54 protein-coding genes and 2 riboswitches (1 of these 56 cut by a window edge) are annotated in these 56,521 nt (G+C 71.6%); of the genes, 35 read left to right on the forward strand and 19 right to left on the reverse strand.

Features of this window, described 5'->3' with window-relative positions; translation table 11 throughout:
* Positions 1-110: 110 nt before the first annotated feature.
* Complete coding sequence (locus ACZ6K0_RS29895; RefSeq protein ID WP_469228375.1) at positions 111-1,499, reverse strand: aminotransferase class V-fold PLP-dependent enzyme; 1,389 nt, start codon at positions 1,497-1,499, stop codon at positions 111-113.
* 367 nt (positions 1,500-1,866) lie between these two features.
* On the opposite strand from ACZ6K0_RS29895, the gene ctaC reads away from it, so the two are divergent.
* From ctaC to ACZ6K0_RS29915, 4 genes are all read left to right on the forward strand, one after another.
* A complete protein-coding gene (gene ctaC / locus ACZ6K0_RS29900) occupies positions 1,867-2,832 on the forward strand; it encodes an aa3-type cytochrome oxidase subunit II (RefSeq protein ID WP_376395579.1) in 966 nt (321 codons plus the stop codon).
* Complete coding sequence (gene ctaD, locus ACZ6K0_RS29905; RefSeq protein WP_376395576.1) at positions 2,829-4,565, forward strand: aa3-type cytochrome oxidase subunit I; 1,737 nt, start codon at positions 2,829-2,831, stop codon at positions 4,563-4,565. Before ctaC ends, ctaD begins: the two co-directional genes overlap by 4 nt.
* A complete protein-coding gene (locus ACZ6K0_RS29910) occupies positions 4,562-4,960 on the forward strand; it encodes a cytochrome c oxidase subunit 4 (RefSeq protein WP_361669642.1) in 399 nt (132 codons plus the stop codon). Before ctaD ends, ACZ6K0_RS29910 begins: the two co-directional genes overlap by 4 nt.
* Before the next feature lie 137 nt (positions 4,961-5,097).
* Positions 5,098-6,357: a L,D-transpeptidase gene (locus tag ACZ6K0_RS29915; RefSeq protein WP_376395572.1), complete on the forward strand. Its 1,260-nt coding sequence runs from the start codon at positions 5,098-5,100 to the stop codon at positions 6,355-6,357.
* Positions 6,358-6,490: 133 nt separating this feature from the next.
* Here ACZ6K0_RS29915 and ACZ6K0_RS29920 read toward each other — a convergent pair whose 3' ends face one another.
* Positions 6,491-6,892: a DNA-binding transcriptional response regulator gene (locus tag ACZ6K0_RS29920; protein ID WP_376395569.1), complete on the reverse strand. Its 402-nt coding sequence runs from the start codon at positions 6,890-6,892 to the stop codon at positions 6,491-6,493.
* A gap of 191 nt (positions 6,893-7,083) precedes the next feature.
* Here ACZ6K0_RS29920 and ctaE point away from each other — a divergent pair, with 191 nt between their 5' ends.
* From ctaE to ACZ6K0_RS29950, 6 genes are all read left to right on the forward strand, one after another.
* Positions 7,084-7,704, forward strand: coding sequence for an aa3-type cytochrome oxidase subunit III (ctaE, locus tag ACZ6K0_RS29925; RefSeq protein ID WP_376395566.1), 621 nt, complete (start codon positions 7,084-7,086; stop codon positions 7,702-7,704).
* Positions 7,705-7,778: 74 nt separating this feature from the next.
* Complete coding sequence (qcrC, locus tag ACZ6K0_RS29930) at positions 7,779-8,588, forward strand: cytochrome bc1 complex diheme cytochrome c subunit (protein ID WP_376395563.1); 810 nt, start codon at positions 7,779-7,781, stop codon at positions 8,586-8,588.
* Entirely contained in the window at positions 8,585-9,637 is a 1,053-nt protein-coding gene (qcrA, locus tag ACZ6K0_RS29935) for a cytochrome bc1 complex Rieske iron-sulfur subunit (RefSeq protein WP_376395560.1), read from the forward strand. Before qcrC ends, qcrA begins: the two co-directional genes overlap by 4 nt.
* Positions 9,634-11,259: a cytochrome bc1 complex cytochrome b subunit gene (gene qcrB, locus ACZ6K0_RS29940; RefSeq protein ID WP_376395557.1), complete on the forward strand. Its 1,626-nt coding sequence runs from the start codon at positions 9,634-9,636 to the stop codon at positions 11,257-11,259. Before qcrA ends, qcrB begins: the two co-directional genes overlap by 4 nt.
* A 130-nt stretch (positions 11,260-11,389) precedes the next feature.
* Entirely contained in the window at positions 11,390-12,454 is a 1,065-nt protein-coding gene (gene trpD, locus ACZ6K0_RS29945) for an anthranilate phosphoribosyltransferase (RefSeq protein ID WP_376395554.1), read from the forward strand.
* Positions 12,455-12,530: 76 nt separating this feature from the next.
* Positions 12,531-12,647, forward strand: a riboswitch (SAM riboswitch).
* A gap of 216 nt (positions 12,648-12,863) precedes the next feature.
* Positions 12,864-14,261 (forward strand): aminotransferase class V-fold PLP-dependent enzyme, encoded by a 1,398-nt coding sequence (locus tag ACZ6K0_RS29950; protein ID WP_469228371.1) that lies wholly within the window; start codon positions 12,864-12,866, stop codon positions 14,259-14,261.
* A 71-nt stretch (positions 14,262-14,332) separates the two neighbouring features.
* On the opposite strand, the gene ACZ6K0_RS29955 is transcribed toward ACZ6K0_RS29950, so the two are convergent.
* Both ACZ6K0_RS29955 and ACZ6K0_RS29960 read right to left on the reverse strand, forming a co-directional pair.
* A complete protein-coding gene (locus tag ACZ6K0_RS29955; protein WP_030205672.1) occupies positions 14,333-14,614 on the reverse strand; it encodes an Lrp/AsnC family transcriptional regulator in 282 nt (93 codons plus the stop codon).
* Positions 14,611-15,345 carry a rhomboid family intramembrane serine protease gene (locus tag ACZ6K0_RS29960; protein WP_376395548.1) on the reverse strand — a complete coding sequence of 245 codons (735 nt, stop codon included), beginning with the start codon at positions 15,343-15,345 and terminating at the stop codon, positions 14,611-14,613. Before ACZ6K0_RS29960 ends, ACZ6K0_RS29955 begins: the two co-directional genes overlap by 4 nt.
* Before the next feature lie 158 nt (positions 15,346-15,503).
* Here ACZ6K0_RS29960 and ACZ6K0_RS29965 point away from each other — a divergent pair, with 158 nt between their 5' ends.
* From ACZ6K0_RS29965 to ACZ6K0_RS29985, 5 genes are all read left to right on the forward strand, one after another.
* The gene (locus tag ACZ6K0_RS29965) at positions 15,504-15,746 is read left to right on the forward strand and encodes a hypothetical protein (RefSeq protein ID WP_055644001.1); all 243 of its coding nucleotides are present in this window, start codon (positions 15,504-15,506) and stop codon (positions 15,744-15,746) included.
* Between the two features lie 34 nt (positions 15,747-15,780).
* Positions 15,781-17,145, forward strand: coding sequence for an NYN domain-containing protein (locus tag ACZ6K0_RS29970; RefSeq protein ID WP_376395544.1), 1,365 nt, complete (start codon positions 15,781-15,783; stop codon positions 17,143-17,145).
* A gap of 257 nt (positions 17,146-17,402) precedes the next feature.
* Positions 17,403-18,449 (forward strand): C40 family peptidase, encoded by a 1,047-nt coding sequence (locus tag ACZ6K0_RS29975; protein ID WP_376395541.1) that lies wholly within the window; start codon positions 17,403-17,405, stop codon positions 18,447-18,449.
* 190 nt (positions 18,450-18,639) lie between these two features.
* On the forward strand, positions 18,640-19,662 hold the full coding sequence (locus ACZ6K0_RS29980; RefSeq protein WP_376395538.1) for a C40 family peptidase: 1,023 nt from the start codon (positions 18,640-18,642) through the stop codon (positions 19,660-19,662).
* Positions 19,663-19,731: 69 nt separating this feature from the next.
* The gene (locus tag ACZ6K0_RS29985; protein ID WP_469228368.1) at positions 19,732-20,973 is read left to right on the forward strand and encodes a hypothetical protein; all 1,242 of its coding nucleotides are present in this window, start codon (positions 19,732-19,734) and stop codon (positions 20,971-20,973) included.
* Here ACZ6K0_RS29985 and ACZ6K0_RS29990 read toward each other — a convergent pair.
* Complete coding sequence (locus ACZ6K0_RS29990; protein ID WP_469228366.1) at positions 20,930-21,508, reverse strand: PadR family transcriptional regulator; 579 nt, start codon at positions 21,506-21,508, stop codon at positions 20,930-20,932. The two genes, ACZ6K0_RS29985 and ACZ6K0_RS29990, sit on opposite strands and share 44 nt — an antisense overlap.
* A gap of 101 nt (positions 21,509-21,609) precedes the next feature.
* Between ACZ6K0_RS29990 and ACZ6K0_RS29995 the strand changes: the two genes are divergently transcribed.
* Positions 21,610-22,941, forward strand: coding sequence for an MATE family efflux transporter (locus tag ACZ6K0_RS29995; protein WP_469228363.1), 1,332 nt, complete (start codon positions 21,610-21,612; stop codon positions 22,939-22,941).
* Here the strand turns inward: ACZ6K0_RS29995 and ACZ6K0_RS30000 are convergent.
* Entirely contained in the window at positions 22,899-24,179 is a 1,281-nt protein-coding gene (locus ACZ6K0_RS30000; RefSeq protein ID WP_469228361.1) for a glycosyltransferase 87 family protein, read from the reverse strand. The genes ACZ6K0_RS29995 and ACZ6K0_RS30000 overlap by 43 nt on opposite strands.
* A gap of 83 nt (positions 24,180-24,262) precedes the next feature.
* Between ACZ6K0_RS30000 and ACZ6K0_RS30005 the strand changes: the two genes are divergently transcribed.
* Positions 24,263-25,405 (forward strand): glycosyltransferase family 4 protein, encoded by a 1,143-nt coding sequence (locus ACZ6K0_RS30005; RefSeq protein WP_469228359.1) that lies wholly within the window; start codon positions 24,263-24,265, stop codon positions 25,403-25,405.
* An 81-nt stretch (positions 25,406-25,486) separates the two neighbouring features.
* Here ACZ6K0_RS30005 and ACZ6K0_RS30010 read toward each other — a convergent pair whose 3' ends face one another.
* Positions 25,487-27,283, reverse strand: a complete 1,797-nt coding sequence (locus tag ACZ6K0_RS30010) for an AMP-dependent synthetase/ligase (protein WP_376395520.1) — start codon at positions 27,281-27,283, stop codon at positions 25,487-25,489.
* 254 nt (positions 27,284-27,537) lie between these two features.
* Between ACZ6K0_RS30010 and ACZ6K0_RS30015 the strand changes: the two genes are divergently transcribed.
* The 6 genes from ACZ6K0_RS30015 (at position 27,538) to ACZ6K0_RS30040 (ending at position 32,492) form a co-directional block, all read left to right on the forward strand.
* Positions 27,538-28,305, forward strand: coding sequence for a metallophosphoesterase family protein (locus ACZ6K0_RS30015; protein ID WP_376395517.1), 768 nt, complete (start codon positions 27,538-27,540; stop codon positions 28,303-28,305).
* A gap of 107 nt (positions 28,306-28,412) precedes the next feature.
* Positions 28,413-28,856, forward strand: coding sequence for an SRPBCC family protein (locus tag ACZ6K0_RS30020; protein ID WP_376395514.1), 444 nt, complete (start codon positions 28,413-28,415; stop codon positions 28,854-28,856).
* Between the two features lie 31 nt (positions 28,857-28,887).
* Positions 28,888-30,018: an ArsA family ATPase gene (locus tag ACZ6K0_RS30025; RefSeq protein ID WP_376395511.1), complete on the forward strand. Its 1,131-nt coding sequence runs from the start codon at positions 28,888-28,890 to the stop codon at positions 30,016-30,018.
* A 41-nt stretch (positions 30,019-30,059) separates the two neighbouring features.
* Complete coding sequence (locus ACZ6K0_RS30030; RefSeq protein ID WP_469228356.1) at positions 30,060-30,659, forward strand: DUF5304 domain-containing protein; 600 nt, start codon at positions 30,060-30,062, stop codon at positions 30,657-30,659.
* A 66-nt stretch (positions 30,660-30,725) separates the two neighbouring features.
* A complete protein-coding gene (locus tag ACZ6K0_RS30035; protein ID WP_376395505.1) occupies positions 30,726-31,667 on the forward strand; it encodes an ROK family glucokinase in 942 nt (313 codons plus the stop codon).
* A 78-nt stretch (positions 31,668-31,745) separates the two neighbouring features.
* Positions 31,746-32,492, forward strand: coding sequence for an endonuclease/exonuclease/phosphatase family protein (locus ACZ6K0_RS30040; protein WP_469228354.1), 747 nt, complete (start codon positions 31,746-31,748; stop codon positions 32,490-32,492).
* Positions 32,493-32,614: 122 nt separating this feature from the next.
* Here ACZ6K0_RS30040 and ACZ6K0_RS30045 read toward each other — a convergent pair whose 3' ends face one another.
* Together ACZ6K0_RS30045 and ACZ6K0_RS30050 are read right to left on the reverse strand one after the other, a co-directional pair.
* Complete coding sequence (locus ACZ6K0_RS30045; RefSeq protein WP_469228352.1) at positions 32,615-33,370, reverse strand: hypothetical protein; 756 nt, start codon at positions 33,368-33,370, stop codon at positions 32,615-32,617.
* Positions 33,363-34,145: an alpha/beta hydrolase gene (locus ACZ6K0_RS30050; protein WP_376395497.1), complete on the reverse strand. Its 783-nt coding sequence runs from the start codon at positions 34,143-34,145 to the stop codon at positions 33,363-33,365. Before ACZ6K0_RS30050 ends, ACZ6K0_RS30045 begins: the two co-directional genes overlap by 8 nt.
* Before the next feature lie 178 nt (positions 34,146-34,323).
* On the opposite strand from ACZ6K0_RS30050, the gene ACZ6K0_RS30055 reads away from it, so the two are divergent.
* The 4 genes from ACZ6K0_RS30055 (at position 34,324) to ACZ6K0_RS30070 (ending at position 38,187) form a co-directional block, all read left to right on the forward strand.
* Positions 34,324-35,055 carry a lysophospholipid acyltransferase family protein gene (locus ACZ6K0_RS30055; protein WP_376395494.1) on the forward strand — a complete coding sequence of 244 codons (732 nt, stop codon included), beginning with the start codon at positions 34,324-34,326 and terminating at the stop codon, positions 35,053-35,055.
* A 122-nt stretch (positions 35,056-35,177) separates the two neighbouring features.
* Entirely contained in the window at positions 35,178-36,398 is a 1,221-nt protein-coding gene (macS, locus tag ACZ6K0_RS30060) for a MacS family sensor histidine kinase (protein WP_469228349.1), read from the forward strand.
* A complete protein-coding gene (locus ACZ6K0_RS30065; protein ID WP_376395488.1) occupies positions 36,395-37,081 on the forward strand; it encodes a response regulator in 687 nt (228 codons plus the stop codon). The genes macS and ACZ6K0_RS30065 overlap by 4 nt, the downstream gene beginning before the upstream one ends.
* Positions 37,082-37,173: 92 nt before the next feature.
* Positions 37,174-38,187, forward strand: coding sequence for a 2-hydroxyacid dehydrogenase (locus ACZ6K0_RS30070; RefSeq protein WP_469228347.1), 1,014 nt, complete (start codon positions 37,174-37,176; stop codon positions 38,185-38,187).
* A gap of 55 nt (positions 38,188-38,242) precedes the next feature.
* Here the strand turns inward: ACZ6K0_RS30070 and ACZ6K0_RS30075 are convergent, their stop codons facing one another.
* The 3 genes from ACZ6K0_RS30075 to ACZ6K0_RS30085 form a co-directional block, all read right to left on the reverse strand.
* On the reverse strand, positions 38,243-40,117 hold the full coding sequence (locus ACZ6K0_RS30075; protein ID WP_469228346.1) for an anthranilate synthase family protein: 1,875 nt from the start codon (positions 40,115-40,117) through the stop codon (positions 38,243-38,245).
* 105 nt (positions 40,118-40,222) lie between these two features.
* The gene (locus ACZ6K0_RS30080) at positions 40,223-40,279 is read right to left on the reverse strand and encodes a trp operon leader peptide (protein WP_071892416.1); all 57 of its coding nucleotides are present in this window, start codon (positions 40,277-40,279) and stop codon (positions 40,223-40,225) included.
* Between the two features lie 101 nt (positions 40,280-40,380).
* A complete protein-coding gene (locus ACZ6K0_RS30085; RefSeq protein WP_469228344.1) occupies positions 40,381-43,200 on the reverse strand; it encodes an N-acetylmuramoyl-L-alanine amidase in 2,820 nt (939 codons plus the stop codon).
* A gap of 154 nt (positions 43,201-43,354) precedes the next feature.
* Here ACZ6K0_RS30085 and ACZ6K0_RS30090 point away from each other — a divergent pair, with 154 nt between their 5' ends.
* Positions 43,355-44,707 (forward strand): class II 3-deoxy-7-phosphoheptulonate synthase, encoded by a 1,353-nt coding sequence (locus ACZ6K0_RS30090; protein ID WP_376395473.1) that lies wholly within the window; start codon positions 43,355-43,357, stop codon positions 44,705-44,707.
* A gap of 135 nt (positions 44,708-44,842) precedes the next feature.
* Positions 44,843-45,097 carry a (2Fe-2S)-binding protein gene (locus tag ACZ6K0_RS30095; protein WP_376395470.1) on the forward strand — a complete coding sequence of 85 codons (255 nt, stop codon included), beginning with the start codon at positions 44,843-44,845 and terminating at the stop codon, positions 45,095-45,097.
* Positions 45,098-45,108: 11 nt separating this feature from the next.
* Here the strand turns inward: ACZ6K0_RS30095 and bfr are convergent, their stop codons facing one another.
* Positions 45,109-45,585, reverse strand: a complete 477-nt coding sequence (gene bfr, locus ACZ6K0_RS30100) for a bacterioferritin (protein ID WP_043223049.1) — start codon at positions 45,583-45,585, stop codon at positions 45,109-45,111.
* Between the two features lie 183 nt (positions 45,586-45,768).
* Between bfr and ACZ6K0_RS30105 the strand changes: the two genes are divergently transcribed.
* Entirely contained in the window at positions 45,769-46,419 is a 651-nt protein-coding gene (locus tag ACZ6K0_RS30105; RefSeq protein ID WP_469228341.1) for a sulfite oxidase-like oxidoreductase, read from the forward strand.
* A 39-nt stretch (positions 46,420-46,458) separates the two neighbouring features.
* On the opposite strand, the gene ACZ6K0_RS30110 is transcribed toward ACZ6K0_RS30105, so the two are convergent.
* The 6 genes from ACZ6K0_RS30110 to thiO form a co-directional block, all read right to left on the reverse strand.
* Positions 46,459-47,016, reverse strand: coding sequence for a DUF4396 domain-containing protein (locus ACZ6K0_RS30110; RefSeq protein WP_469228339.1), 558 nt, complete (start codon positions 47,014-47,016; stop codon positions 46,459-46,461).
* 92 nt (positions 47,017-47,108) lie between these two features.
* The gene (locus tag ACZ6K0_RS30115; RefSeq protein WP_469228337.1) at positions 47,109-47,960 is read right to left on the reverse strand and encodes a deoxyribonuclease IV; all 852 of its coding nucleotides are present in this window, start codon (positions 47,958-47,960) and stop codon (positions 47,109-47,111) included.
* A gap of 6 nt (positions 47,961-47,966) precedes the next feature.
* A complete protein-coding gene (pknB, locus tag ACZ6K0_RS30120) occupies positions 47,967-49,898 on the reverse strand; it encodes a Stk1 family PASTA domain-containing Ser/Thr kinase (RefSeq protein ID WP_376395457.1) in 1,932 nt (643 codons plus the stop codon).
* An 88-nt stretch (positions 49,899-49,986) separates the two neighbouring features.
* Positions 49,987-50,781 carry a thiazole synthase gene (locus ACZ6K0_RS30125; protein ID WP_376395454.1) on the reverse strand — a complete coding sequence of 265 codons (795 nt, stop codon included), beginning with the start codon at positions 50,779-50,781 and terminating at the stop codon, positions 49,987-49,989.
* A gap of 5 nt (positions 50,782-50,786) precedes the next feature.
* On the reverse strand, positions 50,787-50,987 hold the full coding sequence (thiS, locus tag ACZ6K0_RS30130) for a sulfur carrier protein ThiS (protein ID WP_376395451.1): 201 nt from the start codon (positions 50,985-50,987) through the stop codon (positions 50,787-50,789).
* Positions 50,984-52,138 (reverse strand): glycine oxidase ThiO, encoded by a 1,155-nt coding sequence (gene thiO / locus ACZ6K0_RS30135; RefSeq protein WP_376395447.1) that lies wholly within the window; start codon positions 52,136-52,138, stop codon positions 50,984-50,986. Before thiO ends, thiS begins: the two co-directional genes overlap by 4 nt.
* Positions 52,136-52,248: riboswitch (TPP riboswitch) on the reverse strand. It overlaps the preceding gene by 3 nt.
* Positions 52,249-52,381: 133 nt before the next feature.
* On the opposite strand from thiO, the gene ACZ6K0_RS30140 reads away from it, so the two are divergent.
* The 5 genes from ACZ6K0_RS30140 to ACZ6K0_RS30160 all read left to right on the forward strand — a co-directional run.
* Entirely contained in the window at positions 52,382-53,545 is a 1,164-nt protein-coding gene (locus tag ACZ6K0_RS30140; protein WP_469228829.1) for an NAD(P)/FAD-dependent oxidoreductase, read from the forward strand.
* Between the two features lie 43 nt (positions 53,546-53,588).
* Positions 53,589-53,954 (forward strand): Rv2175c family DNA-binding protein, encoded by a 366-nt coding sequence (locus ACZ6K0_RS30145; RefSeq protein ID WP_376395444.1) that lies wholly within the window; start codon positions 53,589-53,591, stop codon positions 53,952-53,954.
* Between the two features lie 102 nt (positions 53,955-54,056).
* The gene (gene thiE, locus ACZ6K0_RS30150) at positions 54,057-54,716 is read left to right on the forward strand and encodes a thiamine phosphate synthase (RefSeq protein ID WP_376395441.1); all 660 of its coding nucleotides are present in this window, start codon (positions 54,057-54,059) and stop codon (positions 54,714-54,716) included.
* Between the two features lie 121 nt (positions 54,717-54,837).
* Positions 54,838-55,755, forward strand: coding sequence for a methylenetetrahydrofolate reductase [NAD(P)H] (metF, locus tag ACZ6K0_RS30155; RefSeq protein ID WP_469228333.1), 918 nt, complete (start codon positions 54,838-54,840; stop codon positions 55,753-55,755).
* 54 nt (positions 55,756-55,809) lie between these two features.
* Positions 55,810-56,521, forward strand: partial view of a hypothetical protein gene (locus ACZ6K0_RS30160; RefSeq protein ID WP_469228332.1) — the 5' portion only. It continues 200 nt past the right edge of the window; 712 of the gene's 912 nt are visible here — the first part of the coding sequence; it begins with the start codon at positions 55,810-55,812; its stop codon lies off the right edge, out of view.

A 56,521-nucleotide genomic window follows, 5' to 3' on the forward strand; every position in this document is an offset into this window, starting at 1 on the left:
CTTCATGGACCGCTTCACCAAGGCGTACGGCGAAGAGGCCGCCGCCGAGGTCCGGTCCTACCTGGGCTGACGCCCCTCGCAGCGGGTGCGGCGGGTGCGGCGGGTGGCTCTCAGGCCACCCGCCGCACCACGTACGCGACGCCGCCCCGCTCGGACGGCTCCTCGCCCACGTACTCCTGGCCGCGCATCTCGCACCAGGCCGGGATGTCGAGGCGGGCCGCCGCGTCGTCGGCGAGGACGGTCACCGTCCCGCCGACCGGCACGTCGCCGATCACCTTCGCCAGCTCGATCACCGGGATCGGGCAGCGCCGGCCGAGCGCGTCCACCACGAGCGAGCCGGAGGCGGCAGCCGGGACCGCGGCCGCGGCCGCCGGGGCGCCGAGCCGCTCCCGTACCCCCGCGACCACCCCCGGCAGCACGTCGAGGAAGCGGTCCACGTCCTCCGCCGCGGTGCCGGCCGGCAGCGACACCCGGACGTTGCCCTCGCTCAGCACCCCCATCGCCCGCAGCACATGGCTGGGCGTCAGCGTCGAACTCGTGCACGACGAACCGGACGAAACGGAGAAACCCTCCCGGTCCAGCTCGTGCAGCAAGGTCTCTCCGTCGACATAGAGACAGGAGAACGTGACCAGATGGGGGAGCCGGTCCACCGGATCGCCCACCACCTCCACGTCCGGCACCAGCTCCGGCACCCGCGCCCGGATCCGGTCCACCAGCCCCCGCAGCCGCGCCGCCTCGGCCGCCGCCTCCGCCCGGACCGCCCGCAGCGAGGCCGCCGCCGCCACGATCGCCGGCAGGTTCTCGAAACCGGGCGCCCGCCCCGACTCCCGTTCGTCCGACGGGCCTTGAGGCGCGAACCGCACCCCCTTCCGTACGGCGAGGAGCCCCACGCCCGCCGGGCCGCCCCACTTGTGCGCGCTCGCCGCGAGCAGCGACCAGCCGCCCTCCACCGGCCCCCAGCCCAGCGACTGGGCCGCGTCCACGAGCAGCGGCACGCCCGCGGCCCGGCAGGCCTCGGCGACCTCCGCGACCGGCTGCGCCGTCCCCACCTCGTGATTGGCCGACTGGAGACACGCCAGGGCCGTCCCCGCGCCGAGCGCCGCCGCGAAGACGGCCGCGTCCACCGCGCCGGACCGGCCCACCGGCACCTCGGTGACCGAGCCGCCCGCCGCCCCGTGCAGCTCGGCCGCGTGGAGGACGGAGGAGTGCTCGACCGCGGAGACGACGAGACCGTTCCCGACACGCCGACGGCCCGCGAGGGCCCCGGAGATTCCCGCGTGAACCGCGCGCGTCCCCGAAGGAGTGAACACGAGCTCGTCCGGGCGGCACCCCACCGCCTCCGCCGCGGCCTCCCGCGCCGCGTCCAGCAGCAGCCGGGCCCGCCTCCCCTCCCGGTACAGCCGGGCCGGATCGGCCCAGCCCTCGTCCAGGGAGGCGAGCAGCGCCTGGCGGGCGACGGGATGCAGGGGAGCGGCGGACGCGGCGTCGAAGTACGGCATCCGCCCACGGTAGGGCCTGCCCCCGCCCTCCGGCCGACACCCCCGGCCACCCCGCCGACACGCCCGGCCCGCACATCCGTCCGCATGTCCGTCCGCTGCCCGTGAGTCCTCGTCAGAAGGCCGCCCCGGTACGCCGTCAGACCGCCGAACGGGCGTGTGGGACCCCCCTCCGGAACCCCGGAGTCCACCCCTTCGGGGACTCGGACGGCGCGTTGGGCACCCTCCCCGCGCGACCCCAAATAGCGTCCAGTAGGGTTTGGTCCGCATAAACATCCAAACCCCTGCCCGCGGCCGGGGCGGCGACCGACCAGCGAGACGGACGGCCGTGGCCGACCAACGCGGGCCGAGACTCTCGGGAAGGCGCTACGTGAGTCCCAACGGCTCCGACCGCTCGTCGCGGCGCCCGATGCGGCGGAAGCTGCCGCAGGTGCTGACTGCGGGCCTGATCCTGGCGACAGCCACGGGCTGCTCGTACAACTGGGAAGACTTCCCCCGCCTTGGTATGCCCACTCCGGTCACGGAAGAGGCACCCACGATCCTCTCCCTCTGGCAGGGCTCGTGGGCGGCTGCGCTCATCACGGGCGTCCTGGTCTGGGGGCTGATCCTGTGGTCCGTCATCTTCCACCGGCGCAGCCGCACCAAGGTCGAGGTACCCCCGCAGACGCGGTACAACATGCCCATCGAGGCGCTGTACACGGTGACGCCACTCATCATCGTGTCGGTCCTCTTCTACTTCACCGCGCGCGACGAGACGAAGCTCCTTTCGCTCGCCGACAAGCCGGCCCACACCATCAACGTGGTCGGCTACCAGTGGAGCTGGGGCTTCAACTACATCGAGAACGTGCCGGGTGTGACGGGTGACGCGCAGACGGCCCCGAACCTCGACGCCATCCCGGACAAGTTCCAGGACGACTTCCCGGCGAACGCCGGCGGTGTCTACGACGCCGGTATCCCCGGCGACCGGAACCCGCAGACCGGCAACCCGGGCCCGACCCTGTGGCTGCCCAAGGGCGAGAAGGTCCGGTTCGTCCTGACCTCCCGTGACGTCATCCACTCCTTCTGGGTCGTCCCCTTCCTCATGAAGCAGGACGTCATCCCGGGTCACACCAACGCCTTCGAGGTCACCCCGAACCAGGAAGGCACCTTCCTCGGCAAGTGCGCCGAGCTGTGCGGTGTCGACCACTCCCGGATGCTCTTCAACGTCAAGGTGGTCTCCCCGGAGCGCTACCAGCAGCACCTGAAGGAGCTGGCCGAGAAGGGGCAGACCGGCTACATCCCGTCTGGCATCGAGCAGACGGACCCGGCCAGGAATGCGGAGAAGAACCAACTGTGAGCATCCACAACGAAACCCAGGGTGCCGCCGCAGCTGAGGACTCGTACGAGAACGAGCTGCCCGTACGGCGCAAGCAGCCCGGCAACGTCGTGATCAAGTGGCTGACCACCACCGACCACAAGACGATCGGGACGATGTACCTGGTCACGTCGTTCGTCTTCTTCTGCATCGGCGGACTCATGGCGCTCTTCATGCGCGCCGAGCTGGCCCGTCCGGGTACGCAGATCATGTCGAACGAGCAGTTCAACCAGGCGTTCACGATGCACGGCACGATCATGCTGCTGATGTTCGCGACGCCGCTGTTCGCCGGCTTCGCGAACTGGATCATGCCGCTGCAGATCGGCGCGCCCGACGTGGCGTTCCCGCGGCTGAACATGTTCGCGTACTGGCTGTACCTCTTCGGCTCGCTCATGGCGGTGGGTGGCTTCCTCACCCCGCAGGGTGCGGCCGACTTCGGCTGGTTCGCCTACTCCCCGCTGTCGGACGCCGTCCGCTCGCCGGGTGTCGGCGCCGACCTCTGGATCATGGGTCTGGCCTTCTCCGGCTTCGGCACGATCCTCGGTTCGGTCAACTTCATCACCACGATCATCTGCATGCGCGCTCCGGGCATGACGATGTTCCGCATGCCGATCTTCGTCTGGAACGTGCTGCTGACCGGTGTCCTGGTCCTGCTCGCGTTCCCGGTCCTGGCTGCCGCGCTGTTCGCCCTGGAGGCGGACCGCAAGTTCGGTGCCCATGTCTTCGACGCGGCCAACGGCGGCGCCTTGCTGTGGCAACACCTCTTCTGGTTCTTCGGACACCCAGAGGTGTACATCATCGCCTTGCCGTTCTTCGGCATCGTCTCCGAGATCATCCCGGTCTTCAGCCGCAAGCCGATGTTCGGCTACATCGGTCTGGTGGCCGCGACCATCGCGATCGCCGGCCTGTCCGTGACCGTGTGGGCGCACCACATGTACGTCACAGGCGGTGTGCTGCTGCCGTTCTTCTCCTTCATGACGTTCCTCATCGCCGTACCGACCGGCGTGAAGTTCTTCAACTGGATCGGAACGATGTGGAAGGGCTCGTTGTCCTTCGAGACACCGATGCTCTGGACGATCGGCTTCCTGATCACCTTCACCTTCGGTGGTCTGACGGGCGTCATCCTGGCCTCGCCGCCGATGGACTTCCACGTCTCCGACTCGTACTTCGTCGTCGCGCACTTCCACTACGTCGTCTTCGGCACCGTGGTCTTCGCGATGTTCGCCGGGTTCCACTTCTGGTGGCCGAAGTTCACGGGCAAGATGCTGGACGAGCGGCTCGGCAAGATGACGTTCTGGACGCTGTTCATCGGCTTCCACGGCACCTTCCTGGTCCAGCACTGGCTCGGTGCCGAGGGCATGCCGCGTCGTTACGCGGACTACCTCGACGCCGACGGCTTCACCGCGCTGAACACGATCTCGACGATCTCCTCCTTCCTGCTCGGTCTGTCGATCCTGCCGTTCCTCTACAACGTCTGGAAGACCGCCAAGTACGGCAAGAAGATCGAGGTCGACGACCCGTGGGGCTACGGCCGCTCGCTCGAGTGGGCGACGTCCTGCCCGCCGCCGCGGCACAACTTCCTCACCCTGCCGCGGATCCGTTCCGAATCCCCGGCGTTCGACCTGCACCACCCTGAGATCGCGGCTGTCGACCAGCTGGAGAACAAGGGGCACGAGGCCGAGGCCCTCACGGGCGCGAAGGAGGCCGGCAAGTGAAGATCCAAGGCAAGATGTTCATCTGGCTGAGCGTCTTCATCCTCGCCATGGCCATCCTCTACGGCGTGTGGTCGAAGGAGCCGGTCGGTACGACGGCGCTGTTCCTCGCGTTCGGCCTGGCCATCATGATCGGCTACTACCTGGCCTTCACGGCCCGGCGTGTCGACGCGATGGCGCAGGACGACAAGGAGGCCGACGTCGCGGACGAGGCCGGTGAGGTGGGCTTCTTCGCCCCGCACAGCTGGCAGCCGCTCTCGCTGGCCGTCGGTGGCGCGCTCGCCTTCCTCGCCGTCGCGATGGGCTGGTGGATCCTGTACTTCTCCGCCCCGCTGATCCTGGTCGGCCTCTTCGGCTGGGTCTTCGAGTTCTACCGCGGCGAGAACCAGAACCAGTAGCACGCGGCAGCAGTAGCGGTACCCCGCTCCGTACCGGAGCACCCGAGGGGCCCGGACACTTCGTCACCGAAGTGCCCGGGCCCCTCTTTTGCAGCACTCGGCGCGCTCGCACGAGGGATAGTCCTTAGCGTGAAGTCATGAACGACACGCCGCGCATTCGGACTGTTCTGAGCTGCACTCTTCTGGCCGTCACCGTCACCGCAGCCGCCACGGCGTGCGCGGGCTCCGACGGCCACCCGCTGTCGGTGAGGCCCTACGACGCGGCGGACGAGCTCGCCATCAGTGCCGCGGCCGGCGGCGCCAAGGCGGACCCGGAGAAGCCCCTGGAGATCTCCGCCAAGGGCGAGGACGGCCGGATCACCGACGTCACCGCCACCGACGCCGCAGGACGCCATCTGGCGGGTGAACTCACCGCTGACGGGCAGCGCTGGCGCTCCACGGCCTCGCTGGCGGCCGGCACGAGCTACACCGTCCGGGTGGCCACCGAGGACGAGGACGGCGCCCCAGGCGCCCGTACGTACACGTTCGAGACGGCTCCGGCCAAACGGGCCCTGACCGTCACCTTCGGGCCGGAGACGGGCACGTACGGCGTCGGACAGCCCCTCACCGCCGAACTCAGCCTCCCCGTGAAGGACCGGGCGGCCCGCGCGGTCGTCGAACGGGCCCTCAAGGTCCGCTCCACCCCCGCCGTCGACGGCGGCTGGTACTGGGTGGACGACAAGCAACTCCACTTCCGCCCGAAGGAGTACTGGCCCGCGGGCGCCCGCGTGACGGCCACCGCCAACCTGGACGGCCTCAAGGTGGGGGACAAGCTCTACGGCGGCGCGTCCAAGTCGCTGAAGCTCTCCATCGGCGACCGGATAGAAGCCGTCGCCGACGCGGGATCGCACTACATGACCGTTCGGCGCAACGGAGAAGTGATCAACACCATTCCGGTGACCACCGGCAAGCCTGGCTTCTCCACCCGCAACGGCATCAAGGTCGTGCTCGGCAAGGAGTACTACGTCCGGATGCGGGGCACCAGCATCGGCATCTCGGAAGGCAGCTCCGAGTCCTACGACCTGCCGGTCTACTACGCCACCCGGGTGACATGGAGCGGCGAATACGTCCACGCCGCGCCGTGGTCCGTCGGCTCGCAGGGCGTGGCGAACGTCAGCCACGGCTGTGTCGGCATGTCGACGGGGAACGCGGCCTGGTTCTACGAGACCGTCCGCCCCGGCGACATCGTCAAGACCGTCAACAGCTACGGCGACACGATGGACACCTTCGGCAACGGCTTCGGCGACTGGAACATGCCGTGGGACAAGTGGCGCAAGGGCAGCGCCCTGGTGGAGGAGTCCGGAGACCCCACAGCCACCGAGGACGCCAAAGCCCGTCTGCGACCGCTCTCCTTTTGAGGCTCGGTTCGCCTCCGGGGCGCTTCAGCCGGGCTCACAACCCCGACCGTGCTCGCCTCCTTCGTTCCTCAGGAGGCTCCGCGCGCTCGGGGCTGTTCCCCCGGCGCGCCCCTTCGGCTCACTCGCCAGGGTGCTACGCGTCCAGGGACAGGCGGGAGCGCAGCAGGGCGGCCAGGGACGCCGCGAACTCCACCGGTTCCACCGGAAGGGTGATCGCGGCGTCCGCGCGGCTCCAGGTGGCCAGCCAGGCGTCCTGCGGGCGTCCGATGAGCAGCAGCACCGGCGGGCAGCGGAAGATCTCGTCCTTGATCTGCCGGCAGACGCCCATGCCGCCCGCGGGCACCGCCTCGCCGTCCAGGACGCAGACGTCGATACCGCCCTCGTCCAGGCGCTTCAGCACCGCCGGCAGCGTCGCGCACTCCACGAACTCGACCGGCGGGACGTCGGCCGCGGGCCTGCGACCGGCGGCGAGGCGCACCTGTGCGCGGGTGTTCGCGTCGTCGCTGTAGACCAGGACCGTGGCACTCGACTGCATCGTTCCTCCGTGGGGAAGTCCGTGGGAAGGTCGTCGATCGATGCGCGGGATGCTACTCCGGTCCACACCCCGTCAACACCCGTTCAGCACCTGTTCGAAGGGGCTTCCGATGGGCCGTTCGGGCTGGACACACCCCCCTGACACTCCGAACGGCACCCCCCGGAGTGAGGGCGGGATAAGCGACCGACATAATGTCGGTCGTGGCGACAGTAACGACAGTAGAAACAGGGCACGCGCACCCGTCGGTCAATCGACCGAACCTCACCAGCGTCGGAACCATCATCTGGTTGAGCTCCGAGCTGATGTTCTTCGCGGCCCTCTTCGCGATGTACTTCACCCTGCGATCGGTGACCGGTCCCGAATTCTGGGCGGAACAGGCCTCGGCCTTGAACTTCCCGTTCTCGGCGACCAACACCACGATCCTGGTGCTCTCCTCCCTCACCTGTCAGCTCGGCGTCTTCGCCGCCGAGCGGGGCGACGTGAAGAAGCTCCGGACGTGGTTCATCATCACGTTCGTGATGGGTTCGATCTTCATCGGCGGCCAGGTCTTCGAGTACACCGAGCTGGTCAAGCACGAGGGCCTCTCGCTCTCGTCGAACCCGTACGGCTCCGTGTTCTACCTGACCACCGGCTTCCACGGCCTGCACGTGACGGGCGGTCTCATCGCCTTCCTGCTGGTCCTCGGCCGGACGTACGCCGCCAAGAGGTTCACCCACGAGCAGGCAACCGCCGCCATCGTCGTGTCCTACTACTGGCACTTCGTCGATGTCGTCTGGATCGGCCTCTTCGCCACGATCTACATGATCAAGTAATCGGTCCCGCCGACACGGCGGACCGAGACATCCAGCAAGCATCGACGCAGAAGATCCTGACACCGGGGTAATCCGTGAAAAAGCTCTCCGCACGACGACGCCATCCGCTGGCGGCGGTCGTCGTCCTCCTACTCGCGCTGGCGGCCACTGGGGGGCTGTACGCCGCGTTCGCGCCCGCGGGCACGGCGAAGGCCGATGAAACCGCCCAGTCCCTCGCGATCGAGGAGGGCAAGAAGCTCTACTCCGTCGGCTGCGCCAGCTGCCACGGAACCGGCGGTCAGGGCACCTCTGACGGCCCGTCCCTCGTCGGCGTCGGCTCGGCCGCGGTCGACTTCCAGGTCGGCACGGGCCGTATGCCGGCCCAGCAGCCGGGCGCCCAGGTCCCGAAGAAGAAGGTCATCTACTCGCAGGCTGAGATCGATCAGCTCGCGGCGTACGTCGCCTCTCTCGGTGCCGGTCCGATCACGCCGACCGAGGCGCAGTACAGCCCTGCAGGTGCGGACGTCGCCAAGGGTGGCGAGCTGTTCCGCTCCAACTGTGCCCAGTGCCACAACTTCACCGGTGAGGGCGGCGCGCTGAGCAACGGCAAGTACGCCCCGAACCTCGAAGGCGTGAGCCCGAAGCACCTCTACGAGGCCATGCAGACCGGCCCGCAGAGCATGCCTTCCTTCCCGGACACGACCATGCCGGAGAAGGAGAAGAAGGACATCATCGCGTACGTCCAGGCCGTCAACAGCGACAAGGCCGACAACCCGGGCGGCTTCAAGCTCGGTGGCCTCGGCCCCGTCTCCGAGGGTCTGTTCGCCTGGGTCTTCGGTCTGGGTGCGCTCATCGCAGTTGCCGTCTGGGTCGCGGCCCACACCGCTAAGGCCAAGAAGTCATGAGTACCCAAGAGATTCCAGAAGAGAACCTGCCCGCGGGGCAGGACACCGCGCACGGCGCGGTGAAGGTCGCCGACGACCCGTTCGCCGACCCGGGCCTTCCGCCCCACAAGCCGCGCATCCAGGACATCGACGAGCGGGCCGCTCGCCGGTCCGAGCGTGCGGTCGCCTTCATGTTCGTGCTGTCGATGCTGGCGACGATCGCCTTCATCGCCTCGTACGTGATCTTCCCGGTCGATCAGATCGTGTACATCTGGCCCTTCGGCCGGGTGTCCTCGCTCAACTTCGCCCTGGGCTGGACCCTCGGCCTGGCTCTCTTCTTCATCGGCGCGGGTGCGGTCCACTGGGCCCGCACCCTGATGTCCGACGTCGAGGTCGCCGACGAGCGTCACCCGATGGCGGCGTCGCCCGAGGTCAAGGCGCAGGTCATGGCGGACTTCGCGGCCGGTGCCGCCGAGTCCGGCTTCGGCCGCCGCAAGCTGATCCGCAACACGCTGTTCGGTGCGCTGGCGCTCGTCCCGCTCTCCGGCGTCATGCTCCTGCGTGACATGGGTCCGCTGCCCGAGAAGAAGCTCCGGGTCACCAAGTGGGCCCGCGGCAAGCAGCTGATCAACATGAACACGCACGAGCCGCTGCGTCCCGAGGACGTCGCGGTCGGTTCGCTGACCTTCGCGATGCCCGAGGGCATGTCGGAGCACGACCACGACTTCCAGACCGAGATCGCCAAGGCCGCCCTGATGATCGTCCGGATCCAGCCGGACGACATCAAGGACAAGCGCGAGCTCGAGTGGTCGCACGAGGGCGTCGTCGCCTTCTCGAAGATCTGCACCCACGTGGGTTGCCCGATCTCCCTGTACGAGCAGCAGACGCATCACGTGCTCTGCCCGTGCCACCAGTCCACCTTCGACCTCTCCGACGGCGCCCGCGTCATCTTCGGCCCGGCCGGTCACGCCCTCCCGCAGCTGCGGATCGGTGTGAACGACAAGGGCTTCCTGGAGGCGCTCGGCGACTTCGACGAGCCCGTCGGTCCTGCCTTCTGGGAGCGCGGATGAGCACCGTGACCGATACGAACAAGAAGGCCCCCGCCGGTGAGCGGGTCGCCGACTGGGCCGACGGTCGCCTGGGGATCTACACGCTGGCCAAGGCCAACATGCGGAAGATCTTCCCGGACCACTGGTCCTTCATGCTGGGCGAGATCTGCCTCTACAGCTTCCTCATCATCATCCTGACGGGCGTCTATCTGACGATGTTCTTCCACCCGTCGATGAACGAGGTGGAGTACGTCGGACCGTACGTCCCGCTCCAGGGACAGCTGATGTCCGAGGCGTTCAACTCGACCATGCACATCTCGTTCGAGGTGCGCGGTGGTCTGCTGATCCGGCAGATCCACCACTGGGCGGCGCTGATCTTCCTCGCCGGCATGTTCGTGCACATGATGCGCGTGTTCTTCACCGGCGCGTTCCGCAAGCCGCGTGAGATCAACTGGCTGTTCGGCTTCCTGCTGTTCTTCCTGGGCATGTTCACCGGTTTCACCGGCTACTCGCTCCCGGACGACCTGCTCTCCGGCACCGGTGTCCGCTTCATGCAGGGCGCGATCCTGTCCGTGCCGGTCGTCGGCACGTACCTCTCGATGTTCCTGTTCGGCGGGGAGTTCCCCGGCGGCGACTTCGTGGCCCGGTTCTACTCGGCGCACGTGCTGCTGCTGCCCGGCATCATGCTGGGCCTGGTGGTCGCCCACCTCATCCTGGTGGTCGTCCACAAGCACACGCATTACGAGGGCCCCGGCCGCACGAACAAGAACGTCGTCGGCATGCCGCTGCTGCCCGTGTACATGGCGAAGGCCGGAGGCTTCTTCTTCCTGGTCTTCGGTGTCATCGCGATCATCGCGGCGATCGCCTCGATCAACCCGATCTGGGCCATCGGCCCGTACCGCCCGGACCAGGTGTCCACCGGCGCCCAGCCCGACTGGTACATGGGCTTCGCCGAGGGTCTGATCCGTGTCATGCCGGGCTGGGAGATCAACCTCTGGGGCCACACGCTCGTCCTGGGCGTGATGATCCCGCTGGCGATCTTCCCGGCGGTGCTCGCGGCGATCGCGGTCTACCCGTTCATCGAGTCCTGGATCACCGGCGACAAGCGCGAGCACCACATCTCGCAGCGCCCGCGCAACGCTCCGACGCGCACCGCCTTCGGTGTCGCCTGGATCACCGCGTACATGGTCATGCTCGTGGGTGGTGGAAACGACCTCTGGGCGACCCACTTCCACCTGTCGATCAACTCGATCACCTGGTTCGTGCGGATCTTCTTCTTCGTCGGCCCGGTCATCGCGTTCATCGCCACCAAGCGGATCTGCCTCGGCCTCCAGCGCCGGGACAAGGACAAGGTGCTGCACGGCCGCGAGTCGGGCATCATCAAGCGCCTGCCGCACGGTGAGTTCGTCGAGGTCCACGAGCCGCTCAGCCAGGGCGAGCTGCACCGCCTCACGGCGCACGAGCAGTACGAGGCCGCGGAGCTCCCGGCGGCGGTCGACGAGAACGGCGTCGAGCGCAAGATCGGCGCCATCGAGAAGCTCCGGGTCAAGCTCAACAAGGGCTACTACGGCGGCGACAGCCAGGTCGCCAAGCCCACCTCGGAGGAGTACAAGGAGATCCAGAGCGGCCACGGCCACCACTGATCCCCTGACCTTCCACTGATGTAGGTCGCCACGGTGAGAGCCCCGTCCATTCGATGGACGGGGCTCTTCGCCGTCCCCGGGGCTCGATAGGGTGGCCTTGTACTTCCCTACGTGACTGCCAGGAGCTGCCATGAGCGCTGCGACCCCCGCTGGAGGACCTACGTCGGCGGGCCGCTCCTGGCCCGTCCTCCTGAACGGCCTGCTCGACGGCCGCGACCTCGCCGCCGACGACACGGCCTGGGCGATGGACCTGATCATGCGCGGCGAGGCGACCGACGCCCAGATCGCCGGATTCATGGTGGCGCTGCGGGCCAAGGGCGAGACGGTCGCGGAGATCACCGGTCTCGTGCGGAGCATGTACGAGCACGCCAACGTGATCGAGGTGCCGGGCCCCGCCGTCGACATCGTCGGCACCGGCGGCGACGGCGCCAAGACGGTCAACATCTCCACGATGGCGTCGATCGTCGCCGCCGGAACGGGCGTGAAGGTCGTCAAGCACGGCAACCGCGCCGCGTCCTCCGCCTCCGGCTCCTCCGACGTCCTGGAGAAGCTCGGCATCAACCTGAACCTGACCCCGCAGCGGGTCGCCGAGGTCGCCGAGGAAGCCGGCATCACCATCTGCTTCGCGGTGAAGTTCCACCCGGCGCTGCGGCACGTCGCCGCCGCGCGCGGCCAGCTGGGCATCCGGACCACCTTCAACGTCCTCGGCCCGCTGACCAATCCGGCCAAGGTACGGGCCCAGGCCGTCGGCGTCGCCGACGCGCGCATGGCGCCGATCGTGGCCGGGGTCTTCGCCGAGCGCGGCAACTCCGCCCTGGTCTTCCGCGGCGACGACGGCCTGGACGAGCTGACGACCACCTCCACCTCCCGGGTCTGGGTGGTCCGCGACGGCGCCGTGACCGAGGAGCGCTTCGACCCGCGGGACGTGGGCATCGACCTCGTCCCCCTGGAGGCGCTGCGCGGCGCGGACGCCTCGTTCAACGCCGACGTCGCCCGCCGCCTGCTCGCGGGGGAGACCGGGCCCGTACGGGACGCGGTGCTCCTCAACACCGCGGCGGCGCTCACCGCCCTGGAGCCGGGCGAGGGCACTCTCGCGGACCGGCTGCGGGCCGGCATCGCGAAGGGCGCCGAGGCGATCGACTCCGGCGCGGCCCGCCAGGCCCTGGAGCGCTGGATCGCCGCCAGCAACGCCTAGTTCCCGGCCAAGACCCCGGTCCAGCATGCGGACCGGGGTCTTGCGCTTCCGCGATCATGTGGCAGGATGCATGCCAGGTCATGAGTGACAGCTGTGAAGCCCCGGCTTGCTGTCCGGCAACCCTCCGTCCGTGGCGGGGTGCCCCGGGTGAAGACCAGGCCGTAGGCAGCGAGGTCTACGGCAAGCGCGGACCCCTCGAACACCAGGGGTCCTGGTCTCTCGAGGAGCTTTTTCCGTGAGCAAGCGAATGCGATAGGGCGAATCCGCCCCAACTTCACCCTCGGAACAGGGTCACTTCCGCGTACCCACGCACCCGTCGTTCTCCGAGGCATCACCCGTACCCCGCCGTGTCCGGCCGCGTACGGATTCCACTGAAGCCATTCAGCACCGCCCGCCGGGAGATATCGCCATGTCCGCACGCCCGAACACCGTCGCCGCCACCGCCGTTTCCGCCGCCGAGTCCGCCGACCCCTGCTGCGCCGCCCCGCTGCCGGTCCTCGGCCGGGACGTCACCGTCCCGCTCGTCACCGGCGGCGAAGTGACCTACGCGGCGCTCGACTACGCCGCCAGCGCCCCGGCGCTCCAGCGGGTGTGGGACGACGTCGCCGCGTACGCCCCCTACTACGGCAGCGTCCACCGCGGCGCCGGCTACCTCTCCCAGCTCTCCACCGACCTCTTCGAGAACAGCCGCGTCACCGTCGCCGAGTTCCTCGACTGCCGCCCCGGCGACCAGGTCGTCTTCACCCGCTCCACCACCGACTCGCTCAACCTGCTCGCCGCCACCCTCCCGGCCGGCTGCGAGGTCTTCGTCTTCGAGACCGAGCACCACGCCTCGCTGCTGCCCTGGCGCGACGCCCGCGTCACCTACCTCAACGCGCCGCGCACCCCGGAGCAGGCCGTCGCCACCCTGGAGCGCGCGCTCGCCGACCGCGACCCCTACGGTCCCGCCCTGGTCTGCGTCACCGGCGCCTCGAACGTCACCGGTGAGCTGTGGCCGGTGAAGGAGCTCGCCGCCGCCGCGCACGCCCACGGCGCCCGGATCGTGCTCGACGCCGCCCAGCTCGCGCCCCACCACCCCGTCTCCGTACAGGAGTTGGACGTGGACTGGATCGCCTTCTCCGGGCACAAGCTGTACGCGCCCTTCGGCTCGGGCGTCCTCGCGGGCCGCTCCGACTGGCTCCAGGACTCCGAGCCTTACCTCGCCGGCGGCGGCGCCTCCCGCAAGGTGGCGCGCCGCGCCGACGGCGGCGTGGACGTGGAGTGGCACACCACCGCGGCCCGCCACGAGGCCGGCTCCCCGAACGTCATCGGCGTCTACTCCATCGCCTCCGCCTGCAAGGCGCTCACCGAGGCCGGCTTCGACCAGCTCGTCGCCCGCGAGCAGCACCTGATCGACACGGTCCGCGCGGGCCTCGCCGAGGTGCCCGAGGTCAAGGTGCTCTCGCTCTTCGGCGACGACGCCCCCCGCGTCGGCGTCATCTCCTTCGTCGTGGAGGGCTGGAACAGCTCCCACTTCGCCGCCGCGCTCTCCGCCGAGTACGGCATCGGCGTCCGCGACGGCCTGTTCTGCGCCCACCCGCTGGTCCGCACGCTGCTCGGCAGCGACCCGCAGGACCCGGGCGAGTGCGGCGCCCCCGAGGCCGCGCCCGGCGAGCGCTCGCTCAACGCCATCCGGGTGAGCTTCGGCGCCGGTACGCCGGACGAGCACGTGGAGCGGTTCGTCGGCGCCGTGAAGGAGCTCGTCCGGGACGGCGCGCAGTGGAAGTACCGCACCGAGGACGGCCGCTGCGTTCCGGACCGCGGCTGATCAGTCACTCGTACGGGTGAAGGGGGCCTCCCGACCGGGAGGCCCCCTTCACTCATGACGCGTGTGCGGCCTCAGGACTCCAGGCCGATGGCGAAGGCCGCCTCCAGGTCGTGCTGGGAGTACGTACGGAACGCCACGTGGGTGTCCGTGGCCTCGACGCCGGGGATCTTGCTGATGCTTCCGGGGATCACGTCCGCCAGGTCGTCGTGGCGCGGGACCCGGACCATGGCGATCAGGTCGTAGGTGCCGGTCACCGAGAAGACCTCGCTGACGCTGTCGAGCGCGGCGATCGACTCGGCGATCTCGGGGATGCGGTCCACGCTGGTCTTGATGAGCACGATCGCGGTGATCACGGCTGGCTTTCTCCCTCGGTCGCCGCGGCTGGAGCCTTCACTCTATCCCCACCCCGGTAGCGGCCCCAGGCGTAGAGGAAGCCGACGGAGAAGCCCACGACGTGGGCCAGATAGGCGACGCCGGGGCCGGGGCCCGCCGCCCGTGCCGCCAGCCACTGGAGCACGAACCAGAAGATCAGCACGATCCAGGCGGGGAAGCGCAGCGGCAGGAAGAAGAGGAAGGGGAAGAGGCTGGTCACCCGGGACCGCGGGAAGAGGAAGAGGAACGCCCCGAGCACCCCGGAGATCGCCCCGGACGCCCCGACGAGCGTCTGCTCGCTGTTCGCGTGCGCCACCGCGTACCCGAGGAGGGCGAGATAGCCGGTGCCCAGGTAGAAGAGGGCGAACGCGACCGGACCCATGCGCTCCTCGGCCATCGCGCCGAAGACGTAGAGGAAGAGCATGTTTCCCAGCAGGTGGAGCCAGCTGCCGTGGACGAAGAGCGCGGTGAGCGGGGTGAGCAGGGCGCGCGGGTCGCCGCCCATCAGCTCGGCGGGGACCACGCCCCAGCGGCGGAAGTACGTTCCCTGGGCCGCGAGCAGCGCGTCCCCCGTGCCGTACACCGGGTTGAGTCCGGAGACCGGGCTCAGCGCGAAGAGCAGACAGCAGGCGGCGATGAGGCCGTAGGTCACCGTGGGGCCGCCGCGGGTGCCCCGCCGGGCACCGAGGGTCGCCGCTCGCCAGTCGATCATGGACAGATCATGGCGTACCGGGGCCCAAGTGGACAGAGTGCCTCGCCGTGCTCCGGCGCACCGGCGAGGCCGTAGGGTAACGGGCAGTACAACCGCAGTTCGACGGCGCACCGCGGCTCCCGCACCTGGTACCACGCAACAGGAAGAAGGACGGCACGATGACGACGGTTCCCCTGCCGACCGACGAGACCCGCTGGCGCTGCACGCTGTGCGGCAATCTCACCCGCTTCGACGTGACCCGCTCCTCCAAGGTCGTGGAGTACGTCCATCTGGACCTCGCGGGCGACCCGACGGTCGAGGAGCGGCAGGTGGTCAGTGAGACCATCGAGTCGGTCCGCTGCCGCTGGTGCAACGCGGTGGACCAGATCGAACTGGTGGACAGGCCGGGCGCCGCTTCCTGAGGGACGGCGCGGACGACAGTAGGGGTGACGGATCGTGGAGCAGCCCGCGCACGGTGGAGAGCCGGCCGGCGCGGCAGGTGACGCTGCCGAGACGCTCGACCACCCACTGACGGAAGGCGTACGTCGGCGGGTCGTCGCGCTGGTCGCGGACGCCTTCGGCGGGCTGACCGTCGCGGAGCTGCCGGCCCCCCTGCGGCAGTACGCCCGGTTCACCGCGTCCCGGCGCGCCAAGTTCGCCGGGAACGCGATGGCGGCCGCCCTGGAGAGCGACCCGCTCTTCCGGCAGCGGATCGGCGAACGGTTCAAGCAGGCCCAGCCCGAGCTGGCCGGGGCCGTCGAGACCGGCACCCCGCCCGCCGCCGCCGACCCGGTCGACGTGGCGGCCGCCGCCTATGTGCTGCGGCCGGCCGGCTGGGTCAAGCTCGTGGCCGCCGCGGGCGAGGAGGCCCAGCGGGCGGACGCCGAGCGGGCCGACGAGGCCGGGCGGCGCGAACTGGAGCGGCTGCGCGAGGAACTCGCCGCCGCCCGGGACCGCTCCCGCGGCGAGACGGAGCAGCTGCGGCACGATCTGGAGGCCGCCCGGAAGGAAGCGGAATCGCTTCACCGCAAGCTGCGCAGCGCCCAGAGCGACGTGAAGCGCGGCGAGGCGGCGATGCGCCGCGCGCAGGGCGAGATCGACACCGCGCGGGCGGAGGCGGCGGCCCAGGTGTCGGCCGCCGAGAGCGAGAGCCGCCGGCTCAAGGCCCGGCTCGGCGAGGTCGAGGCGGCCCTGGAGGCGAGTCGCAGGACCGCCCGCGAGGGACGTTCGGTGGAGGACATGCGGCTGCGGCTGCTGCTCGACACGGTCCTGGACGCGGCCCAGGGGCTGCGCCGCGAACTGGCGCTGCCGCCCGTCTCCGTGCACCCGGCGGACACCGTGGACGCGGTGGAGCCGGGGCGGATGTCCCCGAAGGACATCGCGGCGCGGGCGCTCTCCGAGACCGATCCCGCGCTGCTCGACCAACTGCTCGCGCTGCCGCAGGCGCATCTGGTCGTCGACGGCTACAACGTCACCAAGACCGGCTATCCGACGATGCCGTTGGAGAAGCAGCGGCTGCGGCTGCTCGGGAGCCTCTCGGCCCTCGCGGCCCGTTCGGGCGCCGAGGTCACGTGTGTCTTCGACGGGGCGGAGCTGGCGGCCCCGGTGCTGCTCGCGCCGCCGCGCGGGGTGCGGGTGCTCTTCTCCAAGCCGGGAGTCACGGCGGACGAGTTGATCCGGCAGCTGGTGCGGGCCGAGCCGCCGGGGCGTCCCGTGGTCGTGGTCTCCACGGACCGCGAGGTGGCCGACGGGGTGGCGAAGGCGGGGGCGAGGCCCGTGACGTCCGCCTTGTTGCTGAAGCGGCTTTCGCGGCTCTCGTAACACCTCGTAACTCCTGGGCGGTATGCCCGAATTCTGGATGGCACACCGTCAAGTGGCCATCACTGCCCGTACGGTGTGTGTGAACAAAGTGCTGCGTGAGCGATATTTTTGCCGGTGGGATTTGAACTGATCACAACTTGGTCACTAGGGTCAGGCTTCGAACCTTCGCGCGGTCGATCACCCATCCGGGGTGACGGCGGAGGAACCGCCTGCCCCTCACGGGTTGGGCGGCTCTGAGGAAGAAGGAGCTCGCCTTCGTGGCGTCCCACCGTCGACCCAAGCAGCCGAGCCGTGCCCGTGTGACCGTGCTCACCGCGGCCGCGGCCGCCGCCGTCGCCCTCTCCGCCCAGTCCGGAGCCCAGGCGGCCCCCAAGCCCAAGATCGACGAGGTCAAGTCGAAGGTCGACGAGCTCCACCACGAGGCCGAAGAGGCCACGGAGCAGTACAACCAGGCCGAAGAGCGCCGCGGCAAGCTGCAGTCGGAGATCGGCAACCTCCAGGACAAGGTGGCCCGCGGTCAGCAGGAGCTCAACACCCTGCGCGACCAGATCGGTTCGGTCGCCAGCGCCCAGTACCGCTCCGGCGGCATCGACCCGGCGCTCCAGCTCTTCCTCTCCGCCGACCCGGACACCTATCTCGACAAGGCGTCCGCGATCGACCAGCTGAGCGCCCAGCAGGCCGACGTCCTCACGTCGATCCAGGCCAAGCAGCGGACCCTCGCCCAGCAGCGCGCCGAGGCGACCACGAAGCTGACCGACCTCGAGGACGTCCGCAAGACGCTCGGCGCCAAGAAGAAGAAGTTCCAGAACAAGCTCGCCGAGGCGCAGAAGCTCCTCAACACGCTCACGGCGGCCGAGAAGGCCAAGCTGGAGCAGGAGGAGCGGGCGAAGGAGCAGCGGGCCAGCCGCGCCGCCGGCGAGCGGATCGACCTCGGCAACGAGGCCCCCGCGAGCGGCCTCGGCGCCGCCGCGCTCAGCGCCGCGGCCACCCAGATCGGCAAGCCGTACGCCTCCGGCCAGGAGGGCCCGAACTCGTACGACTGCTCCGGGCTGACCCAGTGGGCCTACGGCCAGGCCGGCGCCCGGCTCAGCCGCGTCACCTACACCCAGCAGAACGACGGCACGAAGATCGGCCGCAGCCAGCTCAAGCCGGGCGACCTGGTCTTCTTCAACGGCCTGTCGCACGTGGGTCTGTACGCGGGCAACAACACGATCCTGCACGCCCCGAAGCCGGGCGCCAACGTCCGCTACGAGTCGATGAACTACATGGGCACGTTCCAGTTCGGTGTCCGCATCGGAGGCTGACGCGCCCCGCCCCGGAATGCCGCCCAAACGGGTGGTTCGCCCGGACCCGAGCTGACCTGACGCCCCGCCGGTGACCTGTGATCTCCGGCGGGGCGTCACTTTGTGTGTCCGACGGCTTCGTTGGACGCGGAGTGATCAGCGGCTACTGTCTGCCGCGCCAGTCTGCGTCGAGCCGAACGGAGCGCGATTAGTGGCGTCCCACCGCCGACCCGCGAGGGTCACCGTCCTGACCGCAGCCGCCGCGGCCACCGCGGCGGCGTCCCTCGGGGCCGTCCCCGCGAGCGCCGACCCGGGGGCTACCCCCGCGGCCACCCGGGCCACGGTCGACCGCCTCTTCGAGGAGGCCGAGAAGGCCACCGAGGGCTTCAACAAGGCGGACGAGAAGGCGGACGCGTTCCGCCGGACGGTCTCCCAGGCACAGGACGGACTCGCCCGCGGCCAGGAGCGCATCAACCACATGCGGGGCGCCCTCGGCTCGGTCGCCGGCGCCCAGTACCGCTCCGGCGGCATCGACCCCGCCCTCGCGCTGCTGCTCTCCTCCGACCCGGACAGCTACCTGGAGCGCGCCTCCGCCCTCGACCGCGCCACCGCCCGGCAGAGCGCCGCGCTCGGCGAACTCCGGCGGGAGCAGCACCGGCTGAACCAGAAGCGGGACGAGGCGCGCACCGCCCTCGCCGAGCTCGAACGCAGCCGGGCCGACGTCGCCCGCCACAAGCGCACCGTCGAGCGCAAGCTCGCCGAGGCCCGCCGGGTCCTCGCCGCCCTCACCGTCGAGGAGCGCGCCGACTACGACCGCTCCTCCCGCTCCGGCGGACGCGCGGACGCCGCCGGGGAGCTGCCGCCCCTCGCGGACCTCGGCCCCGGCTCCTCGCGGGCCTCCGCCGCGGTGATCGCGGCCCGCAGCGCGATCGGCAAGCCGTACGTGTGGGGGGCGACCGGGCCCTCCGGCTTCGACTGCTCGGGCCTGATGGTCTGGTCGTACCGGCAGGCCGGGATCAGCCTGCCGCGCACCTCCTCGGCGCAGCGGCACGCGGGCCGACAGGTGCCGCTCTCCCAGGCGCAGCCCGGCGACCTGGTCACGTACCGCGGCGACGCCAGCCATGTGGGGATCTACGCGGGCAACGGTCAGGTCATCCACGCCCCCTACCCGGGTGCGCGGGTCCGCTACGACCCGGTGAACATGATGTCGAACGTGACGGTGACGCGGGTCTGAGTCCGGGGCGGCCGCCGATCCCGCCGTACCGGAAGCGGTAGCGGCGGGTCCGCCCGTACGATCGGAGGCGTGGCAGGTCAGGGGTGTGGAGCGCGGCGGCCGGCCGTGGCCTGCCTGCTCGCCCTGCTGCTCGCGCTCGCGGGCCTCGCCGGCTGCACGGCGGGGCGGACCACCGACTCGGCCACGGGCTCGGCCGCGGCGTCCCGGGAGATACAGACGCTCCTCGACGGGCACGCCAGGGCGCTCCTCGACCGCGACGAGCCCGGCTTCCGGGCCGCCCTCGACCCGGCCTACGCGCCGACCGCCCTGACCGAGTTCCGGCGGCTCGCGACGGTGCCGCTCGACGACTGGACGTACCGGGTCACCGGGATCGACCGCACCGGCGAAGGCCGCGTCACCGCCCGCGCCGAGCTCGGCTACCGCATCCAGGGCCACGACAGGGGGCCCGTCACCAGCGGCCGGGTCCTGGACCTGGCCGATCGGGACGGGCGCTGGTACGTGACCGGTGACCGGCCCGCGGAGGGCGCGCCGCGCCAGCTCTGGGAGCAGGGGGACGTACGGACCGTCCGGGGCGCCCGCTCGCTCGTCCTCGGCGTCGGCCAGACCCCGGAGCGGCTGCGGGAGATCGCCGCGGCCGCCGACCGGGCCGTCCCCGCCGTGAGCGCCGCCTGGCCCTCCGAGTGGGCCCGCGAGGTCGTCGTCCTCGTCCCCGGCTCCCTGGACGCCATGGGCGGACTCCTCGGGGCGCCGGGCGCCTCCTACCGGGGCATCGCCGCCGTCACCACGGGGGAGACCGAGGGCGGGGTGGACGCGCCCGCGGACCGGGTCATCGTCAACCCCGAGGCGTACGGGATCCTCGGCGCCTTCGGCCGGCAGCTCGTCCTCACCCACGAGACGGTCCACGTCGCCACCCGGGCCCACACCTCCCCGGCCACCCCGGTCTGGCTCTCCGAGGGCTTCGCCGACTGGGTCGCCTACCGGGGCACCGGCCGGACCCCCGCCCAGGCGGCCCCCGAGCTGCGCCGCGCCGTCCGCGCGGGCGAGCTGCCCGCCCGGCTCCCGGAGGACGCCGACTTCGGCTTCGGCGGCGACGCGGAGGCGCTCGCCCGGGCCTACGAGGGCGGCTGGCTCGCCTGCGCGCTGATCGCGGAGCGCTGGGGCGAGACGGAGCTGACGGCGTTCTACCGGGCGGTGGGGGACCACCCCGGCCGGGAGGGCGCGGTGGAGAAGGCGCTCCAGGAGGTCCTGGACACCACGCCGGAGGAGTTCACGGCCGCGTGGCGGACGTACCTGGGGGAGCGGTTGGGCTGACGCGCGCCGCCCGCGCGTCCAGTTCGGCGAGGGCCTCGGTCAGCCAGGCCTTCTCCTCCGTGCCCGTCGCACGGGCGATCCGCAGCATGCCCTGCCGGAAGAGGTCGGGCTCGTCCTCGGCGCGCACCGGGGTCCCGCCCTCGTAGAAGAAGCTGGCCGGGGCGGAGAGGAACTCCTGGCGGCGGCGGAGCACGGCCGCCTGGTCCGCCGGGTCGGGGAGGTGGCCGAGGAAGGAGAGCACGGTGAAGAAGCGCTGCCCGTCGGTGATCTCGGCGTCCTTGGGGGTCCGCAGCCGGGCGAGCAGCTCCCGGCGGCCGTCCGGGGTGAGCGAGAGCGTGCGGCGCGGGGCGGCGCCGGTGCCGGGCTCCGTGCGGCTGTCGACGAGGCCGCTCTTCACCAGGCGGGCGATGGCCGGGTAGAGGGCGCCGTCGCTGACCGGGCGGACGTGGCCGCTGAGGCCGTGGATGCGTTCCTTCAGCTCGTAGCCGTGCAGCGGCTTCTCGTACAGGAAGCCCAGGATCGACAGTTCCAGCACCGGCCGGCCTCCTTCGCTCTTGTCGTGGCACCGGTCGTCATGCTACCTCTTTTCGAGATACCTCTTTTCGAGGTATCTCGAAAAGAGGGGGATCTCTTCGCATGTCCGCACACCGCCGCACACTCGTCCGGCTCGCCCGCCCCGTCTACGGCGAACTCCTCGCCGGGGTCGCCGCGGGCATCATCAACATGGTCTGGGTCGCCCGGCTCGGCGGGGACGCGGTCGCCGCCGTCGCGGTCGCCACCAACGTCGAGAACCTCCTCCTCGGCGTCGTCCTCATGGCCGGCTCCGGCACCACCGTGCTCGTCGCCCGCGCCCGCGGCGCCGCCGATCCCGCCGCCGTCCGAGCCGCCGTCCGGGGCGGCACCGCCCTCTGCGCCCTGCTCGTGCCGCCCGTGGCCATCGGCGGGTACCTGCTGCGCGAACCGCTCGCCGCCCTGCTGCTCGGCGGCGCGGGCCACCCCGCCCACGCCCTGGCCACCGCCTACTTCGCGGTCTCGCTCCCCGGCACGGCCGTCTTCTTCGCCACGAACGTCCTCGACGGCGTCCTCAAGGGCGCCGGGGACACCCGCACCCCCATGCGGCTCGCCTTCCTCGCCAACGGGCTGATCCTCGTCCTCGACCCGCTGCTCATCCACGCGTACGGGGTCCAGGGCGCCGCGCTCGCCACCGTCACCGGCCGGACCGTCGCCCTCGCCGCGGGCCTGCTCGTCCTGCGCCGGACCCCCTTGCTGAAGGCGGCGCGCGCGGCCCGTACCGCCGTGTCGACCGCCGCCGCCCTGCGCCGTACCGCCGCGACCGGCCTGCCCATGTCCGTCGACTTCACCGTCCGGATGGCCGGGGCGCTCGCGCTCGTCTCCGTCGTCGCCCGGCTCGGCGTCACCGAGATCGCCGCCTACGGCATCGCCACCAAGGCCATGTACGTCGCGACCATGGCCTTCTACGCCGTCCGCCAGGCCGCCGCGATCCACACCGCCCACCTCCTCGGCGGCGGCACGGACGAGCGGCGGGCGGTCGGACGGCAGGCCCTCCTCCTCGCCGGCGCCCTCGGCACGGCGGCGGCCGGGCTGCTGCTCCTGGGCGCCGGACCCGTGATGCGCGCCTTCGGCGCCGAGCCCGCGGTGGCGGAGGCGGGCGCGCTCTTCCTGCGCTGCCTCGGCCCCTACCTGGTGCTCATGGCCTGCTTCATCGGGGTCGCCGGGGTCTTCGAGGGCAGCGGGGCCGGACCGTACCTCGCCCGGATCACCGTCGCCGGTGTCCTCGTGCAGCTGCCGCTCGCGTACGCGCTGTCAGGGCTCGGACTCGCCGGGATCTGCCTGGCCATGGCCCTCGCCATGGCCGTCCAGTGCGCGGCCCTGGGCCTGCTGCACCGGCGTACCCTCGGCGCCCCTCAGACGGAGGAGCCGGTGAGGGCCTTCTCGCGCTCCGGCTGAACCGCCTGGGCCGGGATGGCGGCCTCGACGAGACGCGGCTCCGTCACCGTCTGGCGCCACAGGATCCGGCAGGCGAGGATCGCGGCGGCGATCAGCAGGCCGTTCCGGGTGAACAGCACCGCGATGCCCAGCGGGTCGCTCCGCGTCACGTGCGAGAACCACACCGGGAACTCGAACTGCGTCACCGCCGTCGCCCAGATCACCAGGTGCACGGGCCGCCGCATCCGGCTCGACCGGTAGGCGAGGCAGGCCGCGCCCAGGCCGACCAGCCACAGCATGTACTGCGGGGAGAGCACCCGGCTCGTCACCGTGAACAGCAGCACGGCCACGAAGGCCGCGTCCGCCACCGTCGACGAGGTGAAGCCGCGGGCGCGGACCCGCCACAGCAGGAGCCAGCCGAAGGCGGCGATGGTGAGGGCCAGCGCGAGGTTCGAGACCGTGGAGACGTGCGGGCCGAGGAACTCGATCGAGCCGTAGTTCATCCGCGCCTCGCCGTCCCAGCCGAAGTGCCGGATCACGTGGAAGACCATCGAGCCCAGCGACTCGACCTCGGTGCCCCGCTCGCGCTGGAAGGAGAGGAAGGCCAGCGCGCCCGGCATCCACAGCACGCACAGCAGCAGGACGGCGGCCGCCGCGCCCGCCGCCGTCGACCAGGCGCGGAAGGTCGCGCGGCCCTTCGCGGTGCCCGCGAGGATCAGCGCCGGCCACACCTTCAGGACCGCGCCGAAGCCGGCGAGGGCACCGAGCACACGCGGGCTCCGGCCGGCCGCGAGCACCCCCGCCACCGCGACGGCGGTCACCATCACGTCGTACCGGGCGTACGCGGTCGGGCCCAGCAGCGGGACGCCCGCGATCCACATCCAGGCGCCGTTGAGCGTCCGGCCCGCGCGGCGGCCCGTGTGCACGAGCAGCCCGAAGACGAACGCGTCACAGAGGAAGGCGAGGACGAAGAACGCGGACGTGTAGGAGAGGAACGACAGCAGCCCGGGCGCGAGGATCGCGAGCGCCGCCGCCGGCGGGTACTGCCACGTGACGTCGTCCAGCGGGTACGTGCCCGTCCGCAGGACCTCGTACCAGCCCTGGTAGATGTGCGAGACGTCGAAGGTGATGTCCGGCCCGGGGACGACCACGACCTTGAAGACGCAGAGCAGCAGGACGACCCTGGTGAGAGCCCAGAGGCCGAGCGGAAGCCGCAGACCCGTGCGTGAACCGTTCTTCACTGCCCCGCCCGTCGTCACTGAATCGTCCTTGTCCTGTCGGTCCGCTCGCGCGGAGAGTGGTGGTGCCGGGCGGTGAGTGCCATCGCGTACTGTCGGCCACGATGGACAAGACCCTGATCGTAACCAACGACTTCCCGCCGCGACCCGGCGGAATCCAGGCGTTCCTGCACAACATGGCGCTGCGCCTGGACCCCGAACAGATCGTGGTCTACGCCTCCACCTGGAAGCGAAGCCGCGAAGGGGTCGAGGCGACCGCTCTGTTTGACGCCGAACAGCCTTTCACGGTTGTCCGCGATCGCACCACCATGCTGTTGCCCACACCCCGGGTCACCGCCCGCGCCACCGCGCTGCTGCGCGAGCACGGCTGCCGCTCCGTCTGGTTCGGTGCCGCGGCGCCGCTCGGACTGATGGCCCCCGCGCTGCGCAGGGCGGGCGCGAAGCGGCTCGTCGCCACCACCCACGGGCACGAGGCAGGCTGGGCCCAGCTGCCCGCCGCCCGGCAGCTGCTGCGGCGGATCGGCGAGGCCACGGACACCATCACGTACCTCGGCGAGTACACCCGCTCCCGGATCGCGGAGGCCCTCACGCCCGCCGCCGCCGGGCGGATGGTCCAGCTCCCGCCCGGGGTGGACGAGAAGACGTTCCACCCCGACTCGGGCGGCGCCGAGGTCCGCGCCCGCCTCGGGCTCAGCGACCGCCCCGTCGTCGTCTGCGTCTCCCGGCTCGTCCCCCGCAAGGGCCAGGACACCCTGATCCGGGCCCTGCCCGCGATCCTGCGCCGGGTCCCGGACGCGGTCCTCCTGATCGTCGGCGGCGGCCCGTACGAGAAGGACCTGCGCCGCCTCGCCGACGAGACCGGCGTGGCCGGATCCGTACGCTTCACCGGCGCCGTCCCCTGGGCCGAGCTGCCCGCCCACTACGGCGCCGGCGACGTCTTCGCCATGCCCTGCCGCACCCGCCGCGGCGGCCTCGACGTCGAGGGCCTCGGCATCGTCTACCTGGAGGCCTCGGCCACCGGACTCCCGGTCGTCGCCGGCGACTCCGGCGGCGCCCCCGACGCCGTCCTCGACGGCGAGACCGGCTGGGTCGTCCGCGGCGACTCCGCCGAGGAGACCGCCGACCGCGTCGCCACCCTCCTCCTCGACCCCGAACTCCGCGCCCGCATGGGCGAGCGCGGCCGTGCCTGGGTCGAGGAGAAGTGGCGCTGGGACCTCCTCGCGGAACGACTGCGCGAGCTGCTCTGAGCCGCATGCGCGCCGAGACGTACGGAAGGGGCCCGGGGTGACATCACCCCGGGCCCCTTCCGTCTGTGCCGTGCGGCGGGCTCAGCCGCGGTAGATCGCCTCGATCTCGTCCGCGAACTCCCGCGCCACCACATTGCGCTTCAGCTTCAGGGACGGGGTGATGTGCCCCGCCTCCTCAGTGAACTGGGCGGGAAGGACACGGAACTTGCGGACCGACTCGGCCTTGGAGACCGCGGCGTTGCCGTCGTCGATCGCGCGCTGGACCTCCGCCAGGAGGTCGGCGTCGTCGCGGAGGGAGGCCGCCGTCGAGTCCGCCGGCTTGCCGTGGTCGGTCGCCCAGCGGCCGAGGAACTCCTCGTCCAGGGTGACGAGCGCGCCCACGAACGGGCGCCCGTCGCCGACCACCATGCACTCCGCGACCAGCGCGTGCGCCCGGATGCGGTCCTCGATGACCGCCGGGGCGACGTTCTTGCCGCCCGCCGTCACCAGGATCTCCTTCTTGCGGCCCGTGATCGCGAGGTAGCCGTCCTCGTCGAGCGTGCCGATGTCGCCCGTGTGGAACCAGCCGTCCGCCAGCGCCTCGGCCGTCGCCGCCTCGTTGTTCCAGTACCGCGAGAAGATGTGCTCGCCGTGCAGCAGCACCTCGCCGTCGTCGGCGATCCGCACCACCGAGCCCGGCAGCGGCTGCCCGACCGTGCCGATCTTCTGCCGGTCCCACGGGTTGAACGCGGTCGCCGCGCACGACTCCGTCAGGCCGTACCCCTCCAGGACCGTGAAGCCGATGCCCCGGAAGAAGTGGCCGAGCCGCTCGCCCAGCGGCGCGCCGCCCGAGATCGCGTACTCGCCGCGCCCGCCGAGGACCGCCCGCAGCTTGCTGAAGACCAGCTTGTCGAAGACCTTGTGCTTGAGCTTGAGGCCGAAGGACGGGCCCTCGGGGGTCCCGATCGCCCGGCTGTACGCGATCGCCGTGTGCGCGGCCTTGTCGAAGATCTTGCCCTTGCCGTCGGCCTGCGCCTTGGCCCGCGCCGAGTTGTAGACCTTCTCGAAGACCCGCGGCACGCCCAGGATCAGCGTCGGCCGGAACGAGGCCAGCTCGTCGGTGAGGTTCTTGATGTCCGGCACGCAGCCCAGCCGGATCGGCGCCATCACGGACGCGACCTCGACGAGCCGCCCGAAGACGTGCGCGGCCGGGAGGAACAGCAGGACCGAGCACTCGCCGGTACGGAAGAGGGGCTTCAGCCGCTCCACGATGTTGCCGCACTCGGCGAAGAACGCCCGGTGGGACAGGACGCAGCCCTTGGGGCGGCCGGTCGTGCCCGAGGTGTAGACGATCGTGGCCGGGTCGTCCGCGTTCGCCGCCGACATGCGCGCGTCGAGCAGCTCGTCGGAGACGTCCGCCCCGTCGGCGGTGAGCCGGGCGATCGCGCCGTCCTCGATCTGCCGGACGGCCTTGAGCTCCGGGAGCTCCGCCCGGACGGACTCCACCGACGCCTCGTGCGCCGGGCTCTCCACGAGCGCCAGCGAGGCGCCCGAGTCGCCGAGGATCCACTGGATCTGCTCCGCGGAGCTCGTCTCGTAGACCGGCACGGTCACGCCGCCGGCGCTCCAGATCGCGAAGTCGAGCAGCACCCACTCGTAGCGGGTACGGGACAGCAGCGCGACCCGGTCGCCCGGCTCGACGCCCGCGGCGATCAGCCCCTTGGCGACCCCCCGGACCTCCGCCAGGAACTGCGTCGCGGTCACGTCCGTCCACGCCCCGTCGACCTTGCGCCCCATCACGGCGACGTCTGGGTGCCGGGAGGCGTTGCGGCGGATGAGATCCGTCAGGTTGCCGTCCGTGGGGACCTCGTACAGGGCCGGAAGGCTGAACTCGCGCAAGACTGCTGCTCCTCATCGGGCGCCGGCGCCACGGCTCTGTGTGATGCGCCGGTGTGGTCCATGATCGGGCAGGTGCTCAGTGGGGGTGAGCACGACTGGACTGCCCGGACGTTACCCATCAGTAGATGGTTCCGATAGGGGGTCCCGGCCAGATGTTCCGTGCGTCACACATGCATGACGGTGCTGTGCGCACAGTAATCCACAGGTTTCCCGACTCGGAAGTAACCGCAGGTGACACCCCCTAAGGTGAGCTCATGCGAGTCCATGTGGTCAGTGACGTGCACGGCAACGCCGAAGACCTCGCCAGGGCGGGGGAGGGCGCCGACGCCCTCATATGCCTGGGGGACCTGGTCCTCTTCCTCGACTACGCCGACCACGGCCGCGGGATCTTCCCCGACCTCTTCGGCGTCGAGAACGCCGACCGGCTCGTGGAGCTGCGCACCGCCCGCCGCTTCGACGAGGCCCGTGACCTGGGCCGCCGCCTCTGGGCCGAGCTGGACGTCGACCGCGACACCGCCATCGAGGCCGCCGTGCGCCGCCAGTACGCCGAGCTCTTCGCCGCCTTCCCCACCCCCACCTACGCCACCTTCGGGAACGTCGACATCCCCCGGCTCTGGCCCGAGTTCGCCGGACCCGGCACGACCGTCCTCGACGGGCAGCGCGTCGAGATCGGCGGCCTCACCGTCGGATTCGTCGGCGGCGGCCTGCGCACCCCCATGCGCACCCCGTACGAGATCTCGGACGAGGAGTACGCGGCCAAGGTCGAGGCCCTCGGCGACGTCGACGTCCTCTGCTCCCACATCCCGCCGGACGTGCCGGAGCTGACGTACGACACCGTCGCCCGCCGCTTCGAGCGCGGCAGCCGCGCCCTGCTCGACGCGATCCGGCGCACCCGGCCCCGCTACGCCCTCTTCGGCCACGTCCACCAGCCGCTCGCGCGGCGGATGCGGATCGCCGCGACCGAGTGCGTCAACGTCGGCCATTTCGCCTCGACGGGCAGGCCCTTCGCCCTGGAGTGGTGACGGGCGCGGGGTCACGGCGCGATAGCCTTCCGTCGGCACATCTGTACGTCTGTGCCTTTTGTTTCCTTCGAGTTCTCGCCGGACCGCACAGTGGAGGAGCCACCGCGATGGCCGAACACACCAGCTCGAGCATCACCATCGAGGCGGCGCCGGCCGACGTCATGGGTGTGATCGCCGACTTCGCCCGCTACCCGGAATGGACGGGCGAAGTGAAGGAGGCCGAGGTCCTGGAGACGGACGCCGCCGGTCGCGCGGAGAAGGTCCGGCTGCTCCTCGACGCCGGCGCCATCAAGGACGACCACACCCTGGCGTACACCTGGACCGGCGCCGACGAGGTCAGCTGGACCCTGGTCAAGTCCCAGATGCTCCGCTCCCTCGACGGCTCCTACCGGCTCGCCGCGCTCGGCGGCGGCGACCGCACCGAGGTCACGTACCAGCTGACCGTCGACGTCAAGATCCCCATGCTCGGCATGATCAAGCGCAAGGCCGAGAAGGTCATCATCGACCGCGCCCTGGCCGGCCTGAAGAAGCGCGTCGAATCCGGCGAGTGACCCCGCGGAGGGCGACGGTAACGTCCTCCGCATGCGGATCATCCTTGTCACCGGCCTCGGCGGCGCCGGCCGTACCACCGTCGCCGCCGCGACCGCCCTCGCCGAGGCGCGGGCCGGGCGCCGGGTCCTGCTCGTCTCGGAGGACACGGCCCCGCTGCCGGACGACGGGAACCTCCGGGTGCTGCGCCCCGACCCCGCCGCGGACTTCCGCCGCGAGTTCCTCGCCCTCCAGGCCCGCTCCGGCACCGCCCTCGACCTCCTCGGCGCCACGCCCTTCGAGGACGCCGAACTCACCGAGCTCCCCGGCAGCCGCCAGTTCGCCCTGCTGAGGGCCCTGCGCGACGCCGCCCAGGGCGACCACGAGCTCGCCGTCGTCGACCTGCCCCCGCTCCCCGAGGCCCTCGCCCTCCTCGCCCTGCCCGAGCAGCTCCGCCGCTACCTGCGCCGCCTCCTGCCCCCCGAACGGCAGGCCGCCCGCGCCCTGCGCCCGATGCTCGCCCAGCTCGCCGGGGTCCCCATGCCCGCGCAGTGGCTGTACGAGACCACCGCCCGCTGGGAGGCCGAGCTCGCCGCCGCCCAGTCCGTCGCCGACGCCCCCACCACCAGCGTCCGCCTCGTCCTCGAACCCGGACCCGCCGCCACCCGCGCCCTGCGCGCCGCCCGGCTCGGCCTCGCCCTCCAGGGCCTCGCCCTCGACGCCGTCGTCGCCAACCGGCTGCTGCCCGCCGACTCCGAGGACCCCTGGCTCGCCGGCCTCACCACCCAGCAGCACCGGCACCTGGCGGAGCTCCGTACCGCCGCGGGCGTCGTGCACGAGCTGCCGCACCTCGGCCGCGACCCGCGCGGAGCCGAGGACCTCGCCCTCCTGGCGCCCGGCCGGCCCGCCGCCCCCCTCGATCCCGTACCCGGACGCGAGGTCGAGGACCGGCGGGAGGAGGACGGCGTACTCGTCTGGCACATCCCGCTGCCCGGCGCCGTCAAGGAGGAGCTCGCCCTCGTCCGGCGCGGCGACGAACTGCTCCTGACCGTCGGCCCGTTCCGCCGCCACCTGCCCCTGCCGGCCGCCCTGCGCCGCTGCACCGTCACCGGTGCCGGGCTCGTCGACGGGGACCTCAGGGTGCGCTTCACCCCGGACCCGGGACTCTGGCCGCGGACCCCCTGAGGGCGTGTACCGTCGAAGTACCTGCCACTGAGGAGTACGCCATGAGCGATTCGGACGCGTGGGCCAAGGCGTGCGCCGAGGACCTGGAGGCGGAGAAGGCCCGCCGCCGTGCGGAACGCGGGACCGAGCCCGGCTCGGCCGCCGAGGAGTTCCGCAAGCTCTTCGACGCCGTCGCCGACAAGGTCGCCGGGGGACTCGGCGGCCCGCTGCTCGGCGGACTGGGCGGCATCAGCGGCGAGACCGTCAAGCAGGTCGTCAGCCAGGCGAAGGCCGTCGTCGAGCCCGTCATCGAGCGCAACCCGCAGGTCTTCGACCACCTCGCGGCCGCCGGGAACGAACTGCTCGCCGCCTACCGCTCCGCGGTCGAGGGCCACGAGACGCGCTGGACCCGCGGCGGGACCGTGGCCGAGGACGACCCGCGCCGCGAGGCCGACGTCGTCGGCGGCGACCGCGACGGCACGAGCGACGCCAAGCGTGACGGCACGAGCGACGGCAAGCGTGACGGCACGAGCGACGGCAAGCGTGACGGCACGAGCGACGGCAAGCGTGACGGCACGAGCGACGCCAAGGGTGACGGCAAGGACGGGCCGCCGCGCGACGACGAAGGACCCGCGACGGGCCAGCACATCGACCTGGACTGATCAGGACGGCCGTCCCCCTCGGGTACGGTGGGCCGTAGCGGGGCTCGACCGAAAACTGAGGGACACATGGGACTCACCATCGGCGTCGACATCGGCGGCACGAAGATCGCGGCCGGCGTGGTCGACGAGGAGGGCAACATCCTCGACACGCACAAGGTGCCCACCCCGCCGACCCCCGAGGGCATCGTCGACGCGATCAGCGCCGCGGTCTCCGAGGCGGGCAAGGGTCACTCGATCGAGGCCGTGGGCATCGGTGCCGCGGGCTACGTCGACGACAAGCGCGCCACCGTCCTCTTCGCGCCGAACATCGACTGGCGGCACGAGCCGCTGAAGGACAAGGTCGAGCAGCGCGTCGGCCTCCCCGTCGTCGTCGAGAACGACGCCAACGCGGCGGCCTGGGGCGAGTACAAGTTCGGCGCGGGCCAGGGCCACGAGGACGTCATCTGCATCACCCTCGGCACCGGCCTCGGCGGCGGCATCATCATCGGCAACAAGCTGCGCCGCGGACGCTTCGGTGTGGCCGCCGAGTTCGGCCACATCCGGGTCGTCCCCGACGGCCTGCTGTGCGGCTGCGGCAGCCAGGGCTGCTGGGAGCAGTACGCCTCCGGGCGTGCGCTCGTCCGGTACGCCAGGCAGCGCGCCAACGCCACCCCGGAGCGCGCGGCGGTCCTGCTGGGCCTCGGCGACGGCACGCCCGAGGGCATCGAGGGCAAGCACGTCAGCCAGGCCGCCCGCGCGGGCGACCCGGTCGCCGTGGACTCCTTCCGCGAGCTGGCCCGCTGGGCGGGTGCCGGTCTCGCCGACCTGGCCTCGCTCTTCGACCCCTCGGCGTTCATCGTCGGCGGCGGCGTCTCGGACGAGGGCGACCTCGTCCTCGACCCGATCCGGAAGTCCTTCCGGCGCTGGCTGATCGGCGGCCAGTGGCGGCCGCACGCGCAGGTCCTCGCGGCCCGCCTCGGCAACAAGGCCGGCCTGGTCGGCGCGGCGGACCTGGCCCGCCAGGGCTGACCACCCGTACGAAGGCATACGACGACCGCCCGCCGCGTCCTCTCGGACACGGCGGGCGGTCGTCGTATGTTGGCTGGCATGGCCAACAGCGAGCTGCCCAACTCCCGCACCGAGGCGGACGGTTCGGCCGTCCTCCGGGTTCTGAGCTACAACGTCCGCTCGATGCGCGACGACGAGGACGCCCTCGCCCGGGTGATCCGCGCCTGCGCCCCGGACCTCGTCTTCGTCCAGGAGGCCCCGCGCTTCTTCCGCTGGCGCAAGCACGCGGCCCGGCTCGCGGCGAAGAGCGAGCTCGTCATGCTGAGCGGCGGCGCCACGGCGGCCGGGCCGATGCTCCTCTGCTCGCTGCGGGCCACCGTGGAACGCACCGAGGACGTGCTGCTGCCGCTCACCCCGGGCCTGCACCGCCGCGGCCTCGCGACCGCCGTCGTCCGCTTCGCCGGGGCCAGGGTCGGGCTGATCAGCTGCCACCTGAGCCTGCGGAAGGACGAGCGGTACGCCCAGGCAGGGCTGGTCCTCGACCGGGTCGCCGCCCTGGGCACCCCGCACGCCCTCGTGGCCGGCGACCTCAACGAACGGCCCGACGGCCCCGCCTTCACCCGGCTCGCGACGGAGCTCCGGGACGGCTGGGCGGCGCGCCCCTGGGGCGGCGAGCACACCTCGACCCCGGCCGACCCGCACCAGCGCATCGACGCGATCCTGGCCACCCCGGGCGTCGAGTTCCTCGGCTGCGGCGTCCCGCCCCACCTCGACCCCACGGACCTGAGAACGGCGACGGACCACCTGCCCGTGTTGGCGGCGGTGCGTGTGCCGGCGACGGTGTGACGGCGGAGTGTCTTCGTCCGGGCCCCGGCCGCGCGGTCGGCGGACGGAGTCCGGCGCAGCCGTCCGAAGCCCGGGAGGCGCCCTCGGCGCCGAACGGCGCGAGGGCGGCGTCAAGAAGGGAGTTACACGACCGCTCCGCGGCCCGGGTCGCCGAAGCCGTCGTCATCGTCGTCATCGTGCTTCATGCGGGCGACGAGGGTCGCGAAGCCGCCCAGGAAGCCGCCGACGCAGACCGTCGTCAGCCACCAGGTCATGTCCCACTGGAGCAGGACGGCCACCAGCATCAGCACCGGACCGCCGACCACGCCCAGCCAGGCGAACTTGGTCGTCGCGTCCGCCTCCGGCAGCGGCGGGGGCTCCGGCGGGACGAAGTGGCCCTCCTCGGCGCCGTCCGGGCCGTCCTCCGGCTCGGCGGGGGAGTAGTCCCGGGGGCCGCTCACCCGCACCCCGGGCGCGAAGACGACGGAGCTGCCCAGCGCGGGCTTCTCCGCTCCGGCCTCCGGCTTCCGGTCGGCCTCGGCCGAGGCCTCGGCGTCCGGGCCGCTACCGGTACCCGTCCCGGCATCGGGCCCGGACGCACCGCCGGGCTCCGGCGCGGACTCGGACGCAGACTCGGACTCCGACGCGGTCCCGGAGGCCGTGCCCGCCCCCGTACCCGCATCGGCCTTGGAGCCGGCAGGGGTCCCCGCGCCCGGCTTCGTGTCCGCGGGCTCGTCCTCCTCCGGCTCGGGCAGCGCGAGGTTCTCGATCGGCCGGTACGGCCTCGCCCCCGGCGGATCCGCGGGCTCCTCCCCGTACCCGGCGACGATCGCGGCCCAGGCCGCTTCCTCGTCGATGGGCTGCGGCTCCCGCTCGCCGCCGTCCTGCTGATCAGCCACCGCTGCTGCTCCTCTTCCCGTCGACCGGACTCGGGGCGAGACGCTCGACGAACGCCCAGCTCTCCTCGAAGATCCGCTCCGCGTCATGGTCCAACGTCGCGACGTGGTAGCTCTGTTCCAGCAGGATCTCCCGGACGTCCGTCGAGGAGACGCGGCTCAGGACCCGGGCCGAGTCGGCCGGCGGCACCACGTGGTCCTGCGGGCTGTGCAGCAGCACCAGCGGCTGCGTGACCTGCGGGAGCTCCGCGTCCACCGTACGGAAGAACTGCCGCAGCGAGTGCGCGGCGTGCAGCGGGACCCGGTCGTACCCGACCTCCGTCACGCCCTCCTTGGCGATGTCGCTCGCGATGCCGCTGGTCGAGCGGACCAGGTGCCGGGCCACCGGCAGCGCGTGCGCCGCCAGGCCGTGCACCTTGTTGCCCGGGTTGACGAGGACGATGCCGCGCACCGCGTCACCGTGCTGCGCGGCCAGCCGCAGCGTGAGCGCCCCGCCCATGGAGAGACCCATGACGAAGACGGTCTCGCACCGCTCCAGAAGCTCGCGCAGCGCCCGGTCCACCTCCGCGTACCAGTCGTGCCAGGTGGTGAGCTGCATGTCCTCCCAGCGGGTGCCGTGGCCCGGCAGCAGCGGCAGCGACACGGTGAGCCCGCGGTCGGCCAGATACTCGGCCCACGGGCGCATCGACTGCGGGGAACCGGTGAATCCGTGACAGAGAAGGACGCCGACCTCTCCGCCTTCGTGGCGGTACGGCTCGGCTCCGGGAAGGACCGGCACCGGGGTCTCCTGTTCGTTCGACTTCGGGTGCGCCGAAGCGACGGAAAATCGGGGAAGGACCTTCACGGTACGCGACCGGACCGACACCGACCAGGGCCGTAGCGGGGGCCGTGGGCCGGTACGGGATAAAGTCGTCGCGACGGCACACGGAAGGCATGGCGAGTTGATCTACGGCGCAATGAAGTTCTCCATCGGAGGGTCCCTGAAGCTTGCCTTCCGGCCCTGGGTCGAGGGTTTGGAGAACATTCCGGCCGAGGGTCCCGCGATCCTGGCGAGCAATCACCTCTCCTTCTCCGACTCCTTCTTCCTCCCCGCCGTCCTGGACCGCAAGGTCACCTTCATCGCCAAGGCGGAGTACTTCACCTCCCCGGGCGTGAAGGGCAAGCTCACCGCCGCCTTCTTCAAGGGCGTCGGCCAGCTGCCGGTCGACCGTTCGGGGGCCCGCGGCGCCGGCGAGGCGGCGATCAAGGCCGGCATCGAGGTCATCGAGAGCGGCGGGCTCTTCGGGATCTACCCCGAGGGCACCCGTTCGCCCGACGGCCGTCTCTACCGGGGCAAGCCCGGCGGTCTCGCGCGCGTGGCCCTGGCCACCGGCGCGCCGGTGATCCCGGTCGCCATGATCGACACGGAGAAGATCCAGCCGCCCGGCAAGGTCGTCCCCAAGCTGATGCGCCCGGGGATCAAGATCGGCAAGCCGCTGGACTTCACCCGCTACCAGGGCATGGAGGGGGACCGCTTCATCCTCCGCTCGGTGACCGACGAGGTCATGTACGAGATCATGAAGCTGTCCGGCCAGGAGTACGTCGACATCTACGCGACCGCCGCCAAGCGGCAGATCGCGGACGCGGAGAAGGCGGCCAAGGAGGCCGTCAAGGCCGAGATCGCCGCGCGGGAAGAGTCCGGCGCCTGAGCGGACAGGGCGCCTAGCGGACAAGGCGTCTCAGCGGGCAGGGCGCCTGAGCGGGCAGGGCGCCTGAGCGGACAAGCAGAGCGGCACGGCACCCCCAGGGGTGTCCGGGGGTGGTGGGGGAGATGGCCAAGCGCGAGCGTGTCGTGCGCATGTCGGTCGAGCAGCCGCTGTGGCGGGCGCTGACCGGCTACCGCGTCCTGACGATGATCTACGCCGTCCTGATCTTCGCCTTCGGGCGGGAGCGGTACGAGCGGCCCTGGATCGCCGTCGCCTATCTGGCGGTGATGTGCGTCTGGACCCTCGCGACCCTCCCCAGGGTGGCGAACGCGGCCAGCTGCACCAAACGCTTCCTCGGCGCCGACCTCACCGTCGCCCTCGCCGGCATCCTGCTCACCCCGCTCGCCGACGTCCACGCCCAGTCCGTCGACGGCCCCACCCTGCCGTCGATATGGACCGCCGGCTCCGTCCTCGCGTACGCGATCAAGGGCGGCTGGCGCTGGGCCGGAGTCGCCTCCTCCCTGGTCGCCGTCGCCAACATCGTCGAGCGCGGCCACCCCAGCCGGGACACCTTCCACAACGTCCTGCTCGTCTGGGTGGCCTCCATCGCCATCGGATACGTCGTCGAGGTGGCCCGCGCCTCCGAGCGCACCCTCGCCCGCGCCCTGGAGATCGAGGCCGCGACCCGGGAGCGGGAGCGGCTCGCCCGCGACATCCACGACAGCGTCCTCCAGGTTCTCGCGATGGTGCAGCGGCGCGGTACGGCCCTGGGCGGCGAGGCCGCCGAGCTCGGCCGGATGGCGGGGGAACAGGAGGTGGCGCTCCGTACGCTCGTCGCGGGCGGTCTCGCCCGGCCCAGCCTGGTCTCGGAGGACGAGTCCGAGGGGGCGGTCGTGCGGGTCGTCGAGGTGGACGAACCCCCCTTCGGCGCGGGTGACACGCCCGTCGACCTGCGGCTGCTGCTCGCCCCGCGCGCCGGGTCCCGGGTCACCCTCTCCGAGCCGGGCGCGCCGGTCCTGCTGCCGCCGCCCGCCGCCCGTGAGCTGACCGCCGCCGTCGGCGCCGCCCTGGACAACGTCCGGGTGCACGCGGGGGAGGCGGCGCAGGCCTGGATCCTGGTCGAGGACTGGCCGGACGAGGTGATCGTCACCGTCCGGGACGACGGCCCCGGCATCCCGGAGGGCCGCCTCGCGCAGGCCGAGGGCGAGGGCCGGATGGGCGTCGCCCTCTCCATCCGGGGCAGACTGCGGGACCTGGGCGGTTCGGCCGAGCTGATCTCGGTCCCGGGGCAGGGCACGGAAGTCGAGTTGAAGGTTCCACGGGGGAAGGCAGGACAGGGAAGATGAGCGAGCAGCAGGCCGGCGGGCAGCCGATCAGGGTGATGGTCGTCGACGACCATCCGATGTGGCGGGACGCGGTCGCCCGCGACCTCGCGGAGGCGGGCCTCGACGTGGTCGCCACGGCGGGCGACGGCGAGCAGGCCGTGCGCCGGGCGACGGCGGCGGGACCCGACGTCCTCGTCCTGGACCTGAACCTGCCGCTCAAGCCGGGCGTCCAGGTCTGCAAGGAGCTCGTCGGCGCGCAGCCCGCGCTGCGGGTCCTCGTCCTCTCGGCGAGCGGCGAGCACGCCGACGTCCTGGAAGCGGTCAAGTCCGGTGCCACCGGCTATCTCCTCAAGTCCGCCAGTACGGAGGAGCTGATCGACGCCGTGCGGCGGACGGCCGTCGGCGACCCCGTCTTCACCCCCGGCCTCGCCGGCCTCGTCCTCGGCGAGTACCGCCGGCTGGCCTCCGAGCCCGTCCCGGCGGCCGGCGGGGACGAGCCGAAGGCCCCGCAGCTGACCGAGCGCGAGACCGAGGTCCTGCGGCTCGTCGCCAAGGGGCTCAGCTACAAGCAGATCGCCGAGCGCCTGGTGATCTCGCACCGCACCGTCCAGAACCACGTGCAGAACACGCTCGGCAAGCTCCAGCTGCACAACCGGGTGGAGCTCGTCCGGTACGCCATCGAGCGCGGGCTCGACGACGCCTGAGGAGCGCTGCGCACCGGGCGCGGGGACGTGAGGGGCCGTATATTCGCGAGGACCGCGCATATACGGCCCATCACCGCTTCTAGGGGAAATCCGTGGAAATCCTGGCATTCGGCGTGCAGGCGGACGAGCAGCCCCTGATCGAGAAGGCCTTCGAGGGGCATCACGAGGTCCGCTGCCTGGAGGTGTTCCTCACCCCGGACACCGCGCCCATCGCGGCCGGCTACGAGATCGTCTCCACCAGCGTCAACGCCATCCTCGACCACAAGGTCCTGCAGACCCTCGCCGCCGGCGGCACCCAGATGATCGCCCAGCGCTCCACGGGCTTCAACAACATCGACCTGGAGGTCGCCGAGCGCCTCGGCCTCACCGTCGCCCGGGTCTCGTACTACTCCCCGTACTCCGTCGCCGAGTTCGCCTGGACGCTCGCGATGGCGGTCAACCGCCGGATCGTCCGCGCCTCCAACCGGACCCGCGACTTCGACTTCCGCCTCGACGGACTGATGGGCCGCGACCTGCGGGGCCGTACCGTCGGCGTCCTCGGCACCGGCAAGATCGGCGAGGCCTTCACCCGGATCGCCGACGGCTTCGGCATGAAGCTGCTCGGCTGGGACGTCGCCGAGAACCCGGTCTGCGTCGCGCTGGGCATGGAGTACGTGGACAAGGAACGGCTCTTCGCCGAGGCCGACCTCATCAGCCTCCACGTCCCGCTGCTCCCGTCCACCCACCACCTCATCGACGCCGACGCCCTCCGGGCCATGAAGGACGACGCGATCCTGGTGAACTCCAGCCGCGGCGGGCTCATCGACACCGAGGCCCTGGTCGCCGAGCTCAGGACCGGCCGCTTCACCGGGGTCGGCCTGGACGTGTACGAGGCGGAGGCCGGGCTCTTCTTCCTCGACAAGTCCCTGGAGGTCGTCGAGGACGACACCCTGGCCCGCCTGGTCACCTTCCCGAACGTGGTGGTCACCTCCCACCAGGCCTACTACACCGTCGACGCGGTCGGCCAGATCATCGACACCACGGTCCGGAACGTCCTCGACTACACCGCGGGACGGCGCAGCGAGAACGTCCTGGTACCGAGGCCCGCCCAGGGGGTGTCCCCCTAGGGGGTGTCTTGTCGATCAGGCCGGGCTCGTCCGGCGGATCAGGGCCGGACAGGCCCTAGACCAGTACGCCCGCGAGGAGCGAAGCCGTCAGCGCGGCCCCCTCCCTCGTCAGCACCGACTCCGGGTGGAACTGGACGCCCGCGAAGCCCGGTCCGCGCAGCGCGTGGACCTCGCCGGTCTCCGGGTCCCGGCTGACCTCGATCCGGTGCAGGGCGAGTTCGGTCGCCGCCCGGTCGTCGCAGCGGGCCGTGAAGCTGTTGTAGAAGCCGACGGTCTGCTCCTGGCCGAACAGGTCGATCCGCAGCTGGGCCCCCTGGAACGGGGTCCGCTTGCGGACGATCTCCAGGCCCAGCTCGGCGGCGATCAGCTCGTGCCCCAGGCACACCCCCAGCAGACCGTGCCGGTGGTCCCGCACCAGCTCGGCCGTCAGGCCGCGCAGGAACCGCATCTTCGGGTCGCCGGCGTCCGCCGGATCGCCCGGCCCGGGACCGAGCACGACCGGCCCCTCGTGGGCGAGGGCCAGCTCCCGCAGCCCCGGCTCGTCGTAACGGAGCACCGACACCTCAAGGCCCGAGGAGCGCAGCACGTGCGCGAGCATCGCCGTGAACGTGTCCTCGGCGTCGATCACCAGGGCGTGCCCGGACAGCTCCGCCGACCGCGCCTGCATCTTCAGCCAGAACGGCGCCAGGTCGGCCCGCCGGGCGTCCAGCGCCGCCCGTACGCGCGGATCGTCGGCCAGGCGCGCGGGCGCCGCGGCCGCCGGGTCCGCCGCCGGCCGGCCCTCCCGCACCCCGAGCGCGGTGAGCACCCCGGCCGCCTTGGCGTGGGTCTCGGCGACCTCGCCGGCCGGGTCCGAGTGCCGGACGAGGGTCGCGCCGACGGGCACCCGCACCTTCCCGTCCGAGGAGATGTCCGCGGTCCGGATCAGAATGGGCGAGTCGAGCGTCTGCGCCCCGCTCTCGTCCGTACCGAGCAGGGCGAGCGCCCCCGCGTAGTAGCCGCGCCCACCGGCCTCGTGACGCTCGATCACCCGGCAGGCGTTCTGCACCGGCGAGCCGGTGACGGTCGCCGCGAACATCGTCTCCCGCAGCACCTCCCGCACGTCCAGCGTGGAACGGCCCCGCAACTCGTACTCGGTGTGCGCGAGATGGGCCATCTCCTTCAGCCGCGGCCCGATCACGACCCCGCCCATGTCGCCCACCGTGCACATCATCTTGAGCTCCTCGTCCACCACCATGGAGAGCTCCTCGGTCTCCTTGCGGTCGGCGAGGAAGGCCAGCAGGCCCTCGGGGGTCGGGGCGGCCCCGGCCGGGTAGCGGTACGTGCCGCTGATCGGGTTCATCACGACCGTGCCGCCCGTCATCCGCACATGCACCTCCGGGCTCGCCCCGACGAGCGTCCGGTCGCCGGTGTGCACGACGAACGTCCAGTACGCGCCCCGCTCGCCCGCGAGGAGCCGCCGGAACAGGGCGAGGGCGTCGGCCCGTCCGAAGCCCGGGATCTCCCCGGTGTAGGTGCGCCGGATGACGAAGTTCGCGCCCTCGCCCGAGCCGATCTCCTCGTCGATGACCCGCCGCACGGTCCCGGCGTACTCCTCGTCGGAGACGTCGAACCCGCCGCCCTCGACGGCCACGTCGTGCGCGGGCAGCTGCCGCAGCGCCTCCGCGAGCGACAGCTCGTACGTCTCCTCCGCGACGAGCACGGAGAGCGGGGTGCCGTCGTCCCGCACGTCGAAGCCGCGCTCCCGGATCTGCCGGAAGGGCACGAGCGCGAGCGTCGGCAGCGAGCCCACGGGCAGCTCGGCGAGGAGCCCGGCCTCGTGGACCCGGCCGATGAGCACCTCGACGGTGTCGTGGTCACGGCCGGGGGTGCGCCTGCGCAGCAGGGCGAAGGGCGGGCAGGAGTCGTCCAGGAGACGGGAGAGGTCCATGGGGTGGGTGGGGTCCTTCCGAGGAGAGTACGGAGAGGAACGGCCCGGGTACGAGAAAAGGCCGCCCCTCGGGCGGCCTTCGCGTGTCAGTCGGTGTACGCGCGATCAGTGGGCCGCCGGATGAGCGGTCCACCACCAGTTCTGGATCTGCGGCGCGAACATGCGAGCACTGTAGCCCAGCGGGACCCCGGCGGGCCACGGAAACGGGGCCCGGTCCGCACCGTGGACGGTGCGAGCCGGGCCCCGAGGCCGTGCTGTCCCGATCAGACGATCAGGTTGTAGATGCCCCAGCCACCACCGACGCGGACGCGGGTGGCGTACGGGTTGGGGTAACCGTTCGTGTTCTTGTAGAACCACAGGTCGCCGGCGGCATCCCGGGCGATCAGGTCAGGCTTGCCGTCGAGGTCGAGGTCGCTCGGGCCGACCATGACGTTGTAGGTGTTCCAGCCGCCGCCGACCTGGCCACGGGTGGCGAACGGGTTCGGGGAGGCGCCCGTGTTCTTGTACAGCCACAGCACGCCGGTCTTGTCGCGGGCGATCAGGTCCGGCTTGCCGTCCCCGGTCATGTCACCGGTGCTGATCAGCTCGTTGTAGACGTTCCAGCCGCCGCCGACCCGGACCCGGGTGGCGAACGGGTTCGGGGAGGCGCCCGTGTTCTTGTACAGCCACAGCACGCCGGTCTTGTCGCGGGCGATCAGGTCCGGCCGGCCGTCGGCGTTCATGTCGCGAGCGCCGAGGAGCTTGTCGTAGATGTTCCAGCCGGCGCCGACCCGAAGGCGGCTCGCGAACGGCGCGGAGGGGTTGCCGCTGCCCCGGTAGTACCAGAGCACGCCGTCCTTGTCCCGGGCGACGGCGTCACCGGTGCCGTCGGCACGGAACGCGGTCATCGGGGTGATCGTGTTGTACGCGCCCCAGCCGGGGCCGACCCGGTACCGGTTCAGGAACGCGCCCTTGCCGGTGCCCTGGTACTGCCAGAGGACACCGGAGGCGTCCCGGGCGAGGACGTTGTAGCGGTTGGTGGCGCTGACCGGGGCCTTGGTCGCGACCTCCTTGACGTCTGCGGCCTTCACCCATGCCAGGCGGTGGTTGTAGCGGATCGGGATGAAGACGTTGGTCTTGCCGGCGACCCGGGTGCCGTCGACGTTGAACGCGCTGGAGTAGTAGTCGCCCACCACGGCGTCCCCGGCCTTGGTGTACAGCTGGCCGGCCGGGAGGCTGTACCGCGTCAGCGACGCGTTGTTGCTGCTCTGGATCGGGACACCGGTTCCGGCGTACGCGGCGTCCTCGGGGTAGGCGCGGCCGTAGATCGGGATCGAGGCGGCGCCGTCCTTGGCGGTGATCGCCGTCTTCGCAGCCACGGGGGCCGTGTACTGGCCGCCGGGGTTGTAGAACCAGGCCTTCTTGCCGCCGTACCAGATGGCGGTCCAGTCGGTCCGCGACTCGGCGACGACGTGGCTGCTGCCGGCCGTCACCTTGTTCGCCCAGTTGGAACCCCACTGCCAGCCCGCCGTGAAGTACGGGTCGGTCAGCGCCTTGGTCTGGTCGGCCACGGGCTCCGAGTAGAGGTAGCCGAAGTTGACCGGCAGCGCGACGGTGGTCTTGGTGACGTCCTGGTCACCAACCCTCTCCGTGTACTTCATCTGCTGCTGGTTGGCCGAGGTGAACGGCGGGACGATCTTGACGAGCTGCCCGGCCTGGAGGAGGCCGCCCGCGCCACCGGCGCCGGTGGGGGCGCCGAGCAGCTTCATGAAGTGGTTCCAGTCCCAGAACGGGCCCGCGTCCCAATGGTCCTGGATCTTGTCGTCCAGGATGCTCGGCACCTCGTCGTGGCCGATGATGTGCTCGCGGTCCAGCGGGATGGAGAACTTGGCGGCCAGGTACTTCACGAGGGCCGCGGAGGACTCGTACTCCGGCTCGGTGTACCAGCCGGCGTCGCCCTTGATGGCGTAGCCCTCGTGCTCGACGCCGATCGAGTGCATGTTCAGCGTCTTGTTGCCCGCGTGGAACGCCTCGTTCTTGGTCTCGACCATCTGGGTCACGCGACCGTCGGCACGCACGATGTAGTGCGCGCTCGCCCACTTGCCCGGGGTCTGGAAGACGTTCACGGCAGCGTCGTGGCTGCCCTCGATGTCATGGATGACGATCTGGCGGATGTCGAAGCCACCGGTGCCGTTCGCGGTGCGGCTCGCGATGTTGTAGTTGCCGTCGTTCTCGGAGTACAAGGCGGGGGTGAAGGTACAGGCCACGGTGGTCGGGCACTCGGCCGTCGGGGTCGCGGTCGTGCTCGCGAAGCCCGCCGCCAGCGGTACGTTCGCCGGCTTGACCGGCTCCACCGACGGGTTCGCCGGCAGGACGACCTGCTCGCCGTCGGCCGTGAGCTCCTGCTCACCCGTCTTGATCGACTCGAAGACGCGCTGGGCGAAGAGGTCGGCGCCCTTGCGGTCGGACTGGCTGTAGCGGGCCACGGCCGGGTACCAGGCGCCCGGGTCGTCGGACAGCTCGGCACCGGCCTGCTTCTGGTACTCGGCGAGAAGTGCCGCACCGGCCCGGATCGAAGCGGCCGAGTCCTTCTGGACGGAGTCCGTCGAGCCGTCGATCAGCTCGGCGGCCTTGTCCAGGGTGTGCAGCTTCGGGTCGTCGGTGTCGACCGTCGTCTCGGGGACGGGCGCGAGCGCCTTCTTCTTGTCGATCTTCTTGTCGATCGACGGGTCGCCGGTGCCGTTCACGAGGTGATGGAGGAGGTCCTCGCTCGCGTCGGCCTCGATGTCCTCCGGGTCGACCTTCGTCAGCCCCATCACGTTGTACGCGCCGGTCGTGCTCGGCTGCCCGTCGTGCGACTCCCAGCGCGTCTGGCGGTACGACACCGCCATCAGCACGCTCTGCGGCACGTCGAACTCGCGCGCCGCGTTTGCGAACTGCGACTGGAGGGAAGAGTCCCCAGCGGCCGGCTTCGCGTCCGCCGCGCCGAGGAGGCCCGGCGAGGCGACCGCGAGGGTGCCGATCGTGGCCGTGGCGACGACCGCGGCCGCCGCTCCGTACATGAGTCGTTTCTTGTTGCGGTCCCTGCGGTGCCTCTGGGTCACGCCCACCCCTGTGAATCGACTGTCTACTTGTTAAACGGGCCAGAGGGTAACACCACCCGAAGGCGTGAAGATCGTCGACCGACATTTCGGGCGCGCGTCTCAGCCATTGGGCAGGGGGACGAGATCGGGCGAAGGACCCCGTAGTGTTGTGCGCGTGACCGTGAACGCTGATACCCACGCCGTCGCCAAGGCGACCTGGCGAGACCTGCCCGCGGCGCAGCAGCCGGAGTACCCCGATGCCGAGGCCCTGCGCGATGTGATCGCGGACCTCGAGTCGTATCCTCCGCTCGTTTTCGCCGGCGAGTGTGACCAGCTGCGTGCCCGGATGGGAGCCGTCGCCCGTGGCGAGGCGTTCCTGCTCCAGGGCGGCGACTGTGCCGAGGCGTTCGACGCCGTGTCCGCCGACCACATCCGGGCCAAGCTCAAGACGCTGCTCCAGATGAGCGCCGTCCTCACCTACGCCGCCTCCGTTCCCGTGGTGAAGGTCGGCCGCATCGCCGGCCAGTACTCGAAGCCCCGCTCCAAGGGGACCGAGACCCGTGACGGCGTGACCCTGCCGACGTACCGCGGCGACTCGGTCAACGGCTTCGGCTTCGACGAGAAGTCCCGCATCCCGGACCCCGAGCGCCTGAAGCGGATGTACAACGCCTCCGCCTCCACGCTCAACCTGGTGCGTGCCTTCACCACCGGTGGCTACGCCGACCTGCGCCAGGTGCACGCCTGGAACCAGGACTTCGTGAAGTCGTCCCCCTCGGGTCAGCGCTACGAGCAGCTGGCGCGGGAGATCGACAACGCGCTGAACTTCATGAAGGCCTGTGGCACCGACCCGGCCGAGTTCAAGGCCGTCGAGTTCTACGCCTCCCACGAGGCGCTGCTGCTCGACTACGAGGGCGCCCTGACCCGTACGGACTCGCGCACCGGCAAGCTGTACGACACCTCCGGCCACATGGTCTGGGTCGGCGAGCGCACCCGCCAGCTCGACCACGCCCACATCGAGTTCGCGGCGCGGATCGCGAACCCGATCGGCATCAAGCTGGGCCCGACCACCTCGGTGGACGAGGCGCTGACGTACATCGACCGGCTCGACCCGGACCGCGAGGCCGGCCGCCTGACCTTCATCGTCCGCATGGGCGCCGACAAGGTCCGCGACAAGCTCCCCGAGCTCGTCGAGAAGGTCACCGCCTCGGGCGCGGTCGTCGCCTGGGTCACCGACCCGATGCACGGCAACACCTTCGAGGCCGCCTCCGGCCACAAGACGCGCCGTTTCGACGACGTGCTCGACGAGGTCAAGGGCTTCTTCGAGGTCCACAAGGCGCTGGGCACCCACCCGGGCGGCATCCACGTCGAGCTCACCGGTGACGACGTCACCGAGTGCGTGGGCGGCGGCGACGAGATCTTCGTCGACGACCTGCACCAGCGCTACGAGACGGCCTGCGACCCGCGCCTCAACCGCAGCCAGTCGCTCGACCTGGCGTTCCTCGTCGCGGAGATGTACCGGGACCAGTGAGCGTGATCAGTACGTAGGTACCTACGACGATGGGGCGCGGATCCATGTGATCCGCGCCCCATCGTCGTATCCAGGGCTTTTGAGGCTCGGGACCGCCGGGTAAGGTTAGGTTAGCCTTATCGATCTCGGCGGGAGGTGAACCGCGTGTACGTCTGCTCATGCTTCGGTGTCACGGAGAAGCAGGTCAAGGACCACGCCGACGCGGGCGCCTGCACGCCCCGCCAGATCGCCTCGGCCTGCAAGGCCGGAACGGACTGCGGTTCCTGCGTCCGCCGCATCCAGGCCATCCTCGGGCGCGGCAACTGCCCGAGGCGCGAGCTTCTGAACCAGGGCATGCCCGCCCTGGCCTCTGACGCGGTCGAGCCCGAGGGGCTCTCCGAGGCCGCCTGAGCCGCCCGTACCTAGCTGGGCTGTTCGATCAGCGTCGAGATGTAGAGCGCCTCGCCCAGGGACTCGATCAGCTCCAGCTGCGTGTCCAGGTAGTCGATGTGGTGCTCCTCGTCGGCGAGGATCTCCTCGAAGAGGTTGGCGGACGTGACGTCCCCCTTGGCGCGCATGACCTCGATCCCGCGCTTGAGGCGGTCGATGGCCTCCACCTCGACCTGGCGGTCCGCCTGGAACATCTCGGTGATCGTCTGGCCGACCCGTACATGGAAGAGACGCTGGTAGTTGGGCAGGCCGTCGAGCATCAGAATGCGCTCGGTCAGCTTGTCCGCGTGCTTCATCTCGTCGATGGACTCTTCACGGGTGTACTTGGCGAGCTTCGTCCACCCCTTGTTGTCCTGGATGCGGTAGTGCAGCCAGTACTGGTTGATGGCCGTCAGTTCGCCGGTCAGCTGCTCGTTGAGGAACTCGAGGACCTCGGGGTCGCCCTGCATCGCAGAGGCTCCTTCCACTTCCACGTTGCGTGTCCGTACCGTCACTGGGCAGGATGGCCGCATCCTCGCACCCCGAATGGGGGGCGTCCAGTAAGTGCAGGCTTAGTGGGAGTTGCCCGAATCTCGGACGGGGGGAGGTTGGCTGGTCATGACCACCCCTCGCCGTCTGTCACCATGGATGACATGGGTCAGCCGGAGAGCGGAGAACGCCGGGAAGGGGAAGCGGGGGGGCCGGATCGTTCGCCGGACCTCCCGCCGGGTCAGCGGCTGCAGCGCGGCTGGCCGGTCACCCACTACGGCCCCGTCCCCAAGTTCAAGCCGGAGCGCTGGGAGTTCCGCGTCTTCGGTGCGACGGCGGACGGTGACAAGCGGTGCTGGAACCACGAGGAGTTCTCGGCCCTGCCGTTCTCCACGGTCGTGTCCGATCTGCATTGCGTGACGAAATTCAGCATGCTCGGGGCCGAATGGGGTGGGGTGCGCGCCCGGACCATCCTCGAACTGGCTCCGCCGGCGCCGCAGGTCACGCACGTGATGGTGTGGGCCGAGTACGGCTACAGCGCCAACATGCGGCTCTCCGACTTCGCCGCGGACCGCACGATCTTCGCCACGCACAAGGGCGGCGAGCTGCTCACCGCCGAGCACGGCTTCCCGCTGCGGCTCGTCGTCCCGCACCTGTACGCCTGGAAGGGGCCCAAGTGGGTCCGGGGCGTGGAGTACATGGCCGCCGACCGCCGCGGCTTCTGGGAGGAGCGCGGCTACCACAACCTCGGTGACCCGTGGACGGAGCAGCGCTACTCGTACCAGGAGGAACCGGGCGACGGCCCGGAGCTGTAGCGCTCCGGACCGTCCTGGGGCGTCTCCCGGTCCGTTCGGTCAGTGGTGGTACTGGTGGACCACCGCGTGGCCCTTGCCGCGGCCGATCATCCACTTGTTCACCGGCGTGGTGATCACGAACGCGGCGGCGAGCGCGATGGCGAGCACGATCCAGAAGAACGGCTCGTCGAGGTGCGCGTCCATGGCGCCCGGCCAGAGGGCGATGATGCCGTTGTCGATGATCTCCATGACCAGGATGGAGAGGGTGTCGGCGGCGAGCGCGACCTTGAAGGCCGTCTTGAAGTCGACGCCGGCGGACAGGATGCCGCGCAGGGTGAGCGCGTAGCCGAAGAAGAACGCCAGGATGATCGCGAGGATCATCGTCTGCAGGTTGCCCCAGCCGAGCGCCGTGCCGATGACCATGCCGAGGATCTCGCCGATGGCGCAGCCGGTGAGGCAGTGCAGCGTGGCCTTGGCGGCCATGGCCCAGGAGACCTCGCCGTCCGCGCGGTGGTGACCGTGGTGCTCGTGGTGGTCCTGGTGCTCGGCGTGGTCCTGGTGTGCAGCGTGGCTCTGGTGCTCGCTGTGGTCGTGATGCGTGTGCGCGTCGTGCTGCATGAGTGCCCCCCAAGGTCGGGTAGCGGTTCCTGCCGTTGCAAGAACCGTATACCCCCCTGGGGTATTCCTCAACAGGAAACCCGTGCCCCCGCTCAGTCGCGCAGCTTCTTCAGGAGTTCCACGTCGGCCACGTGTCCCTCCGTGCCGCCCGGGGTCTCGATGATCAGCGGCACCCCGTCCGTCGCCGGGTGGCGCAGCAGCGCGCGGAAGGCGTCCTCGCCGATGTGACCGGCGCCGATGTTGGCGTGGCGGTCCTTGTGGGCGCCCACGACGTCCTTCGAGTCGTTGGCGTGGATCAGCTTCAGCCGGCCCTCGCCGACGGTCGCCACCAGCTCGTCGAGCGTCCGTACCGCGCCGCCCGGCTCCGCGAGGTCGTGGCCCGCCGCGAAGATGTGGCAGGTGTCGAGGCAGATGCCGAGCCTGGGGTGGCGGTCGAGGGCGTCGAAGTACGGGCCGAAGTCCTCCGCGCGCGAGCAGAGGGAGAAGCCCTGGCCGGCCGTCGACTCCAGGAGGAGGTACGGGTCGTCCTCGTGCGTCAGCTCGTCGAGGAGCGGCAGCATCCGCTCCCGCACCTGCGCGAGGGCCACCTCGCGGGGGCGGCCCGCGGTCGCCGAGCCGGTGTGCACCACGACGCCCTTCGCGCCGATCTCGCGGCCCCGGCGCAGCGAGTGCCGCAGCGACTCGACCGACTTCTCCACGGTGGCCTCGGTGTGCGAGCCGAAGTTGATCAGATACGGGGCGTGGACCCAGGCCGAGATCGACCCGGCCTCGCACTCGGCCCGGAACCGCTCGTCCTGGGCCGGATTGCCGACCGGGGTGGCCCAGCCGCGCGGGTTGGCGACGAAGACCTGCACGGTCTCGGCGCCGAGCACGCGGGCGTAGGCGAGGCCGGTCGTGGCGAGGCCACCGGCCACGGGGACGTGACCGCCGACGGGGTTGCGCATGAGTCTCTAGAGTCCCTTGATCGTGATGGTGACGGTGGAGCCCTCGGGGGCGGTGGAGCCGCCCTCCACGGACTGGCTCGCGACCGTGTTGCCGAGGAAGGGGAAGGACTTCTTGACCTCCACCTCGAAGCCCGCGTCCTCCAGCGCCGTACGGGCGTCGTCCGTGGACTCGCCCGTGACGTCCGGGACCTCGACCAGCTTCGGCCCCTTGGAGACGGTGAGGGTGATCGTGTCGCCCTCGGCGGCCCGGCTGCCCTCGGCGAGGGACTGGGCGGCGACCGTGCCGGCGTCCTCCGGGGAGTTGATCCGCTCCGGCGCGACCCGCACGGTGAGGCCGGCCTCCTGGAGCGTGGCCGTGGCGTCGGCGACGGTCTCGCCGGTGGCGTCGGGCACGTCGATCGGCGAGCCCTTGCTGACCACCAGGGCGACGGCCGAGTCGGGGCGGCGCTCGGTGCCGGGCTCGGGGTCGGAGCCGATCACGGCGCCCTGGGCGACGGAGTCGCTGAACTCCCTGGTGATCACCCCGGGGGCCAGGCCCTCCTCCTTGAGGAGGCGCTTGGCCTCGGGGAGCGGCTTGTTCCTGAGGTTGGGCACCTTCACGATCTCGGGGCCGCGGGAGAGCGTCAGGACGACCGTGGCGTTGCCCCGGACGCGTTCGCCGGGGGCGGGGTCGACGGCCATGACCGCGCCGCGCTCGTACACGTCGCTGAAGGCACGTTTCGTCGTGCCGACGTCCAGGCCTGCGTCCTTGATCCGCTGTGTCGCGTTGGCCTCGGTCTGGCCGAGGACGGCCGGTACGCGGGTGAACTGGCCGGAATTGATGTACCAGACACCGGTGCCGAGGCCGAGCGCGAGCAGGACCCCGAGGACGATGAGGAGAGGGCCGCGGGGCGCGCGGAGACCACGCGCAGCGCGCCGGCGGGGGCCCGCCGGGGGAGCCTCCGGGGCGGGCAGCCGGTTCGTGTGCTCCACCTGCTGGACCTGCGGGAGGTCCGCCTCGGCCGGTACGGCGCGGGCGATCACGCTGGTCCGGTCGTCGGCGGTGTCCCGGGCCGCGGAGCGCGCCTGCGGCGGCACGGCGTCCAGCTGCTCGTCGGTGAGGACGGCGCGGGCCTCCCGGAGCAGGGCGAGCAGCGCGACGGCGTCGTACGGGCGGACCTCGGGGGTGCGGGCCGTGGCGGCCGCGACCAGCTCGTCCAGCTCCAGGGCGAGCCCGGGGACGGTGGCGGACGGAGCGGGCACGTCCGTGTGGAGGTGCTGGTAGAGGACCTGGGCGGGGGTGTCGCCCGCGTGGGGCTTGCCGCCGGTCAGCATCTCGTACAGCACGACGCCGCAGGCGTACACGTCGGCGCGGGTGTCGGCCGTGCCGTGCTCGATCTGCTCCGGTGCGAGGTACGAGACCGTGCCGAGGACCGAGCCGGTGGTGGCGGTCGCCGAGCCCACGGCCCGTACGAGACCGAAATCGGCCACCTTCACCCGGCCGTCGTCCCCTATCAGGACGTTCTCCGGCTTCATGTCGCGGTGCACGAATCCGGCCCGGTGCGCGGCGCCCAGCGCGGCGAGGACGGGCTCCAGGATGTCGAGCGCGGCGCGGGGCGCGAGGGCGCCGCGCTCGCGCAGGACGTCACGGAGGGTGCAGCCGGCGACGTACTCCATCGCCAGATAGACGTACGCGCCCTCGGCGCCCTGGTCGAAGACGCCGACCACGTTCGGGTGGTCGAGCCGGGCGACGGACTTCGCCTCGCGGATGAAGCGCTCGACGAAGGCGGCGTCCGTCGCGAGGGCGGGGTGCATCACCTTGAGCGCGAGGACGCGGTCGAGGCGGGTGTCGACGGCCCGGTAGACCGTGGCCATCCCGCCGACGGCGATGCGCGCGTCGACGCGGTAGCGGCCGTCGAGCAGCCGCCCGACGAGGGGGTCCTGAAGGGTCGTGTCCACGGCGTCGAGTCTACGAGCCGTGGACACGGCCCCCGCGCGGCTGCCCCGGTACTGCAGCGCAGCTGTGACGAGCGCCCCAGCAGGCCGTCTAGAACGCGGGGCGCTCCGGGTCCAGGTGCGGGCGGCCCTCCACGGGGGAGGACGCCTCCGCGAAGTGGCGGCGGGGAATGCGGCCCGCCCGGTGCGCGAGCCGGCCCGCCTCCACCGCGTGCCGCATCGCCGAGGCCATGAGCACCGGCTCCTGCGCCCGCGTCACCGCCGAGGCCAGCATCACCGCCGCGCACCCCAGCTCCATCGCGAGTGCCGCGTCCGATGCCGTGCCCGCCCCGGCGTCGAGGATCACCGGCACCCCCGCCCGCTCCGCGATCAGCTGGAAGTTGTGCGGGTTGCGGATGCCGAGCCCCGAGCCGATCGGGGAGCCGAGCGGCATGATCGCCGCGCACCCCACGTCCTCCAGCTTCCGCGCGAGGACCGGGTCGTCGTTCGTGTACGGCAGGACGGTGAAGCCCTCGTCGACCAGCGTCTCGGCCGCGTCGAGGAGCTCCACCCCGTCCGGCAGCAGCGTCCGCTCGTCGGCGACGACCTCCAGCTTGATCCAGTCGGTGCCGAGCGCCTCCCGGGCGAGCCGGGCGGTGAGGACCGCCTCGCCCGCCGTGAAACAGCCCGCCGTGTTGGGCAGGACCCGGATGCCGAGCCGCTCCAGGACGGAGAGGACCGAGCCCTGGACCGTCGGGTCGAGCCGCCGCATCGCGACGGTGGTCAGCTCGGTGCCGCTGGCGATCAGCGAGCGCTCCAGGACGTCGAGGCTCGGCGCGCCGCCGGTGCCCATGATCAGGCGCGAGGAGAACTCCGTACCGCCGAGGACGAACAGGTCGTCGGACATCGCGCTCAGCCTCCCTGCACCGCGGTCAGGACCTCCACCCGGTCGCCCTCGCCGAGCAGCGTCGCCGCCCACTCGCCGCGCGGGACGACCGTCTCGTTGACGGCCGCGGCCACCCCGGTCGGGGCCGTGCTCAGGGTCGAGACGAGGGCGTCGAGGGAGACGGGGCCGGTGAGCTCGCGGGGTTCTCCGTTCACGGACACGTTCATGCGGGAAGCTCCAGACGTACTGGGGAGAAACGGCGGGGGGTGAAGGCACGGGCCTCGTCGGGGAGGACGCCCGTGGTGAGCACCTCCGCCATGACGTCGCCGGTGACGGGGGTGAGCAGCACCCCGTTGCGGTAGTGGCCGGTGGCCAGGTGCAGGCCGGGCAGGATGCTGGGGCCGAGCAGCGGAGCGTTGTCCGGCGACGCGGGGCGCAGTCCGGCCAGCGTCTCGGTGAGCGGCAGCTCGGTGATGCCGGGGACGAGCTCGTGGGCGTCGCGCAGCAGCTCGTACACCCCGCCCGCCGTAACCGTGGTGTCCCAGCCGAGCTCTTCGCTGGTGGCGCCGACGACGAGCTCGCCGTTCTCGCGCGGCACGAGGTAGACGTGGCTGCCGCGGACGACGGCGCGGACGGTACGGGAGAGGAAGGGGGCGTACGGGGCGGGCACCCGCAGCCGCAGGACCTGGCCCTTCACGGGGCGGACCGGCGGCAGCACCTCGTCGGGCACGCCCGCGAGCCGCCCGCTCAGACTGCCCGCGGCGAGGACGACCTGGTCGGCCGTCAGCTCCTCGCCGCCGGCGAGGACGACCCCGCGCGCCCGGTCGCCCGCGACCGTCAGACGCTCCGCGAGGACGCGGTGGAAGACCACCCCGGCCCGCTCGCAGGCGACGAGGAGCGCGGCGGCCAGCCGGCGCGGGTCGACCTGGTGGTCGCCGTCCACGCGCAGCCCGCCGCGCACCCCGGGGGCGAGCATCGGTTCGAGGCGGCGGCACTCGCGCCCGCTGAGCCACTCCGAGGTGAGGCCGCAGCGGGTCTGGAGGGCGTGGAGTTCGCGCAGGTGGGCCCGGTCGTCGGCGTCGAGGGCGACGGCGAGGGTGCCGCAGGCGCGGTGGCCGACGTCGTGGCCGGTGGACTCCTCCAGCTCGGCGACGAAGGCGGGATAGCGGGCGGCGGAGGCGAGATTGAGCCCGAGCAGGGTCTCCTCGCCGTAGTGGAGTTCGGTGACGGCGGCGAGCATCCCGGCCGCGACCCGCGCGGCGCCGCCGCCCGGTTCCGGGTCGACCACGGTGGTGCGCAGCCCGCGCTGCGCGGCCCGCCAGGCCGTGACCAGGCCGATGATGCCGCCCCCGACCACGAGGACATCGGAAGAACGCATGGGCGTCCAGCCCCTCCCTTCGCCGGCATGACCCGGATCAGGTTCGTACGGTCGGAGGCCGCCCAGCCTCCCTCTCAGCCCGGTGCGTCCGGGCTCCCGCGAGTGCTTTACGCCCGCCAGACTAGCCGCAGCCCCGGTGCGGTCCCAGGCCCCTCCCTTCCTGACGGATCGTCAGATGCGTAAGGTGGTCGGGTGAGCGAGCAGAAGCAGGCCCAGCAGCAGGTCGTGATCGTCGGAGCCGGGATGGCGGGCGTGCAGACCGCCGTCGCCCTGCGCGAACTGGGCTTCACCGGCCCCGTGACCCTCATCGGGGCCGAGCCCCACCAGCCCTACGACCGGCCCCCGCTCTCCAAGGCGATCCTGCTCGGCAAGGCCGAGGACTCCGCCTTCGACGTCGACTTCGAGGCCCTCGACATCGAACTCCGCCTCGGCCTCGACGTCACCGGGCTCCGCGCCGCCGACCACGAGATCGACACCGAGGCCGGGCCCGTCCCGTACGGCGTCCTGGTCGTCGCCACCGGCGCCCACCCGATCACCCTGCCCGGCGCCGAGGGCGTCCCCGGCGTCCACCTCCTGCGCACCCTCGACGACGCCGTGCGCCTCGGCCCCGTCCTGGAGCGGCGCCACACCGTCGTGGTCGTCGGCGCGGGCTGGATCGGCGCCGAGTTCGCCACCGCCGCGCGCGAGGCGGGCTGCGCCGTCACCGTCGTCGAGGCGGCCGACCGCCCCCTCGCCGGGGCCCTGCCCGCCGAGGTCGCCGCCCCCATGGCCGGCTGGTACGGGGCGAGCGGCGCCGAACTCCTCACCCACGCGCGCGTGGACACCGTCCTGCCCGGCCGGGTCGTCCTCGCCGACGGCCGCGAGCTGCCCGCCGACGCCGTCGTCGTCGGCATCGGCGCCCGCCCCGCCACCGGCTGGCTCGCCGGCTCCGGCATCGCCCTCGACCCGAGCGGCGCCGTCACGGCCGACGAGCGGCTGCGCACCTCCCTGCCCGACGTGTACGCCGTCGGCGACTGCGCCTCCTACCCCTCCGCCCGCTACGGCGAGCGGCTCCTCGTCCACCACTGGGACAACGCGCTCCAGGGCCCGCGCACGGTCGCCGCGACGATCACCGGCGCCGCCACCGGACCGTACGACCCGGTGCCGTACTTCTGGTCCGAGCAGTTCGGCCGGTTCGTCCAGTACGCCGGGCACCACGCGGACGCCGACGAGCTCCTGTGGCGCGGCGACCCGGCGGACGCGACCTGGTCCGTGCTCTGGCTGCGCGCCGGGGTCCCGGTGGCCCTCCTCGCCGTCGGCCGCCCCCGCGACCTGGCCCAGGGCCGCAAGCTCATCGAGGCGGCCACCCCGGTCGACCCGGAGCGCGCCGCCGACCCGTCCGTCCCCCTGAAGGCGGCAGTCCGGTAGGGCCCGGGTACCGACTGTCGGTCCGGGATGGCAGGCTTGTCCCGTGACCGAGATTGACGTAAAGATCGATGCGCTCGTCCCCGCCTGGCTCTACGTGCCCGACATCGCGGAGATGCTCGATGTCGAGGTGACACGCGTGCGGCAGCTGATCAAGGAAGGTCAGCTCCTCGCCGTGCGCCGTGGAGAGAACAACGCCCTGCAGATCCCCGCCGCCTTCATCCAGGGCGACGCGATCGTCAAGGGCCTCGTCGGGCTCCTGACCGTCCTGCGGGACGACGGCTTCACCGACGAAGAGATGCTGGAGTGGCTCTTCACTCCGGACGAGAGCCTGCCGGGCACGCCCGCGCAGGCGCTCAACGAGAATCGCGGCACGGAGGTGAAGCGCCGCGCCCAGGCGCTCGCCCTCTGACGCCCGCACGTACCGAGGACACCACCAGCGGGTGTCGCGGCGACCGGCCCCTCGCGGGCCGGCCGCCGCGGCGCCGGCGACACCGACGGGGGGAACCCACCCATGCCCACGCCTCGTGAGCGGCTTGCCGACGCCCGGCTCTATCTGTGCACCGACGCCCGGAAGCGCCAGGGCGACCTGCCCGCCTTCCTCGACGCCGTGCTCTCCTCCGGCGTCGACATCGTGCAGCTCCGCGACAAGGGCATGGAGGCCGGCGAGGAGCTGGAGCACCTCGCCGTCTTCGCCGAGGCCGCCCGCCGGCACGGCAAGCTCCTCGCGGTGAACGACCGGGCCGACGTCGCCCACGCCATCGGCTCCGACGTGCTCCACCTCGGCCAGGGCGACCTGCCCGTGCCCGCCGCCCGCGCGATCCTCGGCGGCGGTGACGACGTGCTGATCGGCCGCTCCTGCCACGCCGAGTCCGAGGCGGCCGCGGCCGCCGTCGAACCGGGCGTGGACTACTTCTGCACCGGGCCCTGCTGGCCCACCCCCACCAAGCCCGGGCGGTACGCGCCGGGGCTCGACCTCGTGCGGTACGCGGCCGGTCTGGCGCAGAACCGCCCCTGGTTCGCCATCGGCGGCATCGACGAGACCAACCTCGACGAGGTCCTGGACGCGGGCGCCCGCCGGATCGTCGTCGTCCGCGCGATCACCGAGGCAGAGGACCCGGCGGCCGCGACCGCCGCCCTCGCCAAGCGGGTCCGGGAGCGCGCGGGAGCCTGAGCGGATCCCGGGCCGTGGGCCGCGGGGCGCCCAGGACGGCGTCCCGCGAGAATGTCCGAAAAATTGTCCACAACGCGGACGCCGTCTACGCGGGTCCTCGTCCCCCGTCTAACCTGCCCGTATGGCCCTAGGTACCGCTTCCGTCCGATCGGACCGCGCACGCACGGTCCGCGAGATCCTCGCCGCCGGCGACACGTCGTACTCCTTCGAGTTCTACGCGCCGCGGACCGCGAAGGGCGAGCAGGTCCTCTGGAACGCGATGCGCCGCGTCGAGGCGGTCGGCCCCAGCTTCGTCTCCGTGACCTACGGCGCCGGCGGCACCACCCGGGGCGGCACGGTCAAGGCCACCCAGAAGATCGCCTCCGACAGCACGCTGACCCCCGTCGCGCACCTCACCGCGGTCGACCACTCCGTCGCCGAACTGCGCAACATCCTCGGCCAGTACGCCGACGCCGGCATCCGCAACATGCTCGCCGTCCGCGGCGACCCGCCGGGCGACCCGCTGGGCGAGTGGGTCGAGCACCCCGAGGGAGTCCGGTACGCCGCCGACCTCGTCCGGCTCATCAAGGAGTCGGGCGACTTCTGCGTCGGCGTCGCGGCCTTCCCCGAGATGCACCCCCGCTCCACCGACTGGGACACGGACATCCGGCACTTCGTGGACAAGTGCCGGGCCGGCGCCGACTACGCGATCACCCAGATGTTCTTCGACCCGGAGAACTATCTGCGGCTGCGCGACAGCGTGGCGAAGGCGGGCTGCGAGACCCCGATCATCCCCGAGGTCATGCCCGTCGTGAACGTGAAGACCCTCGACCGGCTGCCCCAGCTGAGCAACGCCGCCTTCCCGGCGAATGTGAAAGACCGCATCCTCGCCGTCAAGGACGATCCCGCCGCTGTACGCTCCATTGGCATCGAGTTCGCGACGGAGTTCTGCGCGCGTCTGCTCTCCGAGGGTGTCCCCGGACTGCACTTCATCACGCTGAACAGCTCCACCGCGACGCTCGAGATCTACGAGAATCTCGGACTGCACCAGCAGTCGTGACCGGTCGTACCCGCCCCGACCCGCGGCGGTGACCGTGGAGAGGGGCGGCGGGGCATGGGGTGGACGGTCCTCTATATCGCATTCGGCGTGGTGGCGTTGTGGCTGCTGGGGGAGGTGCTCCTCCAGTACAAAGCGCGGCTGCGATGGCGATTGCTGGCCTTCACCGGCTTCCTCGGCGTGGTCCTGGGCGTCCTGCTGCCCTCGGTGGTGGTGATCATCGCGGGCGCGGTCGCCTTCGCCGTCGGCCAGACCTATGTGACGCTCTCCTTCCGCCGCGGCTTCTCCACCGGCTGGGCGATCGGCGGGAACCCGGGCGCGAGCCGTCGCCGCAAGGCGGGCAGCCAGGAGCAGGCCGGGCCCACGCTGGAGGTCACCGAGGTCTCGTACGACGCCGTCGACGCCTACGCCACGGCGGACGGCCACGGCCACGGCCACACCTATGACGACTCCGCCCCCGTCACCGCCGCCGAGACGACCGCGGTCTACGAGCCCCAGCCGCTGCCGGACGAGACCGGCCAGTACGGGGTCTACGACGCGGGTCACCAGAGCACCGGCCACCACGGCACCGGCCACCAGGAGACCGGCCACCACGGCACCGGCCACCAGGACGGCGGCCAGGACACGGGGTACGGCACGGGGTACGCGCCGCAGCAGCCCGCCTACGACCCGTACGCCCCGGCGTACGAGCAGCAGCAGCCGGCCTACGACTACGGTGCGCCCGCCGGGCAGCAGCAGTACGCCGCCTACTCCGACCCGTACATCGGCC

Source organism: Streptomyces sp. NPDC042346, assembly GCF_055581845.1.

Coding starts and splice junctions, on each gene's coding strand:
- ACZ6K0_RS30110 (WP_469228339.1), bottom strand. CDS start 47,016: ATGCAGCACGACGCGCACACGCATCACGACCACAGCGAGCACCAGAGC.
- thiS (WP_376395451.1), bottom strand. CDS start 50,987: ATGAACGTGTCCGTGAACGGAGAACCCCGCGAGCTCACCGGCCCCGTC.
- qcrB (WP_376395557.1), top strand. CDS start 9,634: ATGAGCACCGTGACCGATACGAACAAGAAGGCCCCCGCCGGTGAGCGG.
- macS (WP_469228349.1), top strand. CDS start 35,178: ATGGCCAAGCGCGAGCGTGTCGTGCGCATGTCGGTCGAGCAGCCGCTG.
- ACZ6K0_RS29920 (WP_376395569.1), bottom strand. CDS start 6,892: ATGCAGTCGAGTGCCACGGTCCTGGTCTACAGCGACGACGCGAACACC.
- ACZ6K0_RS29995 (WP_469228363.1), top strand. CDS start 21,610: ATGTCCGCACACCGCCGCACACTCGTCCGGCTCGCCCGCCCCGTCTAC.
- ACZ6K0_RS30020 (WP_376395514.1), top strand. CDS start 28,413: ATGGCCGAACACACCAGCTCGAGCATCACCATCGAGGCGGCGCCGGCC.
- ACZ6K0_RS30005 (WP_469228359.1), top strand. CDS start 24,263: ATGGACAAGACCCTGATCGTAACCAACGACTTCCCGCCGCGACCCGGC.
- ACZ6K0_RS29960 (WP_376395548.1), bottom strand. CDS start 15,345: ATGATCGACTGGCGAGCGGCGACCCTCGGTGCCCGGCGGGGCACCCGC.
- ACZ6K0_RS30015 (WP_376395517.1), top strand. CDS start 27,538: ATGCGAGTCCATGTGGTCAGTGACGTGCACGGCAACGCCGAAGACCTC.
- qcrA (WP_376395560.1), top strand. CDS start 8,585: ATGAGTACCCAAGAGATTCCAGAAGAGAACCTGCCCGCGGGGCAGGAC.
- ACZ6K0_RS30040 (WP_469228354.1), top strand. CDS start 31,746: ATGGCCAACAGCGAGCTGCCCAACTCCCGCACCGAGGCGGACGGTTCG.
- ACZ6K0_RS30140 (WP_469228829.1), top strand. CDS start 52,382: ATGGCGGGCGTGCAGACCGCCGTCGCCCTGCGCGAACTGGGCTTCACC.
- ACZ6K0_RS30055 (WP_376395494.1), top strand. CDS start 34,324: ATGAAGTTCTCCATCGGAGGGTCCCTGAAGCTTGCCTTCCGGCCCTGG.
- ACZ6K0_RS30125 (WP_376395454.1), bottom strand. CDS start 50,781: ATGTCCGACGACCTGTTCGTCCTCGGCGGTACGGAGTTCTCCTCGCGC.
- ACZ6K0_RS30075 (WP_469228346.1), bottom strand. CDS start 40,117: ATGGACCTCTCCCGTCTCCTGGACGACTCCTGCCCGCCCTTCGCCCTG.
- ACZ6K0_RS30115 (WP_469228337.1), bottom strand. CDS start 47,960: ATGCGCAACCCCGTCGGCGGTCACGTCCCCGTGGCCGGTGGCCTCGCC.
- trpD (WP_376395554.1), top strand. CDS start 11,390: ATGAGCGCTGCGACCCCCGCTGGAGGACCTACGTCGGCGGGCCGCTCC.
- metF (WP_469228333.1), top strand. CDS start 54,838: ATGGCCCTAGGTACCGCTTCCGTCCGATCGGACCGCGCACGCACGGTC.
- ACZ6K0_RS30065 (WP_376395488.1), top strand. CDS start 36,395: ATGAGCGAGCAGCAGGCCGGCGGGCAGCCGATCAGGGTGATGGTCGTC.
- thiO (WP_376395447.1), bottom strand. CDS start 52,138: ATGCGTTCTTCCGATGTCCTCGTGGTCGGGGGCGGCATCATCGGCCTG.
- thiE (WP_376395441.1), top strand. CDS start 54,057: ATGCCCACGCCTCGTGAGCGGCTTGCCGACGCCCGGCTCTATCTGTGC.
- ACZ6K0_RS30025 (WP_376395511.1), top strand. CDS start 28,888: ATGCGGATCATCCTTGTCACCGGCCTCGGCGGCGCCGGCCGTACCACC.
- ACZ6K0_RS29965 (WP_055644001.1), top strand. CDS start 15,504: ATGACGACGGTTCCCCTGCCGACCGACGAGACCCGCTGGCGCTGCACG.
- bfr (WP_043223049.1), bottom strand. CDS start 45,585: ATGCAGGGCGACCCCGAGGTCCTCGAGTTCCTCAACGAGCAGCTGACC.
- ACZ6K0_RS30105 (WP_469228341.1), top strand. CDS start 45,769: ATGGGTCAGCCGGAGAGCGGAGAACGCCGGGAAGGGGAAGCGGGGGGG.
- ACZ6K0_RS29895 (WP_469228375.1), bottom strand. CDS start 1,499: ATGCCGTACTTCGACGCCGCGTCCGCCGCTCCCCTGCATCCCGTCGCC.
- ctaE (WP_376395566.1), top strand. CDS start 7,084: ATGTCGGTCGTGGCGACAGTAACGACAGTAGAAACAGGGCACGCGCAC.
- ACZ6K0_RS30035 (WP_376395505.1), top strand. CDS start 30,726: ATGGGACTCACCATCGGCGTCGACATCGGCGGCACGAAGATCGCGGCC.
- ACZ6K0_RS30030 (WP_469228356.1), top strand. CDS start 30,060: ATGAGCGATTCGGACGCGTGGGCCAAGGCGTGCGCCGAGGACCTGGAG.
- ACZ6K0_RS29915 (WP_376395572.1), top strand. CDS start 5,098: ATGAACGACACGCCGCGCATTCGGACTGTTCTGAGCTGCACTCTTCTG.
- ACZ6K0_RS29950 (WP_469228371.1), top strand. CDS start 12,864: ATGTCCGCACGCCCGAACACCGTCGCCGCCACCGCCGTTTCCGCCGCC.